This is a genomic window from Phyllobacterium sp. A18/5-2, assembly GCF_025452215.1.
Classification (GTDB): domain Bacteria; phylum Pseudomonadota; class Alphaproteobacteria; order Rhizobiales; family Rhizobiaceae; genus Phyllobacterium; species Phyllobacterium sophorae.
This window is the reverse complement of sequence record NZ_CP104966.1, coordinates 1,217,454-1,273,478: the sequence shown is the minus strand read 5'-3', so window position 1 is coordinate 1,273,478 and position 56,025 is coordinate 1,217,454. Positions and strand designations below refer to the sequence as shown.

The 56,025-nt window shown below is 57.9% G+C and carries 53 protein-coding genes and 6 pseudogenes (2 of these 59 running past the window's edge); 36 read left to right on the top strand and 23 right to left on the bottom strand.

Features of this window, described 5'->3' with window-relative positions; genetic code table 11:
• From N8E89_RS06365 to N8E89_RS06340, 5 genes and pseudogenes are all read right to left on the bottom strand, one after another.
• Positions 1–22, bottom strand: the 5' end (the start) of a protein-coding gene (locus tag N8E89_RS06365) for a septation protein A (protein ID WP_106662134.1). The gene continues 647 nt to the left of window position 1, outside the view; 22 of the gene's 669 nt are visible here — the first part of the coding sequence; its start codon is at positions 20–22; the stop codon falls past the left edge of the window.
• Positions 22–1,585 (bottom strand): annotated as a pseudogene (ftsY, locus tag N8E89_RS06360) (signal recognition particle-docking protein FtsY). The gene N8E89_RS06365 and the pseudogene ftsY overlap by 1 nt, the downstream one beginning before the upstream one ends.
• Before the next feature lie 23 nt (positions 1,586–1,608).
• Positions 1,609–2,904 (bottom strand): tRNA (N(6)-L-threonylcarbamoyladenosine(37)-C(2))-methylthiotransferase MtaB, encoded by a 1,296-nt coding sequence (gene mtaB, locus N8E89_RS06350; protein ID WP_262261467.1) that lies wholly within the window; start codon positions 2,902–2,904, stop codon positions 1,609–1,611.
• Entirely contained in the window at positions 2,904–3,797 is an 894-nt protein-coding gene (dapF, locus tag N8E89_RS06345; protein ID WP_262261847.1) for a diaminopimelate epimerase, read from the bottom strand. Before dapF ends, mtaB begins: the two co-directional genes overlap by 1 nt.
• Before the next feature lie 236 nt (positions 3,798–4,033).
• Entirely contained in the window at positions 4,034–4,747 is a 714-nt protein-coding gene (locus N8E89_RS06340) for a siderophore-interacting protein (RefSeq protein ID WP_262261845.1), read from the bottom strand.
• Between the two features lie 430 nt (positions 4,748–5,177).
• On the opposite strand from N8E89_RS06340, the gene N8E89_RS06335 reads away from it, so the two are divergent.
• The 11 genes from N8E89_RS06335 (at position 5,178) to lpdA (ending at position 18,130) form a co-directional block, all read left to right on the top strand.
• Positions 5,178–5,723 (top strand): protease inhibitor Inh/omp19 family protein, encoded by a 546-nt coding sequence (locus tag N8E89_RS06335; protein WP_106662130.1) that lies wholly within the window; start codon positions 5,178–5,180, stop codon positions 5,721–5,723.
• Between the two features lie 47 nt (positions 5,724–5,770).
• Complete coding sequence (zapE, locus tag N8E89_RS06330; RefSeq protein WP_262261466.1) at positions 5,771–6,964, top strand: cell division protein ZapE; 1,194 nt, start codon at positions 5,771–5,773, stop codon at positions 6,962–6,964.
• A 302-nt stretch (positions 6,965–7,266) separates the two neighbouring features.
• Positions 7,267–8,229 (top strand): malate dehydrogenase, encoded by a 963-nt coding sequence (mdh, locus tag N8E89_RS06325; protein ID WP_106662128.1) that lies wholly within the window; start codon positions 7,267–7,269, stop codon positions 8,227–8,229.
• A gap of 71 nt (positions 8,230–8,300) precedes the next feature.
• On the top strand, positions 8,301–9,497 hold the full coding sequence (sucC, locus tag N8E89_RS06320) for an ADP-forming succinate--CoA ligase subunit beta (RefSeq protein ID WP_262261465.1): 1,197 nt from the start codon (positions 8,301–8,303) through the stop codon (positions 9,495–9,497).
• A gap of 3 nt (positions 9,498–9,500) precedes the next feature.
• Positions 9,501–10,415 carry a succinate--CoA ligase subunit alpha gene (sucD, locus tag N8E89_RS06315; protein WP_106662126.1) on the top strand — a complete coding sequence of 305 codons (915 nt, stop codon included), beginning with the start codon at positions 9,501–9,503 and terminating at the stop codon, positions 10,413–10,415.
• Between the two features lie 146 nt (positions 10,416–10,561).
• Positions 10,562–13,579 (top strand): 2-oxoglutarate dehydrogenase E1 component, encoded by a 3,018-nt coding sequence (locus N8E89_RS06310; protein ID WP_106662125.1) that lies wholly within the window; start codon positions 10,562–10,564, stop codon positions 13,577–13,579.
• Between the two features lie 33 nt (positions 13,580–13,612).
• Positions 13,613–14,902 (top strand): 2-oxoglutarate dehydrogenase complex dihydrolipoyllysine-residue succinyltransferase, encoded by a 1,290-nt coding sequence (odhB, locus tag N8E89_RS06305; protein WP_106662124.1) that lies wholly within the window; start codon positions 13,613–13,615, stop codon positions 14,900–14,902.
• A 182-nt stretch (positions 14,903–15,084) separates the two neighbouring features.
• The gene (locus tag N8E89_RS06300; protein ID WP_106662123.1) at positions 15,085–15,510 is read left to right on the top strand and encodes a VOC family protein; all 426 of its coding nucleotides are present in this window, start codon (positions 15,085–15,087) and stop codon (positions 15,508–15,510) included.
• A gap of 2 nt (positions 15,511–15,512) precedes the next feature.
• Complete coding sequence (locus tag N8E89_RS06295; RefSeq protein WP_262261463.1) at positions 15,513–16,151, top strand: LysE family translocator; 639 nt, start codon at positions 15,513–15,515, stop codon at positions 16,149–16,151.
• Between the two features lie 8 nt (positions 16,152–16,159).
• Positions 16,160–16,690: a hypothetical protein gene (locus tag N8E89_RS06290; protein WP_262261462.1), complete on the top strand. Its 531-nt coding sequence runs from the start codon at positions 16,160–16,162 to the stop codon at positions 16,688–16,690.
• Positions 16,691–16,723: 33 nt separating this feature from the next.
• Positions 16,724–18,130 carry a dihydrolipoyl dehydrogenase gene (gene lpdA, locus N8E89_RS06285; RefSeq protein WP_262261460.1) on the top strand — a complete coding sequence of 469 codons (1,407 nt, stop codon included), beginning with the start codon at positions 16,724–16,726 and terminating at the stop codon, positions 18,128–18,130.
• Between the two features lie 68 nt (positions 18,131–18,198).
• Here the strand turns inward: lpdA and N8E89_RS06280 are convergent, their stop codons facing one another.
• From N8E89_RS06280 to N8E89_RS06270, 3 genes are all read right to left on the bottom strand, one after another.
• On the bottom strand, positions 18,199–18,528 hold the full coding sequence (locus tag N8E89_RS06280; RefSeq protein ID WP_210203694.1) for a hypothetical protein: 330 nt from the start codon (positions 18,526–18,528) through the stop codon (positions 18,199–18,201).
• Between the two features lie 153 nt (positions 18,529–18,681).
• Entirely contained in the window at positions 18,682–19,746 is a 1,065-nt protein-coding gene (locus N8E89_RS06275) for a TraB/GumN family protein (protein ID WP_113171515.1), read from the bottom strand.
• 64 nt (positions 19,747–19,810) lie between these two features.
• Positions 19,811–20,767, bottom strand: a complete 957-nt coding sequence (locus N8E89_RS06270; RefSeq protein ID WP_262261457.1) for a tyrosine recombinase XerC — start codon at positions 20,765–20,767, stop codon at positions 19,811–19,813.
• A gap of 121 nt (positions 20,768–20,888) precedes the next feature.
• Here N8E89_RS06270 and rimM point away from each other — a divergent pair, with 121 nt between their 5' ends.
• From rimM to leuC, 6 genes and pseudogenes are all read left to right on the top strand, one after another.
• Positions 20,889–21,470, top strand: a complete 582-nt coding sequence (gene rimM / locus N8E89_RS06265) for a ribosome maturation factor RimM (protein WP_262261456.1) — start codon at positions 20,889–20,891, stop codon at positions 21,468–21,470.
• Positions 21,467–22,177, top strand: a complete 711-nt coding sequence (gene trmD / locus N8E89_RS06260; protein WP_113171513.1) for a tRNA (guanosine(37)-N1)-methyltransferase TrmD — start codon at positions 21,467–21,469, stop codon at positions 22,175–22,177. Before rimM ends, trmD begins: the two co-directional genes overlap by 4 nt.
• A gap of 204 nt (positions 22,178–22,381) precedes the next feature.
• Positions 22,382–22,834, top strand: coding sequence for a 50S ribosomal protein L19 (rplS, locus tag N8E89_RS06255; RefSeq protein WP_106662597.1), 453 nt, complete (start codon positions 22,382–22,384; stop codon positions 22,832–22,834).
• Positions 22,835–23,006: 172 nt separating this feature from the next.
• The gene (locus N8E89_RS06250; RefSeq protein ID WP_113171549.1) at positions 23,007–23,801 is read left to right on the top strand and encodes a basic amino acid ABC transporter substrate-binding protein; all 795 of its coding nucleotides are present in this window, start codon (positions 23,007–23,009) and stop codon (positions 23,799–23,801) included.
• A gap of 8 nt (positions 23,802–23,809) precedes the next feature.
• The gene (locus tag N8E89_RS06245) at positions 23,810–24,625 is read left to right on the top strand and encodes an amino acid ABC transporter permease (RefSeq protein ID WP_113171512.1); all 816 of its coding nucleotides are present in this window, start codon (positions 23,810–23,812) and stop codon (positions 24,623–24,625) included.
• A gap of 394 nt (positions 24,626–25,019) precedes the next feature.
• A pseudogene (leuC, locus tag N8E89_RS06240) lies at positions 25,020–26,430 on the top strand (3-isopropylmalate dehydratase large subunit).
• Positions 26,431–26,641: 211 nt separating this feature from the next.
• On the opposite strand, the gene queF reads toward leuC, so the two are convergent.
• From queF to N8E89_RS06215, 5 genes are all read right to left on the bottom strand, one after another.
• Positions 26,642–27,073, bottom strand: a complete 432-nt coding sequence (queF, locus tag N8E89_RS06235) for a preQ(1) synthase (RefSeq protein WP_410010358.1) — start codon at positions 27,071–27,073, stop codon at positions 26,642–26,644.
• A gap of 23 nt (positions 27,074–27,096) precedes the next feature.
• Positions 27,097–27,483 (bottom strand): 6-pyruvoyl trahydropterin synthase family protein, encoded by a 387-nt coding sequence (locus tag N8E89_RS06230; RefSeq protein WP_262261453.1) that lies wholly within the window; start codon positions 27,481–27,483, stop codon positions 27,097–27,099.
• Between the two features lie 105 nt (positions 27,484–27,588).
• Positions 27,589–28,248, bottom strand: a complete 660-nt coding sequence (gene queE / locus N8E89_RS06225; RefSeq protein WP_262261452.1) for a 7-carboxy-7-deazaguanine synthase — start codon at positions 28,246–28,248, stop codon at positions 27,589–27,591.
• The gene (queC, locus tag N8E89_RS06220; RefSeq protein ID WP_113171508.1) at positions 28,245–28,955 is read right to left on the bottom strand and encodes a 7-cyano-7-deazaguanine synthase QueC; all 711 of its coding nucleotides are present in this window, start codon (positions 28,953–28,955) and stop codon (positions 28,245–28,247) included. Before queC ends, queE begins: the two co-directional genes overlap by 4 nt.
• Before the next feature lie 80 nt (positions 28,956–29,035).
• The gene (locus tag N8E89_RS06215; protein WP_262261450.1) at positions 29,036–29,443 is read right to left on the bottom strand and encodes a hypothetical protein; all 408 of its coding nucleotides are present in this window, start codon (positions 29,441–29,443) and stop codon (positions 29,036–29,038) included.
• Between the two features lie 179 nt (positions 29,444–29,622).
• On the opposite strand from N8E89_RS06215, the gene N8E89_RS06210 reads away from it, so the two are divergent.
• From N8E89_RS06210 to N8E89_RS06185, 6 genes and pseudogenes are all read left to right on the top strand, one after another.
• A complete protein-coding gene (locus N8E89_RS06210; protein ID WP_106662107.1) occupies positions 29,623–30,096 on the top strand; it encodes a GNAT family N-acetyltransferase in 474 nt (157 codons plus the stop codon).
• A gap of 644 nt (positions 30,097–30,740) precedes the next feature.
• Positions 30,741–31,139 carry a succinate dehydrogenase, cytochrome b556 subunit gene (gene sdhC, locus N8E89_RS06205; protein ID WP_106662106.1) on the top strand — a complete coding sequence of 133 codons (399 nt, stop codon included), beginning with the start codon at positions 30,741–30,743 and terminating at the stop codon, positions 31,137–31,139.
• 13 nt (positions 31,140–31,152) lie between these two features.
• The gene (gene sdhD / locus N8E89_RS06200) at positions 31,153–31,536 is read left to right on the top strand and encodes a succinate dehydrogenase, hydrophobic membrane anchor protein (protein WP_106662105.1); all 384 of its coding nucleotides are present in this window, start codon (positions 31,153–31,155) and stop codon (positions 31,534–31,536) included.
• A gap of 8 nt (positions 31,537–31,544) precedes the next feature.
• A pseudogene (sdhA, locus tag N8E89_RS06195) lies at positions 31,545–33,376 on the top strand (succinate dehydrogenase flavoprotein subunit).
• A gap of 18 nt (positions 33,377–33,394) precedes the next feature.
• On the top strand, positions 33,395–34,174 hold the full coding sequence (locus N8E89_RS06190) for a succinate dehydrogenase iron-sulfur subunit (RefSeq protein WP_106662103.1): 780 nt from the start codon (positions 33,395–33,397) through the stop codon (positions 34,172–34,174).
• Positions 34,175–34,282: 108 nt separating this feature from the next.
• The gene (locus N8E89_RS06185) at positions 34,283–34,684 is read left to right on the top strand and encodes a cell envelope integrity protein TolA (RefSeq protein ID WP_262261449.1); all 402 of its coding nucleotides are present in this window, start codon (positions 34,283–34,285) and stop codon (positions 34,682–34,684) included.
• Between the two features lie 44 nt (positions 34,685–34,728).
• Here the strand turns inward: N8E89_RS06185 and N8E89_RS06180 are convergent, their stop codons facing one another.
• Positions 34,729–35,166 carry an OsmC family protein gene (locus N8E89_RS06180; protein WP_106662101.1) on the bottom strand — a complete coding sequence of 146 codons (438 nt, stop codon included), beginning with the start codon at positions 35,164–35,166 and terminating at the stop codon, positions 34,729–34,731.
• 185 nt (positions 35,167–35,351) lie between these two features.
• Here N8E89_RS06180 and N8E89_RS06175 point away from each other — a divergent pair, with 185 nt between their 5' ends.
• Positions 35,352–35,876, top strand: a complete 525-nt coding sequence (locus tag N8E89_RS06175; RefSeq protein ID WP_262261448.1) for a hypothetical protein — start codon at positions 35,352–35,354, stop codon at positions 35,874–35,876.
• A gap of 88 nt (positions 35,877–35,964) precedes the next feature.
• Positions 35,965–36,944, top strand: a pseudogene (locus tag N8E89_RS06170) (aldo/keto reductase).
• Here the strand turns inward: N8E89_RS06170 and N8E89_RS06165 are convergent.
• Positions 36,941–38,182, bottom strand: coding sequence for a ubiquinone biosynthesis hydroxylase (locus tag N8E89_RS06165; RefSeq protein ID WP_262261446.1), 1,242 nt, complete (start codon positions 38,180–38,182; stop codon positions 36,941–36,943). The pseudogene N8E89_RS06170 and the gene N8E89_RS06165 overlap by 4 nt on opposite strands.
• A gap of 92 nt (positions 38,183–38,274) precedes the next feature.
• Between N8E89_RS06165 and tesB the strand changes: the two genes are divergently transcribed.
• The 5 genes from tesB (at position 38,275) to N8E89_RS06140 (ending at position 44,956) form a co-directional block, all read left to right on the top strand.
• Positions 38,275–39,144 carry an acyl-CoA thioesterase II gene (gene tesB, locus N8E89_RS06160; protein WP_262261445.1) on the top strand — a complete coding sequence of 290 codons (870 nt, stop codon included), beginning with the start codon at positions 38,275–38,277 and terminating at the stop codon, positions 39,142–39,144.
• Between the two features lie 254 nt (positions 39,145–39,398).
• Positions 39,399–39,737 (top strand): P-II family nitrogen regulator, encoded by a 339-nt coding sequence (locus tag N8E89_RS06155; protein ID WP_100000921.1) that lies wholly within the window; start codon positions 39,399–39,401, stop codon positions 39,735–39,737.
• Between the two features lie 26 nt (positions 39,738–39,763).
• Entirely contained in the window at positions 39,764–41,197 is a 1,434-nt protein-coding gene (locus N8E89_RS06150) for an ammonium transporter (protein WP_262261443.1), read from the top strand.
• Between the two features lie 212 nt (positions 41,198–41,409).
• On the top strand, positions 41,410–44,052 hold the full coding sequence (locus N8E89_RS06145) for a DNA translocase FtsK (protein WP_262261441.1): 2,643 nt from the start codon (positions 41,410–41,412) through the stop codon (positions 44,050–44,052).
• Between the two features lie 235 nt (positions 44,053–44,287).
• Positions 44,288–44,956: an outer membrane lipoprotein carrier protein LolA gene (locus N8E89_RS06140; protein ID WP_106662095.1), complete on the top strand. Its 669-nt coding sequence runs from the start codon at positions 44,288–44,290 to the stop codon at positions 44,954–44,956.
• Here the strand turns inward: N8E89_RS06140 and N8E89_RS06135 are convergent.
• The gene (locus N8E89_RS06135) at positions 44,929–45,159 is read right to left on the bottom strand and encodes a hypothetical protein (RefSeq protein ID WP_146147740.1); all 231 of its coding nucleotides are present in this window, start codon (positions 45,157–45,159) and stop codon (positions 44,929–44,931) included. The genes N8E89_RS06140 and N8E89_RS06135 overlap by 28 nt on opposite strands.
• Between N8E89_RS06135 and N8E89_RS06130 the strand changes: the two genes are divergently transcribed.
• Positions 45,158–45,964 carry an exodeoxyribonuclease III gene (locus tag N8E89_RS06130; RefSeq protein WP_106662094.1) on the top strand — a complete coding sequence of 269 codons (807 nt, stop codon included), beginning with the start codon at positions 45,158–45,160 and terminating at the stop codon, positions 45,962–45,964. The genes N8E89_RS06135 and N8E89_RS06130 overlap by 2 nt on opposite strands.
• Before the next feature lie 131 nt (positions 45,965–46,095).
• Here N8E89_RS06130 and N8E89_RS06125 read toward each other — a convergent pair whose 3' ends face one another.
• Together N8E89_RS06125 and N8E89_RS06120 are read right to left on the bottom strand one after the other, a co-directional pair.
• Complete coding sequence (locus N8E89_RS06125) at positions 46,096–46,554, bottom strand: cyclic nucleotide-binding domain-containing protein (RefSeq protein ID WP_106662093.1); 459 nt, start codon at positions 46,552–46,554, stop codon at positions 46,096–46,098.
• A 38-nt stretch (positions 46,555–46,592) separates the two neighbouring features.
• Positions 46,593–47,276: a response regulator transcription factor gene (locus N8E89_RS06120; protein ID WP_106662092.1), complete on the bottom strand. Its 684-nt coding sequence runs from the start codon at positions 47,274–47,276 to the stop codon at positions 46,593–46,595.
• Between the two features lie 129 nt (positions 47,277–47,405).
• Here N8E89_RS06120 and N8E89_RS06115 point away from each other — a divergent pair, with 129 nt between their 5' ends.
• A complete protein-coding gene (locus N8E89_RS06115; RefSeq protein ID WP_106662091.1) occupies positions 47,406–47,939 on the top strand; it encodes a L,D-transpeptidase family protein in 534 nt (177 codons plus the stop codon).
• Here N8E89_RS06115 and N8E89_RS06110 read toward each other — a convergent pair.
• From N8E89_RS06110 to tsaD, 5 genes and pseudogenes are all read right to left on the bottom strand, one after another.
• On the bottom strand, positions 47,936–48,607 hold the full coding sequence (locus N8E89_RS06110; RefSeq protein ID WP_245448530.1) for a class I SAM-dependent methyltransferase: 672 nt from the start codon (positions 48,605–48,607) through the stop codon (positions 47,936–47,938). The genes N8E89_RS06115 and N8E89_RS06110 overlap by 4 nt on opposite strands.
• 8 nt (positions 48,608–48,615) lie before the next feature.
• Entirely contained in the window at positions 48,616–49,044 is a 429-nt protein-coding gene (locus tag N8E89_RS06105) for an EVE domain-containing protein (RefSeq protein ID WP_106662089.1), read from the bottom strand.
• A 10-nt stretch (positions 49,045–49,054) separates the two neighbouring features.
• Positions 49,055–49,345, bottom strand: coding sequence for a YciI-like protein (locus N8E89_RS06100; protein ID WP_106662088.1), 291 nt, complete (start codon positions 49,343–49,345; stop codon positions 49,055–49,057).
• Between the two features lie 15 nt (positions 49,346–49,360).
• Positions 49,361–50,346, bottom strand: a pseudogene (locus N8E89_RS06095) (NAD(P)H-dependent glycerol-3-phosphate dehydrogenase).
• Positions 50,343–51,422, bottom strand: coding sequence for a tRNA (adenosine(37)-N6)-threonylcarbamoyltransferase complex transferase subunit TsaD (gene tsaD / locus N8E89_RS06090; RefSeq protein WP_262261437.1), 1,080 nt, complete (start codon positions 51,420–51,422; stop codon positions 50,343–50,345). Before tsaD ends, N8E89_RS06095 begins: the two are co-directional and overlap by 4 nt.
• A 94-nt stretch (positions 51,423–51,516) precedes the next feature.
• On the opposite strand from tsaD, the pseudogene hemC reads away from it, so the two are divergent.
• The 4 genes and pseudogenes from hemC to N8E89_RS06070 all read left to right on the top strand — a co-directional run.
• A pseudogene (hemC, locus tag N8E89_RS06085) lies at positions 51,517–52,446 on the top strand (hydroxymethylbilane synthase).
• Positions 52,447–52,448: 2 nt separating this feature from the next.
• Positions 52,449–53,159, top strand: a complete 711-nt coding sequence (locus tag N8E89_RS06080) for a uroporphyrinogen-III synthase (RefSeq protein WP_262261435.1) — start codon at positions 52,449–52,451, stop codon at positions 53,157–53,159.
• 98 nt (positions 53,160–53,257) lie between these two features.
• A complete protein-coding gene (locus N8E89_RS06075; RefSeq protein ID WP_106662083.1) occupies positions 53,258–54,541 on the top strand; it encodes a COG4223 family protein in 1,284 nt (427 codons plus the stop codon).
• Positions 54,542–54,554: 13 nt separating this feature from the next.
• On the top strand, positions 54,555–56,025 hold the 5' portion of the coding sequence (locus N8E89_RS06070) for a heme biosynthesis protein HemY (protein ID WP_262261434.1). It continues 212 nt past the right edge of the window; only the first 1,471 of its 1,683 coding nucleotides appear in the window; the start codon lies at positions 54,555–54,557; its stop codon lies beyond the right edge, outside the window.

Genomic DNA, 56,025 nt, shown 5'->3' with positions numbered 1-56,025 from the left:
GTTCGAATACGGATTCTTCCATCATGCAACTCCCGCAATGGCTTTGGCAAAATCTCTGGCGGCAAAGGGTTCAAGGTCGTCGACCTGTTCGCCCACGCCAATGAAATAAACAGGCAGTTTATGCTTGGCCGAGATGGCGACAAGAATGCCACCCCGTGCGGTGCCGTCAAGCTTCGTCATGACCAGACCATTGACGCCGGCAATGTTCCTGAAGATTTCCACCTGATTCAGCGCATTCTGGCCAGTGGTTGCGTCGAGCGTCTGCAGTACCGTGTGCGGTGCCTCAGGGTCGTTCTTGCCGAGCACGCGAACAATCTTCGCCAGTTCATCCATCAGTTCTGCCCGGTTCTGCAGGCGGCCGGCAGTGTCGATGATCAGAACATCGCTACCCGCTTCCTTGGCCTGTTTCCAGGCATCAAAGGCGAGCCCCGCGGCATCGGCTCCAATTTTTGACGAGACAACAGGAGCGCCTGTGCGCTGGCCCCAGATATGCAACTGCTCGATGGCTGCGGCACGGAACGTGTCGCCTGCCGCAAGCATGACGTTCAGGCCGCCCGCTGTAAGCTTGGCCGCAAGCTTGCCAATTGTCGTGGTCTTACCGGTGCCATTAACCCCGACAACCAGGATTACGTGCGGCTTGTGTGAAAGGTCGAGTTCCAGCGGCTTTGCCACCGGGCCAAGCACCTTTTCGATTTCCGACGCCATGATCGTACGGACTTCTTCCGTACTGATATCCTTGCCGTAGCGTGTTGCGCTCAAGGCGTCGGTGATGCGGATAGCGGTCTCCATGCCAAGATCGGCCTGAATCAGGACATCTTCGAGATCCTGCAGCGTATCTTCATCGAGCTTGCGCTTGGTGAATATGCTGCCGATGGAATCGCCGAGCTGTTGCGAGGAACGGAACAGGCCCTTGCGCAGCCGCTCGAACCATGTGAGCCGCTTCTCTGGAGCGACGGGCAATGGTTCATCGGCTGGCTTCTCTTCGACCGTTCTTGTGACCGTTACCTTCGATGACGCGGGTTTTACCGGCACGAGAACAGGTTCAACCTGGCCGGCAGCGTCAGCGGCTGGAGCCTTCGGGGTCGGTGCTGCTACCGGTTCGGCTACCCGTTCGCCCATCGGCGATTCAAGAGCCTCCGGCGCCGCCTCGGATCGTTCTTGCGCTGCTGCCTCTATTTCTGGAACAGTTTCAGGAACTGCTACGTCCGCTTCAGCCGGCTCTGCGATTGGTTCCGGCAAGGGTGCCGTTGCGATCTCTTCCGCGCGAGGAGATCTCGACAGGAACAATCTCGATTTCGACCGGCTCAACGATGACCGGCTCGATTTCCGGCAGAATTTCTGGTTCCTGTGCCAGGTCAACGAGGACAGATTCAGGCTCTGAGTAAGTCGCTTGGCTTTCGACGGGTTCAGCTGCAGCAGGTACAGTTTCAACCGTATCCGGTAGTGCTTCCTGCGCCGTAGTATCCTCGTAGCCCTGTTCGACTGTCGGAGATGTATCCGGTACCGTCGAAGTTTCTTCGACCGGAACCTCTTCGACCTCCTTTTTGCCGAAGGAGAAAATCTTCTTGATGAAACCCAGAGCCATGAAAACTGCTTTGCTGATTAAGTTTACGCTGCGCGCCGATTGCTATCATTGCCATGGTCAGGGGCCAATAGCTTGTCACTGTCATGGCCGTTGATCATGCGCTCGATGATTTGGCCCGGCGTCCCACCGTCAATACCGACGAGGGTGAAACCTTCCGTACGGCCAAGCCCCTCGCGTTCGATGAGAATTTTTTGGCGAGTGCCGACGAGCCCGTGCAAATGGCCGGTATAGGCGGCATCGCCCGCGGCCCGCAACCTTGCAGCGCGTGCCTTGACGATCCGGCGGTTAACCAACGGCATGCGTGCGGCAGGCGTTCCTTCGCGCGGGCTGAACGGGAAAACGTGGAGATGCGTCAGTCCGCATTCCTCGACGATCCGGATTGAGTTCTCGAACATCTCGTCAGTTTCGGTGGGAAAACCCGCGATAATATCCGCGCCAAAAACGATATCGGGACGAATCCGGCGGACGTTCTCGCAAAATTCGATGGAGTTCTCGCGCAAATGGCGGCGTTTCATTCGCTTCAGGATCATGTTGTCGCCCGACTGCAGTGACAGATGCAGATGCGACATCAGCCGTTTTTCATTCGCCAGAGCGTCCATCAGATCTTCATCGGCTTCGATCGAGTCGATGGAGGAGAGGCGCAGCCGTGGTAAATCCGGCACTTCCTTGAGGATGGTCTTGACCAGCTTGCCCAAGCGAAGGTTTCCCGGCAGGTCAGGACCATAACTGGTCATGTCGACGCCGGTCAGCACCACTTCATTGTAGCCGTTGCCAACGAGCCGCTTGACCTGCTCAATCACGCCGCCCATTGGAACCGAGCGCGAGTTGCCGCGGCCATGGGGAATGATGCAGAAGGTGCAGCGATGATCGCAGCCATTCTGCACCTGAACAAAGGCGCGGGCGCGGCCCTCGATGGCGTCGACCATGTGTGACGCGGTCTCGCGCACCTCCATGATATCGTTCACGCGCACCTTCTCGAACTGGTTGACCCCGAAATCCGGCAGCATGCGGTAGGAATTGGATTTCAGTTTTTCCTCGTTGCCAAGCACAAGGTCGACTTCGTCCATCGCGGCAAATTCACCGGCGCCTGTCTGCGCGGCGCAACCGGTGACAATAATGCGCGCTTGCGGGTTGTCGCGGCGCGCCTTGCGGATCGCCTGCCTGGCCTGGCGCACAGCTTCGCTGGTGACGGCGCAGGTGTTGAAGATGATCGCGCCGTTTTCCAGCGTGCCGAGTCCGGCCGAATCGGCTTCACGCTTCATCACCTCGGACTCGTAGGTGTTGAGCCGGCAGCCAAAGGTGACGACGTCAACGGCCATCAGGCAGCTCCCTGTGAAGGTGCCGTTTCGTCTCGCTGCCATGCACCGGTCTGCGGGTCGAATGTGCCTGAAAACTCCCACTCGGCCGGTCCGGTCATCACAACGTGATCATTTTCGAGCCATTCGATCAGCAGCGGACCGCCTGGAACGGTGACCGTAACAGTGCGTTCCGCACGGCCCGTGCGAACGGCAGAAACTGCGGCGGCACAGGCGGCCGAGCCGCAGGCACGGGTCAGTCCGGCACCGCGTTCCCAGGTGCGCAGGGTGATGGCGTGGCGGCTGGTAACATGGGCGATGGAGATGTTGGCGCGTTCCGGGAAAATCGGGTGGTTTTCCAGCAAGGGGCCAAAGCGCTCCAGCTCGTAGGTCCACACGTCCTGATCGACCCAGAAGATGGCGTGCGGATTGCCCATGCTGGCAACTGAGGGCGAATGCAATACCGGCGCGTCGATGGGACCGATCTGCAGTTCGATCCTGCGTGTGTCGTAAAACGCTTCGGCGAGCGGGATGTCCTGCCAGTCGAAGCGTGGCATGCCCATGTCGACGGATATCTGCCCGTCGGGATGCTCATGCGCGGTCAGAATTCCGGCGATCGTCTCGAAAGTGAAGGCGCGTTTGCCGGATTCCGCGCTCATCGCCTGAACGACACAGCGCATGCCATTGCCGCAAGCCTGGGCCTGCGTGCCGTCAGAATTGATGATTTCGATATAAGCTTCCGTCCCGCTGGTCTTTGGCGCGTGAATGGCCATGATCTGGTCGAACTTGGTCGCGGGATCGCGATCAAGCGCAATGGCCGCCTCCGGCGTAATCCGGTCCGCACGTCCGCGCATGTCGGCAACGATGATTTCGTTGCCGAGCCCATTCATCTTCGCAAACTGTGCGCGTGCCGTCATGCCTGTCGCTAGCCTGTGGTTGCCTTGATTGTCGATAGAGGGCTTATATGGCGGAAAAGGGGAGGAAATGCCAGTGCCGGACCACATCAAAGCTGCAGCTCCAACCCCCGACTTGCGAATGGTCATGCGACACGCACGATCGGCTTGCCGAAACAGAGGCCTTTGCACAGGCCGATGAAGATTCCCGGCACACTCGTCAGGCCGCCAGCAATAGACTCGTGATACCTGCTTGGGGATCAGTGCGGCTCATGTGCGTCGGCGACGCCACGCAGCCAATAACCGGCGGCCTTGACCCATTCGGCATTAAGGCCGCGCTGATCGACGAGGTGATTGCGCAAGGATTTGGAGGTATTGCTCTCACCGGCGATGAATGCATAACAGTCGCCGTTGGGCAGGCTGAGCTGCTCGACCTTGCGGAGGAGCAGGTCGTTGTTGCCGGCTTCCGCACCATTGCGGTGTACCCAGATGATCTCTGCTTCGGCCGCTGTTTTGAGTACCTGCTCTTCTTCCTTGCGGGCGACCTCGATTATGGCGACGGCACGCGCAGCCGGCGGAAGTTCTTCCAGGCGGCGGCCAATTGCGGGCAAGCCGGTCTCGTCGCCAACGAGCAGATACCAGTGGAATGCATCGGGGATGATCACCGAGCCGCGGGGCCCGCCAATCACGATCTTTTGTCCGACCTCCGCTTGGGCAGCCCAGCTTGAGGCCGGGCCGTCACCGTGCAGGACAAAGTCCACATCAAGCGTATTGGTCGCCGGATGAAAGGCGCGGGGGGTGTAGTCGCGCATTTCCGGACGCGGCCTGTCCTCCGGGAACGCCAGTCCATCAGGACCGGGCACCGGCAGAATTTGATCACTGCCGGCTGGCGCGAAGAAGATCTTGATATGATCCGCATAGCCGGGGCTAGCGAAGCCTTCAAGCTGGTCACCGGCGAGGGTCACGCGCAGCATCAGTGGAGTTAGATGTTTGACAGCCTGAACCTTAAGGACACGCAGCCTGGTTTCATGGCGGATTCTTTGGGGCGATTTATTTATGAGATTCATACTCAGGAAATAACTTGCCGCTCTCGCAAGTTCAATGGCCTTGCTCGCACATTTCCGTTATGGGCTTTTGTCGAGTCCATAAGACTTTATTCACCTTGAAATGATTGAATTGGTTAATGCCAATCGATTCTTTGATCGAGGGCAAAGTCTGGAGAGTGTGGCGATATTGTCAGTTCGATTGTTTTTTAATGGTGCTGGTGCAGGAAAGGGGCGGAAACGCGCCGGTTTTTCCGGGGTGCGGGTTGAAATTTCGCCACTATCGCCTTTGTATCGTGCAGATAACGCCAAATGGAATCGCATTTCATAAGTTGGGATGCGCAGATGGAGAACCGAGGTTATGGGGACTTTGAAAGTCAATTTGCTGGCCGTTGCCGCAGTCGGCATGGTGCTGGCGGGATGCCAGAGTTCGCGTCTTGACAATATGGATCGCGTAACACCTTCACCGGCGCCGCTCCAGGCCGCCCCTTCGGGTGCCGTGAGCCAGAGCCAGTTGCCACCGCCGGGCGGTACGAACCAGTTCCCGACCGCCCCTACCACTGCCACCACGGCGCCAGGCACACAGGGCAATACGCAGGTTGCGGCACTCCCGCCAGAAAATGCACCGGATCTGACCGCCGGCAGTGTCGCTGGCGTCTGGAATGCTTCGATGGGCGGGCAGAGCTGTAAGATCGCTACGCCGCAGACGAAATTCGGCCAGGGTTATCGTGCAGGCCCGCTGCGTTGCCCCGGTGAACTTGCCAACCTCTCGTCCTGGGCGGTCAGTGGCAAGCAGCTGGTTCTGTATGATGCGGCAGGTGGTACGGTGGCGCGGCTGTATTCTTCGGGCCAGTCCAAATTCGATGGCCAGACATCGGGCGGGCAGAATCTCAGCCTGTCACGCTAAAGGTGGAGCGCGCCATCGGCATTGTCTAAGCGCGCCCGGAGACCGCATTGTCGCATGATAATTTGAAAGTGTTTCCCTCTGTGCGCGAGCGCTACGATGCGCTCGCGCAGGCGGGCGATATCGAAATTGACCCGGCACAACAGCGTCTGGCCGACCGCTTTGACCGGCTTATCCACGAGCTTGGCACAACACGGCTTGCGACCAAATCCAGTGCGCTAGGCTGGTTGTTCAGCCGCCGTGCACCGCGGCGCGAGATTATCAAGGGCCTCTACATTCACGGCGAAGTCGGGCGCGGCAAGACAATGCTGATGGATATGTTCCACCAGCTCGTGCCAGCCAAGCGCAAGCGCCGCGCACATTTTCTCGACTTTATGGCCGATGTCCATGAGCGTATCAACGCGCACCGCCAGGCACTGAAAAACGGTGAGACCAAGCAGGACGACCCCATTCCGCCGGTCGCCGACGCTTTGGCCGAACAAGCCTGGGTGCTCTGTTTCGACGAATTCACGGTAACGGATATTGCCGACGCAATGATCCTGTCACGACTATTCCGGGCTCTTTTTCAACGTGGCGTGGTGCTCGTCGCTACTTCCAATGTCGAGCCGGACAATCTCTATCGCGACGGTCTCAATCGCCAGTTGTTCCTACCGTTTGTTGATTTGCTGAAAAGCCATGTGGATGTTGTCAATCTCGATGCCCGGACGGATTATCGCCTGGAAAAGCTGAACCGCTTGCCTGTTTATCTATCGCCTCTCAATGAAGAGACGGACCGGTTGATGAACGAGGCCTGGCTTGCGGCGACGGCGGGTGCGACTGTCGCGCCCGACAGTCTCAAGGTGAAGGGGCATACCGTCATCATTCCTCAAGCGGCGCCCCACACGGCGGCAGCCCGTTTTACCTTTGCTGATCTCTGTTCCAAGCCCCTCGGTGCGGCTGACTATGCAGCGGTCATCCAGCACTACCGGACCATTTTCATCGACGCCGTGCCGGTCCTGGATCATCCGAGGCGCAATGAAGCCAAGCGATTCATCATCCTGATTGACATGCTTTATGATCAGCACGTCCATCTGGTAATTTCGGCGGCCGCGTCGCCTGACGAGCTTTATGTGGCCAAATCCGGCACCGAGGCTTTCGAGTTTGATCGAACGGCGTCGCGCCTGTTCGAGATGCAGAGCGAGGAATATCTGGCAACCGCCAGCCGGCTTGAACCAGCAGCAGCAGCACAGGCAGCCGAGCTCTGAATCCGTTACTTACCGTGGCGCTGGCGGCATTTCTTTCATCAATTTGATATGTTGCATATGCTAGAAATACTAGACTTAGCTCTGCTCAGACTTCAAATAGTTGACGTTTACGTAAATCCCGTTAATTCTAAACGATTGAATTTATTGAGGTGAAAATTTTTGGTTGAGTTATTTTTGAAAGAGGAATATTCGAACGTCCCAACGCAAAGGCATGTGGTGACAGGTTTGCCGTCCGGCGGCCCGACTATGGAAATATGTTCTTTGGCGTCCCGTCAAGACTTCAGATCAGGGAAGTAACCAGCATGGCACGTAACAAAATCGCCCTCATCGGTTCAGGCATGATCGGTGGAACGCTTGCACATTTGATCGGGCTCAAGGAGCTCGGCGACATCGTGCTTTTCGACATCGCAGAAGGCACACCGCAGGGCAAGGGACTGGATATTGCCCAGTCGTCGCCTGTTGACGATTTCGACGCGAAGCTCGTCGGCGCCAATGACTACTCGGCCATCGAGGGTGCGGACGTTGTCATCGTCACCGCCGGTGTTCCGCGCAAGCCTGGCATGAGCCGCGACGACCTTCTTGGCATCAACCTCAAGGTAATGGAACAGGTCGGCGCGGGCATCAAGAAATATGCTCCGGGCGCGTTCGTGATCTGCATTACCAATCCGCTCGATGCGATGGTGTGGGCGCTACAGAAATTCTCCGGCCTGCCAAAGAACATGGTGGTCGGTATGGCCGGCATTCTCGACAGTGCCCGCTTCCGTTACTTCCTGGCAGAAGAGTTCAAGGTCTCGGTTGAGGACGTGACAGCCTTCGTTCTCGGCGGTCATGGCGACTCCATGGTGCCGCTCACCCGCTACTCGACCGTTGCCGGTATCCCCCTGCCGGATCTGGTGAAGATGGGCTGGACCAGCCAGGAAAAGCTCGACCAGATCGTTCAGCGCACCCGCGATGGCGGCGCAGAAATAGTTGGCTTGCTGAAAACCGGTTCTGCCTTCTACGCACCTGCGTCTTCGGCCGTTCAGATGGCCGAAGCCTTCCTGAAAGACAAGAAGCGGGTTCTGCCAGTGGCCGCACATCTGTCGGGCCAATATGGTGTCAAGGACATGTATGTTGGCGTCCCGGTTGTTATCGGCGCAGGTGGTGTCGAACGCATCATTGAAATCGATCTCAATAAAACTGAAGAGAAAGCCTTCGAAAATTCCGTCGCTTCGGTTGCCGGTCTTTGTGAGGCCTGCATCGCCATCGCGCCGAACCTTAAATAATTTGGCCTCGAAACCGTTCTGAAACGATCCGCCGCTTAAGCGTCCGGATTATTCGTAGAGGAAAATAACGTATGAATATTCACGAATATCAGGCAAAACGCCTGCTGCACACGTTTGGTGCGCCAATCGCCAATGGTGTCGCCGTCTACTCCGTTGAACAGGCAGAGGAGTGGGCAAAGACGCTGCCCGGTCCGCTCTACGTGGTAAAGAGCCAGATACATGCTGGCGGCCGCGGCAAGGGCAAGTTCAAGGAGCTCGGACCGGATGCAAAGGGCGGGGTTCGCCTTTCGCGGTCGGTGGAGGAAGTTGTCGCCAACGCCAGGGAAATGCTTGGAAACACGCTTGTTACGAAGCAGACCGGTCCCGCTGGCAAGCAGGTCAATCGTCTCTACATCGAAGATGGTGCCGACATTGAGCGCGAGCTTTATCTCTCGATCCTCGTCGACCGTTCGGTTGGCCGCCCGGCTTTCGTGGTTTCCACGGAAGGCGGTATGGATATTGAAGCTGTTGCTCACGATAGGCCCGAAAAGATCATCACAGTGGCCATCGACCCCGAAAAGGGTGTGACCGCGGAAGACGCGGCGAAAATCAACGACGCCTATGGCCTGACCGGCGAAGCGCGGACCGATGGGGAAGCGCTGTTTCCCATCCTTTACAAGGCCTTCACCGAGAAGGACATGAGTCTGCTGGAAGTCAACCCGCTGATCGTCATGAAAGATGGCCGTCTGCGCGTCCTCGATGCCAAGGTGTCGTTCGACGGCAATGCGCTGTTCCGCCATCCGGACGTGGTCGAACTGCGTGACACAACGGAAGAAGACGACAAGGAAATCGAGGCATCGAAATACGACCTCGCCTATGTCGCTCTCGACGGCAATATTGGTTGCATGGTCAATGGCGCCGGTCTTGCCATGGCAACGATGGATATCATCAAGCTCTATGGCGCCGAACCGGCAAACTTCCTCGATGTCGGCGGTGGCGCCAGCAAGGAAAAGGTAACGGCTGCCTTCAAGATCATCACGGCTGATCCGGCCGTCGAAGGCATTCTGATCAATATTTTTGGTGGCATCATGAAGTGCGATGTCATTGCCGAAGGTGTGATTGCTGCAGTCAAGGAAGTCGGTCTCAAGGTTCCGCTGGTCGTTCGTCTCGAAGGTACCAATGCCGAGCTGGGCAAGAAGATCATCAACGAGAGCGGCCTAAACGTCGTTTCCGCGGATGATCTCGATGATGCCGCGCAGAAGATCGTCAAGGCCGTGAAGGGAAACTAAGGCATGTCTATTCTCGTCAACAAAGACACCAAGGTTCTCGTCCAGGGCCTGACCGGCAAGACCGGTACTTTTCATACCGAACAGGCGCTGGCCTACTACGGCACCAAGATGGTCGGCGGCATCCATCCGAAAAAGGGTGGCGAAACCTGGGAGGGCAATTTGCCGACCGGCTCGAGCGCTCAACTGCCGATTTTCGCCTCCGTAGCCGAAGGCAAGGATCGTACCGGTGCAAATGCCTCGGTGATCTATGTGCCGCCAGCGGGCGCTGCGGAAGCCATCATCGAAGCCATAGACGCGGAGATCCCGCTGATCATCTGCATTACCGAAGGCATACCGGTCATGGATATGGTGCGGGTCAAGGCCCGTCTCGACCGTTCCGCATCGCGTCTGATCGGACCGAACTGTCCGGGTGTGTTAACGCCGGAAGAATGCAAGATCGGCATTATGCCAGGTAACATCTTCAAGAAGGGCTCCGTGGGTGTTGTATCCCGCTCCGGGACACTTACCTATGAAGCAGTGTTTCAGACGACGAACGAAGGCCTTGGCCAGACGACCGCTGTCGGTATTGGCGGCGATCCTGTGAAGGGTACGGAATTCATCGATGTCCTGGAAATGTTCCTTGCCGACGAAGCGACGAAATCGATCATCATGATTGGCGAAATCGGTGGCTCGGCCGAAGAAGATGCAGCGCAGTTCATTGCCGACGAAGCAAAACGCGGGCGCAAGAAGCCGATGGCCGGTTTCATCGCCGGACGCACGGCTCCGCCCGGCCGCACGATGGGGCATGCCGGTGCGGTCATCTCCGGCGGCAAGGGTGGCGCGGAAGACAAGATCGCAGCCATGGAAGCCGCGGGCATCCGCGTGTCACCATCGCCAGCGCAGCTCGGCAAGACCCTGGTCGAAGTCCTCAAGGGCTGAGATCAGGATAGCAAGAATGAATCGGGGCGATTGTCGCCCCGATCGGTCCACGGGGCCATTCGGGCCCCAACCCAGAGTGACACTGGTTTAAGATGAGCGGGTGCACTCTTACAAAGGGAGACGGAGTAGAAGCTCCGGTCACGAACATGGCACGTCAAGAACAGGCCAACGACATTTTTGCGCTTACCTCGTTTCTCTATGGTGGCAATGCCCACTATATCGAGGAACTGCATGCGCAGTATGAAAAGGATCCGGCATCGGTTGGTGCCGAATGGCAGGAATTTTTCGCCAATCTCAACGACACCAAGGACGATGTTCTCAAGAATGCGAAGGGCGCATCCTGGGAGAAACCGAACTGGCCCATCGCGGGCAATGGCGAGCTGGTCTCGGCGCTTGACGGCAACTGGGGTGAAGTCGAAAAGCATATCACGGACAAGCTGAAGGCCAAGGGTGCAAACGGCTCCGCTGCAACGAACGGCGTGGCCGCGCCATTGACGTCTGCATCGGACTCGGAAATCATTCACGCGGCGCGCGATTCCGTGCGTGCGATCATGATGATCCGCGCCTATCGCATGCGCGGTCATTTGCACGCGAAACTCGATCCACTTGGTCTTGCCGAAGTCAAGGAAGACTATAACGAGCTGTCGCCCGAGAGCTACGGCTTCTCTCCGGCCGATTACGATCGCAAGATATTCATCGATAACGTGCTGGGTCTCGAATATGCGACGATCCCGCAAATGCTCGACATCCTCAAGCGCACCTATTGCTCGACGATCGGTGTCGAGTTCATGCACATATCCGATCCGGTCGAAAAATCCTGGATCCAGGAGCGCATCGAGGGACCGGACAAGGGTGTCGCGTTCACCGCAGAAGGCAAGAAGGCGATCCTGTCGAAGCTGATCGAGGCAGAAGGCTTCGAGCAGTTTATCGACGTCAAATACAAGGGCACGAAGCGCTTCGGCCTTGATGGCGGGGAGTCGCTCATTCCGGCGCTGGAACAGATCGTCAAGCGCGGCGGTTCCATGGGCCTGAAGGAAATCGTCCTTGGTATGGCCCATCGCGGCCGGCTCAACGTACTCAGCCAGTTCATGCGCAAGCCGCACCGCGCAATTTTTCATGAATTCAAGGGCGGTTCCTATACTCCGGACGATGTCGAAGGTTCCGGCGACGTGAAATACCACCTCGGTGCGTCGTCCGACCGCGAGTTCGACGGCAACAAGGTGCACCTGTCTTTGACAGCCAACCCCTCGCACCTCGAAATCGTCAATCCGGTTGTCATGGGCAAGGCGCGCGCAAAGCAGGACCTGCTTTGCGGGCGCGACCGCGACGAAATCGTGCCATTGTCCGAGCGTTCAAAGGTCATGCCGCTGCTTCTGCATGGCGACGCGGCCTTTGCCGGCCAGGGCGTGGTTGCCGAGTGCCTTGGGCTTTCTGGCCTGCGCGGCCACCGCGTTGCCGGTACCGTGCATTTCATCATCAACAACCAGATCGGCTTTACTACCAATCCACGTTTTTCGCGATCCTCGCCCTATCCCTCCGATGTCGCGAAGATGATCGAAGCGCCGATCTTCCACGTTAATGGTGACGATCCCGAAGCTGTTGTTTATGTGGCTAAAATTGCCACAGAATACCGCATGACGTTCCACAAGCCGGTCGTTATTGACATGTTCTGCTATCGCCGTTTCGGCCACAATGAGGGCGACGAGCCGGCGTTCACACAGCCGATCATGTACAAGACTATCCGCGGCCAGAAGACTACGGTTCAGCTGTATTCGGCCAAGCTGATCGAGGAAGGTCTCATCACCGAGGCCGATCTCGATAAGATGCGCGCATCATGGCGCGAAGCGCTCGAGCAGGAGTTCGAGGCAGGCCAGGCCTACAAGCCGAACAAGGCCGACTGGCTGGACGGCGCCTGGAGCGGTCTGCGTACGGCCGATAATGCCGATGAACAGCGCAGGGGCAAAACCGGACTGCCAGTGAAGACGCTCAAGGAGATCGGCAAGAAGCTTGCCGAGGTTCCGGCGGGCCTCAACGTGCACAGGACCATCCAGCGTTTCCAGGACAACCGCGCGAAGATGATAGAGACTGGCGAAGGCTTCGACTGGGCAACGGCGGAAGCCTTGGCGTTCGGGTCCCTCGTAACGGAGGGGCATCCGGTGCGCCTGTCGGGTCAGGATGTCGAACGCGGCACATTCAGCCAGCGCCATTCGGTGCTCTACGATCAGGACACTGAACAGCGCTATATCCCGCTCAACAATCTGCAAAAGGGTCAGGCGCTCTACGAAGTCATCAATTCGATGCTCTCAGAGGAGGCGGTTCTCGGCTTCGAATATGGCTATTCGCTGTCTGATCCGCGTGCGCTCACCCTGTGGGAAGCGCAGTTCGGCGATTTCGCCAACGGTGCTCAGGTCATCTTCGACCAGTTCATTTCATCGGGCGAGCGCAAATGGCTGCGCATGTCGGGTCTCGTCTGCCTGTTGCCGCATGGCTATGAGGGGCAGGGACCAGAACACTCATCGGCCCGTCTCGAGCGCTATCTGCAGCTTTGTGCGGAAGATAATATGCAGGTTGCGAACTGCACGACGCCTGCCAATTACTTCCATATCCTGCGCCGCCAGATGAAGCGTGACTTCCGCAAGCCGCTGATCCTGATGACACCGAAGTCCCTGCTGCGTCACAAGCGGGCGGTCTCGTCGATCGGCGATTTCACGGGTGATTCATCATTCCACCGCTTGCTGTGGGATGATGCGCAGCTCCTGAAAGATCAGCCGATCAAGCTGCAGAAGGACTCGAAGATCCGTCGCGTCGTTCTGTGTTCTGGCAAGGTCTATTACGACCTTTACGAGGAGCGCGAAAAGCGCGGCATCGACGACGTTTATCTCTTGCGCGTCGAGCAGCTTTATCCGTTCCCGGCAAAGGCTTTGATCACCGAACTTTCCCGCTTCCGCAATGCGGAAATGGTCTGGTGCCAGGAAGAACCCAAGAACATGGGTGCCTGGGCCTTTATCGATCCCTATCTGGAATGGGTCCTGGCGCATATCGATGCGAAGCATCAGCGTGTCCGTTATACCGGACGTCCTGCCGCCGCATCGACCGCAACTGGTCTGATGTCCAAACACCTTGCACAGCTCGAAGCATTGCTTGAAGATGCTTTGGGTTCTTGATTAACAAAAGAAAATCAACGGAAGAGCGAGAACATGGCAACCGAAATCCGCGTCCCAACGCTGGGCGAATCCGTTTCCGAAGCGACCATTGGCAAGTGGTTCAAGAAGGTCGGCGAGGCCATTGCCGTTGATGAACCCCTGGTGGAACTTGAAACCGACAAGGTAACGATAGAGGTTCCGGCGGCGGCTGCCGGATCGCTGGCTGAAATCACCGCCAAGGAAGGCGACACGGTTGAAGTTGGCGCTTTGCTCGGAATGATTGGCTCTGGCGATGGTGCGGGAGCCGCCCCAACCAAGACGGCGGAGCCGGCACCGGCCGCCGTTGCCCAGGCATCCGGAGCGGCGGCTGCAGCCACCACCGGCGAGGCTGCGGCAAAGACCGCCGAAGTTGCCGGCGAACCGGCTATCGCCGAACGCAAACCAAGCGAAATGCCGGCTTCCCCGGCAGCTTCGAAGCTTCTGGCTGAAAAAGGCGTTTCCGCCTCGCAGGTGGAAGGTTCCGGCAAGCGCGGTCAGGTTTTGAAGGGCGATGTACTCGATGCTGTTGCCAAGGGCATCCCTGCTCAGCCCGCGGCCGAAGCGCCGAAAGCCGTCGCGCGTCCGGCATCGCCCGCCGATGACGCGTCGCGCGAAGAGCGCGTGAAGATGACCCGGCTGCGGCAGACTATAGCCAAGCGCCTCAAGGATGCACAGAGCACAGCCGCCATGCTGACCACCTACAATGAGGTGGATATGTCGGCGGTGATGGACCTGCGAAATCGCTACAAGGAAATTTTCGAAAAGAAGCATGGTGTCAAGCTTGGCTTCATGGGGTTCTTCACCAAGGCTGTAACGCATGCTTTGAAAGAAATTCCGGCGGTTAACGCCGAGATCGACGGCACGGACATCATCTACAAGAACTTTGCCCATGTTGGCGTTGCCGTCGGCACGGACAAGGGGCTCGTCGTTCCGGTCGTACGCAATGCGGACCAGATGTCGATCGCCGAGATCGAAAAGGAAATCGGCCGTCTCGGCAAGGCCGCACGGGACGGTGCACTTTCAATGGCTGACATGCAGGGCGGCACCTTCACCATTTCCAATGGTGGTGTTTATGGTTCGCTCATGTCCTCGCCTATTCTCAATGCACCGCAGTCCGGTATTCTTGGCATGCACAAGATCCAGGACCGTCCGGTTGTCGTTGGCGGGCAAATCGTTATCCGCCCGATGATGTACCTGGCGCTGAGCTACGACCATCGCATTGTTGACGGCAAGGAAGCAGTAACCTTCCTCGTCCGCGTCAAGGAAAGCCTCGAGGATCCGGAACGTCTCGTTCTCGATCTCTGATACGGGCCTTCGATCAAACGGGGCCGCAATTGCGTGGCCCCGATGGTGCATCGGACTGAAATCGCATGATCTCCATGGCCAGGCGCCAGAACCAAGGATGCGCGTTTGGTCGGTTGTGATGTCTCATATCAATGATCTGCCGGTCGATCCGTTCACCGGCATAGGATGAAAGGCAAAGCAAAATGGCTGATGTACCGAATTACCCGCCAGTAGAGCCCCACATCTGCGTCAAAGACGGCCTTGAAGCGATCGCTTTCTATGAAAAAGCCTTCGGTGCCAAAAACACCTTCAAACAGATGACCGAGGATGGAAAGCGCGTCATGCACGCCAATTTATCGCTGTTTGGCGGCACCATCATGATGCACGACGAGTTTCCGGAATATGGGGGCGATGTTCTGTCGCCTCAGAGTCGTGGCGGTGCGAGTGTCGCGATCAATATCAACCTGCCGAAAGCTGCGGAAGTCGACCAGGCGGTTGACCGTGCTGTCAAGGCTGGTGCAACGCTCGTCATGCCCGTTGAAGATACGTTCTGGAATGCGCGCTACGGCCGCGTGAAGGACCCGTTTGGCCATGTCTGGGCGTTCAACGCGCCACTTGGTGGAGCATGACCATGTCGCATTATTTCTACGAGCTTCTCGGTCTGATGGCGGTATTCTCGATCATGGTCGTGTCGCCGGGAGCCGACTTTGCGCTTGTCGTCCGGCAGAGCATTGTGCACGGGCGGCGCAGCGCCATTATCACCAGCTTCGGCATTGGCACATCGCTGCTGTTTCATATCAGCTACACGGTGCTTGGGCTCGGGCTTATCGTGTCGAAGTCGCTCTATCTTTTTGGAATGCTCAAATGGGCCGGTGCTGCCTATCTGTTCTATCTCGGCGTCAAGGCGTTACGCGCCCCGGCACCGGAAGCTCCGGCTGGAATGGATGAAAGCGAGTCAGTCAAGCAGCTCTCTGCATTGCGCTGCTTTCTCATGGGCTTCGTCACCAATGCTCTGAACCCGAAAGCCGTGCTGTTCTTCCTGTCGCTGTTCTCGGCACTGGTCAGCCACGAGACGCCCATCCTCATTCAGGCCGGCTACGGCATGGTCATGACAACAGCATTGATTTGCTGGTTCGTCGCCGTATCCGTCTTTTTCACGATGCAATCCGTTCGTGACCGCTTTGTCGCCTGGGGCCGCTGGTTCAACCGCGTCACCGGGCTCGTATTCATCGGGCTCGGCGTCAAGCTTGCCAGCAGCCAAGCGAGCTAGAATATTTGATGGCTTTACGCGCTCGCCACCATCCTGGAAGTAACGCCGCCATTCTCGCGGTGGTTGTTTCATTGCTTGCGACGCCGGCATTTGCCGCCTGCACGCAGGACCGCGCCGTCTACGCGGACAGGGATGACACCTATACCCTGACCTTCAGGCATGTTCCGGAAGATCAGCCGGTGATGACGTCGAATGAGTTCACAATCCAGCTGAACGACAGCGACGTGAAGCTGGATGGCGTGGTCATGTGGAACGAGGGTGTGGCCCGCCCCAACGGCATCGTCATGTACAAGTGCCCGGGCGGTGACGTCACGGGCGACGAGCTGCGGGCATGCACGGTTTGGCAAGGCGTCATTTATGCGCTGAAGGAAGGCGCCGACGCGGATCTTCTGCCAAAAGCCAAGGAACCAGCCGCGCAAGCGTTGCTTCTGCCAGATTTTTCCAGCTCCATGAGTGGCTTCAATTTCAAACTTGAAAAACCCATCGAGACTTTCCCCTGGGAAGTCTTTCGTTTCAAAGAATGCGTCCCCGAACAATAATTTCGCGTGAGCCCACAGAAGAAGGAATCAATCATGGCATATGATGTCGTCGTCATCGGAACAGGTCCGGGCGGCTATGTGTGCGCGATCAAGGCCGCGCAACTCGGCCTGAAGACCGCGGTGATCGAGAAGCGCCCTACCTTTGGCGGAACCTGCCTCAATATTGGCTGCATTCCTTCAAAAGCGATGCTGCACGCTTCGGAAGTATTCCATGAGGCGGGTCATTCTCACGCCACTCTCGGCGTCGAAGTAGGCACGCCCAAGCTCAATCTGAAGGCAATGCTCGCCCATAAGGACGCAACAGTGGAAGCCAACGTCAATGGCGTAGCGTTTCTGTTCAAGAAGAACAAGATCGATACGTTCATGGGTACGGGCAAGGTCGTTGCTGCCGGCAGGGTCTCGGTAACCGCTGAAGACGGTTCGGCTCAGGAAATCGAGACGAAGAACATCGTTATTGCCACCGGTTCGGATGTCGCGGGTATTCCGGGGGTGGATGTCGAGTTTGACGAAAAGGTCATCGTGTCCTCAACTGGGGCATTGGAATTCCAGAAAGTGCCGGAACATCTCGTCGTTGTCGGCGGTGGCGTGATTGGTCTAGAGCTTGGTTCGGTCTGGAGCCGCCTTGGATCAAAGGTGACCGTGGTTGAATTCCTGGACAAGATTCTCGGACCCATGGACGGTGATATCTCGCGGCAGTTCCAGCGTATGCTGGAAAAGCAGGGGATCGAGTTCAAAATGGGTGCGAAGGTTACCGGCGTTGAAAAATCGGGTAAGGGCGCCAAGGTTACGTTCGAGCCGGTCAAGGGCGGTGAAGTTCAGACGATCGACGCCGATGTCGTGCTCGTATCCACCGGCCGAAAGCCCTATACGGACGGCCTTGGACTGAAGGAGGCCGGCGTTGCCATGGATGATCGCGGCCGCGTCGCCATAAACGACCATTGGCAGACCAATGTTCCAGGCATTTACGCCATTGGCGATGTCGTTGAGGGAGCGATGCTGGCGCACAAGGCGGAAGATGAAGGCATTGCCGTTGCCGAGATCCTTGCAGGGCAGGTTGGTCACGTCAATTACGACGCCATCCCCAGTGTCGTCTATACCCAGCCCGAAGTTGCCTCTGTCGGCAAGACCGAGGAAGAGCTCAAGGCCGCAGGCATCGAATACAAAGCCGGTAAATTTCCGTTCACGGCCAATGGACGTGCGCGAGCCATGTTGCACACAGACGGTTTCGTCAAGATCCTTGCCGACAAGGCCAGCGATAGGGTGCTGGGCGTGCACATTGTCGGTTATGGGGCTGGCGAAATGATCCATGAAGCAACTGTACTGATGGAATTCGGCGGCTCATCGGAAGATCTGGCGCGTACGACGCATGCGCACCCAACCATGTCGGAGGCCGTGCGCGAAGCAGCCCTCGCCACGTTCTTCAAACCGATCCACATGTGATTTCCAGTATTGCAAGGAAAAAGGCCCGGAATTCCGGGCCTTTTTTGCTGTCTGGCTTACACTCTAGATTACTGAGCAGGAGCCGGTGCAGTGGGCGCTGGCGTTGTAGACGGCGCCGGAGCAGGCTCAGCGGGAGCCGGAGCTTTTGGTGCTGGGGCCATCGCATCAGGTGCTGCGGGGGCTGCCGGAGCGGGCGCCTCACTCGTCGGTGCTGGCGGAGCTGGGACGTCCATCTCGGTACCGCTGCGGTTCAGGTAATAGTAACCACCGACCACCAGCGCGGCGATTAGGATGCCAGCAATAAGAAAGCCACTGCCGCCGCCCGACTTGATCACAGTAGTTTTAGGATTCATCGGATCGGTTTCCATTGGCCGCTGCAAGTTTGGATCATAGGTCATTTTGCGTCCTCCGTGACATTCCTTTACACAAGGATGAACGAATAACGGCTATTTCGCTATTATGTTCCAGAATAACCAGGAATTGAGAGGATTTCTTCGGAATGCTATCGCGTTTATACGTGCGCTTCGGGGAAAAATACTTGCTCCGGCTGGTCATTGAGCTGTGATTGTATAGCCCTTGTGTTTCAGCAATGAAACGAGACCTTGCTCTCCCGGAAGATGCAAGGCACCGACCGCAATGAACGCATTGCCTTCGTCAACGATCGGCATAGCCCGTTCCGCCATGGTTCGATTGCGGGTATTGATCATCTTCTCTTCAAACTCTGCATAGTTGCTGCCACTTTCAATTCCGTCGGGAGAGACCGAGCGCATCAGCGGGAAGATCATACCAATATCGCCTTGCGTATAGAGTACGGTCATCGTTTCAAAGACATCGGGCAGTTCCGGGCCCAGCGCCAGCGTTTCGATCAAACCGTCAACGTGGAACTGTATGGGCAGCGAAGCCATCGCGCCCAGCTGATCCTTGATGGTTTCAAGACCAGCGATTCGCTTGCCGCTGTTTTTTGCCTCTTCAGCGAGCTTGATATCGAGAAAATCGGTGCCTTCCTTCTTGCGCGCAAGTTCGCAGGCGGGCATGGCAAGCATGCTGGTGAGTATCCACGGCTGCATGCGATTTACAGCGGCGAGCGAGATGCCGCGTTTCGAAAGCGCGGCCTTGACGGTCTCAAGCTTGTCTTTGGGAATGAGCTTGTCGAGGGTCTGTCCATTGGTGAACATCATCAAATCGGGCGTGTCCGCCATCACCTTCAACGGTGCCTTGGAGTCGAGCACCTCGTCCGTTTCGATGACGATCGTATCGGCTCCCTGATACGCGGCTTCAGCGGCGCCGGAAAGTTTGAGTACGCGCGGATCAGTAAGATGCATGGTGCCAAACAGGTAGGATGGCTTCACGCCCGGCTTTTCGATCTTCCAGAGCAGTCCCTTGCCGTTTTCAGTTTCCGCGGCCTCTTTGCGCAGGGCGTCGAGCTTGACCGGGTCGGACTTCGCCATCTCCGCAATCAGGTCGCGGCCACCGCAGCTAATTCCTTCCGCCCGCGCGCGGGCGCTGAAAGCGATAACCAGAAACGCGGCGAGCATAAGCCAGCTCATTATCAGGCACAGCCTGAGAATGCCATCGGCGATGCGGTCAAGTGCGGGGAAGATATCTTTGTCGTTCATACCTTACGTTCTATCCGTGGGCTCTTGGAAAAAGCGTTAATCTCTACGCGTAAATTGTCTGTTTTCAGGCGCGGGGATGCGCCTTGTCGTATATTTCCAGCAACCGTTGCGTATCGACGCCGGTATAGACCTGTGTCGTCGACAGGCTGGCGTGGCCGAGCAATTCCTGAATGGTGCGCAGGTCACCGCCACGGCCGAGCAGGTGCGTGGCGAAGGAATGCCGCAGCGCATGCGGCGTCGCCGTACCCGGCAGGCCAAGCGCGCCGCGCATCTTCTGCATGTCACGCTGGATGATGGCCGGGTGCAGCTCGCCGCCGCGTGCGCCGCGAAACAGCGGTTTGCCCTCTTCCAGCGCATAGGGGCAGAGTTTGCGATATTCCGCGACAACACGATGCACGATCGGCAGAAGGGGTACCATGCGGGTTTTTCCGCCCTTGCCGGTAATGGGAATGGAGCGTGCATCGGGATCGGTCAATGCCCCGCCATCGAGGCCGAGCGCTTCGGAAATGCGCAAACCGCAGCCGTAGAGCAACGTCAGCACGGCGGCATTGCGGGCGGCGATCCATGGCTCTTCGTTAAGCTGTTCGCCAGTTTCGACTACGCGGCGTGCATCGATCACGGTCAGTGGCTTCGGCAGGGATTTCGGCTGGCGCGGCGCGCGCATGGCGATCGACGCAGCGGCATTGGCCATGCCCTGCTTTTCCAGATGACGCAGGAAGGAGCGTATGCCCGCAAGTCCGCGCCCAAGCGTGCGAGCTCCGGCACCATCATTGCGGCGGCGGGCCAGGAACGAGCGAAGGTCGGCAATGCGCAGTGTCGCCACGTCCTTCAGCGCTGGCGGCTCGCCCAGATGGCCGGTGAGGAACTGAAAGAACTGACGCGTGTCGCGCTCATAGGCCTCCAGTGTGTTCGCCGCCAGCCGTCGCGTGTTCTTCAGGGATTTCAGCCAATTTTCACGTGCGTCAATCAGGTCGGCTCTGGCGGAAACCAGAAATTCTTCGGTTTGCGGCTGGGCGCCCATGGCGTCGCTCCTCGATTTTATGACGCAACCCTGACACAGGACTCCTTACGGAGTCGTTTCAGCCTTGGTTTTGCTCGAGGTTTGCTCTAATTCGGGCTGATGCGAATAAATGGAAGATGCCATGGCAAAGTTGAATGATCCGGTTCAGTTGGCGGTGATCGGTGCGGCACACGGAACACGCGGTGAATTGCGCGTGAAAACCTTCACCGGCGATCCGATGGCACTTGCCGACTATGGTCCGCTTTATGATGTGACCGGCAGGGCTTTCGAGGTTCTGGACATACGTCCGGCCAAAACTGTTGTCGTCGTGCGTTTCCGCGGCGTGAATGACCGCAATATGGCCGAGGCGCTGAATGGCACGACCCTGTTTATTGACCGTTCGCAATTGCCTCAGGACCTGGACGAGGACGAATATTACCATTCCGACCTGATCGGCCTGGAGGCAATCGATGCGGAAGGCAAAAAGCACGGCAAAGTATCGGCTATGTTCGACTTCGGCGGTGGTGACCTTCTCGAGCTGACCATTCCCGGCAAACGTCCCATGCTGATACCGTTCACGCTGGCTGCGGTGCCACAGGTCGACGTCAAGGCTGGTCACATCGTCATCGATCCTGTAGCAGCTGGTCTCATTCCCGATGAGAATGAGGACGAGGATCGCCGCCGCCAGCTCGGCGGTGAAGGCGACGGGAAAAAGCAGTCATGACGGCGGGAGAGGGGGGCTTTCGCGCCACTGTGCTGACGCTCTATCCGGAAATGTTTCCGGGGCCGCTTGGCGTGTCACTCGCAGGAAAGGCATTGCAGGACGGCGCGTGGTCGCTGCAAACAGTGCAGATTCGCGATTTTGCTACCGACAGGCACCGTATGGTTGACGATACACCGGCTGGCGGCGGCGCGGGCATGGTGATGAAGCCGGATGTTCTGGCACGCGCTGTGGATCATGTGGCGGATCTGCGGCCAAAACTGTTCATGAGCCCGCGCGGCAAGCCGCTCACGCAGGCACGGGTGCGCGAGCTGGCGGCCGGTCCTGGCGTTGTCCTGCTTTGCGGCCGTTTCGAAGGGGTGGACGAGCGGCTGATCGAGGCCCGGGATTTTGAAGAAGTGTCGATCGGCGATTATGTCCTTTCCGGCGGAGAGACCGCTGCAATTGTCGTTCTTGATGCGATTGTCAGACTGCTACCCGGTGTCATGGGCAATGCCATGTCCGGTGAAACCGAGAGCTTTGAAACTGGCCTGCTCGAACACCCGCACTATACCAAGCCGCAGGAGTGGGAAGGCCGCCGGATTCCGGACGTGCTTTTGTCCGGCAATCACGGGGCGATCGACAAGTGGCGTCGTGGGGAGGCCGAACGGCTGACGCGGGAACGGCGGCCCGATCTTTGGAACGCCCACAACGTGCCTTCAAAAAAATAGACAAGCAAAAAGAATCGCCGTCAGAGGTGACAAACCGGCTTTTATGGTGTATTTGCCCGCCAACTCGGGAAAACCCGAATCCATTAATCAATGAATGGTGAATTCGCTCCTGCCTCATCAGAGGCATAGAAATGCGGCCAAGCCGCTGTGTTTCTAGTGCTGAACGCTCTGACTGTTCGAGAAGACAAGAAAAGGATGAAGACGATGACCGTCGAGATTATTCGTCAGCTCGATCTCGAGCAGAGAGCAAAAATCGAAGCAAAGCGCACACTTCCGGATTTCCGCCCAGGCGACACGGTTCGTGTCAACGTCCGCGTGACGGAAGGTACCCGTACCCGCGTTCAGGCTTATGAAGGCGTTTGCATTGCCCGTAACGGCGCTGGCATCAACGAGAACTTCACGGTTCGCAAGATTTCCTACGGTGAAGGTGTCGAACGCGTATTCCCGATCATTTCACCACTGGTTGAAGGCGTAGAAATCGTGCGGCGCGGCAAAGTTCGCCGTGCGAAACTCTACTACCTGCGCGGCCTCACCGGCAAGGCAGCCCGCATTGTCGAGAAGAAAGACAACCGCAAGAACAAGACTGCTGTACCGGCCACCGGCGCTGCCGAGACGGTAACGGAAGCAACGGTTGCCAAGGCACCTGCCGCTGAATAAGCGCGGTTCCTGACAATTTTGAAAAGGCGGTCTTCGGACCGCCTTTTTTGTTTGTGACGCGAAAATCTTCTCCGCCTGCAGGCATCGAGGGTACAGACATGCTTGCGGGGATTGACGTGCGGGTGACAAGGTGAAATCTGTTTTCGACGCAAACATGCGACAGGGGGTTGAGATGAACTTGCGATCCTTTCTTTTGGCGGGACTTTTGCTCGCCATGGCGCCATTTTCCGCATCGGCTGCCGACCTGCCTGATCTTGGGGGGAAACAAGTTACCGTGGTGACGGAAAACGCCTATCCACCCCTGCAATTCGTCGATCCGAAGACTAGCAAGCCTGTCGGCTGGGAATATGATGCGATGAACGAGATCGCCAAGCGGCTGAACTTCAAGGTCGAGTACCTGAATACGAGCTGGGATGCGATGATTCAGGCCGTTTCCGATAATCAGTATCAGATCGGCATGACCGGTATCACCATCAATGATGAGCGCAAGCAGAAGGTCGATTTCTCGGAACCATACATGCGCTCGGAACAGTTCATGCTGGTGCGCAGTGACGAGAAACGGTTCACCGATCCGAAGAGCTTTGCCGACACGAAGGATGCACTTGTCGGCGCGCAGCCGGGCACGACCAATTTCTATGTCGCCGTCTACAATGTCCTCGACGGCAATGAACAGAATCCGCGTATCAAGCTGTTTGAAACCTTCGGTGCTACGATCCAGGCGCTGAAGACTGGCGATGTCGACCTTGTGCTGACCGACAGCACGGCTGGCAAGGGTTACGTCGATGCGTCGGGGGGTGCCTTGAAGCTGATCGGCGGACCTCTCGGCGCTGAGGATTTCGGCTTCATTTTCCCCAAGGGTTCGGAGCTCGTCGCTCCGGTCAATGCGGCGATTGCGGCTTTAAAGGCAGACGGAACGTTCGACGCGCTCAACAAGAAGTGGTTTCTCGACTACAAGCTCGGCCAGTAAGCGGAACAGTGTCGGATAACACTCAGAACCGGGGATCTTCCGAGAAGAAGGACTTCCCGTGGTGGCTGCTCGTCGCGGTGGCGATCGCCGTTGTGCTGGGCGCCGCCATCCTCGTCAGCCCCATCTATGGACAGGTCTTCTCCACGGTATCGCAGGGTATCTGGATCACGGTGTGGGTCTCGCTTCTTGCGTTCCTCCTGGCGTCGGCACTTGGACTGCTGCTGGCGGTGATGAGCCTCTCAGACCATATTGCCGTTAGACAGATCGCCCGCTTCTATGTCGAGATCGTGCGCGGCATCCCATTGCTTGTGCTGCTGTTCTACGTTGCCTTTGTCGGCGCCCCGGCGGTGATCGCGATGTGGAACTTCGTCACGCAGCCTCTGCAAAGCGCGGGCTTTGTCGAGCCGCTGCAGGTTCGTGATTTTTCCCTGCTCTGGCGCGCCATCATCGCATTGATGCTTGCCTATGCCGCCTTTCTCGCCGAAATTTTTCGCGCTGGCATCCAGTCCGTGGACCTGGGCCAGATCGAGGCCGCAAAGGCACTGGGATTGAAGCGCTTTCCGCGGTTCCGCCTTATTGTCATGCCCCAGGCGATCCGCATCATCCTGCCGCCCTACGGCAATGATTTCATCTCGATGGTGAAAGATTCCTCGCTCGTCTCGGTGCTTGGCGTGGTGGACGTGACGCAGATGGGCAAGGTCTATGCTTCCGGCTCCTTTCGCTTCTTTGAAACCTATTCCGTCGTCGCTTATGTATACCTCGTACTGACCATCAGCCTGTCGCTGGGGCTGCGCTGGCTGGAACGCCGTCTCAATCGCCGTTGATCCAGGAAACAGCGGCGCATTGTCGCCGGAATATTACTTTTTTCGCTTGTTTCTTGACGTAAGTGGACCTCGAGTGCATATGTCCACGAAATAATCGAAAAGCATTAGGTCGTACACTCGTGGAGAGGATCGAAATGGCGCCTGAAACGGCAAAAAGATGCGAGGAGAAGCGTGAAGGTCGGGGTCTTCTCCCCGGCCGAACGGTTCGACATTGCAGCTTGCAGCCGTTTCGGCGTCCGGAGGATATGGTCTTTTCGCCCGGCTACTTTGTCGCAAAGGCTCGAAAATGGATAAACATTTCCATCGCCTCTGCTCCTCGTATCCTAACGAAAAGCCTCATACCATTTCGACCCTATTCACGAGGGTACGACCTCACCGTGCCGAGGATATCGCCATGACTGCGCCACGTACACTCTATGACAAGATATGGGATGACCATCTGGTCGATCAGCAGGATGACGGCACGTGCCTCCTGTATATTGATCGTCATCTTGTGCATGAAGTGACCAGCCCGCAGGCGTTCGAAGGCTTGCGCGTAGCCGGCCGGAAGGTCCGCCATCCGGAAAAGACGCTCGCCGTCGTTGACCACAACGTCCCGACTTCACCGGACCGGGTCAATGGTATCAAAAATGAGGAGAGCCGCGTTCAGGTCGAGGCTCTCGCCAAGAATGCCGCGGATTTCGGCGTCGAGTATTACTCCGAGAGGGACATCCGCCAGGGGATCGTCCACATCATCGGACCGGAGCAGGGCTTTACCCTGCCGGGCATGACGATTGTCTGCGGCGACAGCCATACCTCCACGCACGGCGCTTTCGGCGCCTTGGCGCACGGTATCGGCACATCGGAAGTCGAGCACGTTCTCGCGACCCAGACGCTGATCCAGTCGAAGGCCAAGAACATGCTGGTGCGTGTCGATGGCGTATTGCCGGCCGGGGTGACCGCCAAGGACATCATCCTTGCCATTATCGGCGAGATCGGCACCGCAGGCGGCACCGGCTATGTCATCGAATATGCTGGCGAAGCCATTCGCGCGCTTTCGATGGAAGGCCGTATGACCATTTGCAACATGTCGATCGAAGGCGGCGCGCGCGCCGGTCTGATCGCTCCGGACGAGACGACATACGCCTATGTCAAGGACAAGCCCCGTGCGCCGAAAGGCGCAGCTTTTGAACAGGCGCTTGAATATTGGAAGACGCTGAAGAGCGACGAAGGCGCGCATTTCGACAAGATTGTCGTCTTGAACGCTGCCGACCTGCCGCCGATCGTTTCCTGGGGCTCTTCCCCGGAGGATGTGATCTCGGTTACCGGCGCAGTGCCAAATCCGGACGACATCGCCGATGAGACCAAACGCAGCTCCAAGTGGCGTGCGCTCGACTATATGGGACTAAAGCCGGGCACACCGATCACGGATATCAAGCTAGACCGCGTCTTTATCGGTTCGTGTACCAATGGCCGCATCGAGGATTTGCGCGAAGTCGCGAAGGTCGTTGAAGGCCGCAAAGTCAGTGAAACGGTCGATGCGATGATCGTTCCAGGGTCAGGCCTCGTCAAGGAACAGGCGGAAGCCGAAGGTCTCGACAAGATTTTCAAGGCAGCCGGATCTCGACTGGCGTGAGCCTGGCTGCTCCATGTGCCTTGCCATGAATGACGACCGCCTGAAGCCAGGTGAACGCTGTGCCTCGACCTCAAACCGCAATTTCGAAGGACGTCAGGGCTTCAAGGGCCGCACGCATCTCGTGTCGCCAGCCATGGCAGCCGCTGCGGCAATCGCCGGACATTTTGTTGATATTAGAGAGTGGAAGTAAGCTTCTCTATCTCCCCTCTTGTGAGGGAATGTGATTTCAGCATCTAGCCCTTGCTAAGTGCTAGAAATCACAAGAGAGGGGATAGTGTATTGTGGGTTCAAATCCCCTCACTTGGATTTTCTAAGAATTCAGCAAAGGGGCTAAATTCAACAAAATCCTTTCTCTCCCACAAGGGGAGAGATAACCGGCATCAGCCGCCAGCCCCAACCCTTCACCGTCCGCGATATGCCGGAACGCCCTGGTCCGGCAGCCACAAACCTTCGGGCACCGGGCCGGTCTGCCAGAAAACGTCAATCGGGATACCGCCGCGCGGATACCAGTAGCCGCCAATGCGCAGCCACAAGGGCTTGACCGCCTCGACGATGCGCTTGCCGATGCCGACCGTGCAATCCTCGTGAAAGGCGCCGTGATTGCGGAAGCTGCCGAGAAACAACTTCAGCGACTTGGATTCAACCAGGCTCTGGTCCGGAGCATAATCGATCACCAGATGGCCGAAATCCGGCTGGCCGGTGACCGGGCAAAGCGAGGTGAATTCCGGGCACGCAAAGCGCGCAAGGAACAATGTCCCCGCCTGCGGGTTCGGCACAGCATCGAGAGTGGCTTCGTCGGGATGCTGCGGGATTTTTACATCCTTGCCGAGCATCGTTGCCTGTTCTGCATAATGGCTCATGCTGCTGTCCTTTCCATCTCGAACTCGCCTCGATATTCGCAGCCTTCGCCGCAAGTATCACGGTAAACGCCGACTTCCGCCAAGCCGGGCAGAGCAGGTGCAAAATGCCGCCACAGCCACATGGCAATGTTCTCAAGTGTCGGCGTTTCCAGCCCTTGGATTTCGTTGAGATACCGGTGATCAAGCAGGTCGACCGCGCTGTCGAATGCGCTTTTCACGACGCCGAGATCGGAAATAAGGCCAGTCCTGCCATCGGGTTTTCCTTCCAGCGTCACCCGCACACGGAAGCTGTGTCCGTGCAGGCGGGTATTGACGTGTCCGTCGGGGAAAATGTGCGGCAGATGATGTGCCGCTTCAAACGTAAATTCGTTGAAGATTCTCATAATTGCTCCGTCAGCTCTGGCGCAATACAGGCGCCCGCTAAAGCAATTCCAGCAAAGTGTGTAACGGTTTTGCGTCCGGAATTGCGGTCAACAAACAGCCTGCGCTTACGGCAGGCCGATCAGTTTATGTGTCTGCGTGCTCAGCCGCCAAAGCGGATGGGCGAGGCAATAGGCCGCTGCAGATGCCACATGCGACGCGGTTTGCGCCGGATCACCGATGACGTCAAGAGGTTGCAAATAGAAATGCTCGAAGGAAAGCTGCTCGAAACGCGATGGATGCGTCTCGGCTTCCTTTTGCGGGAAGACCAGCTTGAGCTCGTTGCCGCCGGTTTGGACAAGAGGCGCGGCCGCCTTGGGCGAGACGCAGATCCAGTCAAGCCCGGCCGGCGCGGCAATGGTGCCATTGGTCTCGACGCCCACTTCGAAGCCGCGCGCATGAAACGCTTCAATCAGCGGCGCATCGAGCTGCAACAGGGGTTCACCGCCGGTGCAGATGACATAGGGCTTGCCGCCCGATCTATCTGTATCGGGCCATTGCGCAGCCACTGCATCGGCCAGAGCTTCAGCGGTCTTGAACTTGCCGCCGCCCGGACCATTCACGCCGATGAAATCCGTATCGCAGAACTTGCAGACCGCGTCCTCACGGTCGCGTTCGAGCCCTGACCACAGGTTACAGCCGGCAAAACGCGTGAACACGGCAGCGCGGCCCGTATGATTGCCCTCGCCCTGCAGGGTCAGGTAGATTTCCTTGACGGCGTAGGTCATACGGCCTCCGCCCTGAACTTCCGCCACCCGTTTGCCCGCAATTCGCAGGCCGGACAGCTGTTACAGCCATAGCCCCACTCATGCCGCTGCGAACGATCGCCGAGATAGCAGGTATGGGTGTGCTCGACGACCAGATCCAGCAGACCTTCGCCGCCGAGGTCACGCGCAAGGGTAAAGGTCTCGGCTTTGTCCAGCCACATCAACGGCGTTTCGATGGTTATGCGGCGGTCCAGCCCAAGCGACAGAGCAACCTGCTGGGCTTTCAACGTGTCATCGCGGCAATCGGGATACCCCGAATAGTCGGTTTCGCACATGCCGCCGACGATAACCCGCAGGCCACGGCGATAGGCCAGCGCACCAGCGAGCGTGAAGAACAGCAAATTGCGGCCAGGTACAAAGGTATTGGGCAGGCCGTTGTCAGCCATTTCGATGGCGATGTCGTCGGTCATGGCCGAAGCACCGAGCTGCCCCACAATGCCGGCATCCAGCAAGTGGTCGTCGCCAAGACGCGCTGCCCATTGCGGAAACTGTCTGGTGATGGCGCTGCGGAACTCGCCGCGCACTTCGAGCTCAATCCGGTGCCGCTGGCCATAGTCGAAACCCACCGTCTCGACGCGGTCGAAGCGCGACAGCGCCCAGGCGAGGCACGTGGCGGAATCCTGTCCGCCGGAAAACAGGACCAGTGCGCCGTCAGAGTTGCGAGCCATGAGTACTACCTCTTCGATGAAGCGGCCCCCTTTACAGGGCGCGGCTCACCGAGGCAAATCAAATCTCCGAAGGACCGGTGCTAGTCGCAGTCAGGATGACCAATAACCGGCGTTTCGTTGCGGTCGAGACCATACATGTAACCGCGCCCCTGGATGAGGAGGGGACTGTTGCATCCCGTATTCGGTGCCGGGACGGCGCCCAGAACGACCGGATCGCCAACCGGAGAAATTACCGATGGGCCTTTGGCGCGCTTGTAGACCGGAACCTGCCGCCGGATACTGCGGCCCAAGCTATCGGATTGTGCCGCCGAAGCACCAACGAAGACGATCTTCGGGCCACCAGCCTCGTGCGTGATGACGTTGCCGTATTCATCACCGTAGGTGTTGCTGCTATTGAAATCGTTTGCAGCTGCCACTTGGGAAGCCGCCAGGGCAAGCGCCAAACCCATCGATGCCAAAACCGAGCAGGCAATTCTCTTTTGAACCATGGCGGCACCTCTGATGGGACAACTTCATCAACGTTGAGATTAACCTTATATTAATGATTGTCATCTGCCCAAACCTAATCAAATCGATTTTCATACCGGGCGCAGGTTGACGGGCGCGGCACAATCAACCAATCCTCAAGACGACGATCAGGCAGGCATGAAGGGACGGAAAAGCGATCATGACCAAAAAGACAGCTGACGAACACGCCATCGACATTTCACTCCTGCATCTGAGCGATGCCCATGAATTCGCCCCGCTGCTGGCCAGCTATGCCCAGGCGTTGAAACGTGGCGCGCCGCGCCGTCCGGACGACTACTATGCGGAAAACCTTTTGCGTGACCGTGCAGCGGAAATCGCCGGTGCACGCCTCGACGGCCATCTCGTGGGCTTCGTTATTTTCTACGATCTTCCCGAGCCGGTTTCCGGGATGCGTGCCGGTCAGGTCGATCATATTTATGTGCATCATGACCACCGCGGTAAAGGCATTGCCAAGGCCTTGATCGATGTGCTGGCCGACAAGGCGGAGGAGCGCGGCTGGACCAAGCTTTCGCTGAACGCGCCGCGCGTTCCTGAGGACGGCCGCAAGCTTTACGAACAGGTCGCGGCGCCGGCCGACTGGACGAGCTTCATTATCAGGTTTGGTAACCAGTAGGTGGCAGCAATGCAGGGTTGCAGCCAGGTCGGCGGCATTCTGCCGACGCCCCCGTTTGTCGCAGACAAACATCGGCCAAATGACCCCAGACAGTGTCGTCCGGAGGCTATCCGGACAGACTCACTCAAATATTTTTTTGCAGCACACAGTCGCAGGAATTTGCCTTTTCAGGGCCGTTTCTCGACCTTTAAACGATTGAATTTAAAGCACAAACCTTATTGACTTGCTATTGACGCCAATTCGCCGCATGAGGGGGCGGAATGGGGCTTTGACGCAGTGCAAAAACCGGATTAAAACCCTTCTAAATTGCCTCTATCCAGCCTTTTCGGCCCTGCCCGTCTAACCAGATGTGGCGCTACTCTTGGGGACGCTATGAGCAAGACAAATCTTAGAGCGAGATTCGGTCATATAGAAGACGTTCTGTTTCTCGGATGGCGAGCCAATCCGCGAGGAAGGTGGCGAGGCCGATGTCTTTCCATCGGACAACGCCGCCTGACAATGCGGTTGGCCACCGGCCGGAAACCCGAAGGGCCGGGCGAATTCGAGCCAAATCCTTCGGGCCCTGGCTTCGTCCGATGGAAAGACATCGGCCTCGCCAAACCCCTCGACCTTGTCCCGAATTCTCACCGGCAGAACGCTTCAATATGACCCAATCTCGTTCTTCAGCAAACCGGCCACTGTCGCCGCATTTGCAAATCTACAAGCCCATCCCAACCATGGTCATGTCCATCGTCCACCGGATCACCGGCTCGGCGCTCTATGTTGGCACGTTGCTGGTTGCCTGGTGGCTGATTGCGGCGGCCACGAATGAAGAATACTTCAATTTCGTCAATGCTATCTACGGCTCCTGGATCGGCCGTCTGGTGCTGCTTGGCTACACCTGGGCACTCATTCACCACATGATCGGGGGCATACGCCATCTGATCTGGGATACTGGCCGTGGCCTCGACAAGGACACGACCACGAAGATGGCCTGGGCCTCGCTCATTCTTTCCGTCGCATTGACGATCCTCATCTGGATCGCTGCATTCACAATAGCTTAGGGAGATTTGAGCGATGGGTGACATGCGCACGCCGCTTGGCAAGGTTCGTGGATTGGGATCTGCGAAGGAAGGCACGGATCATTTCTGGCGTCAGCGGCTGACAGCTGTCGCCAACATACCGCTGCTGCTGTTTTTCATAGGGTTGATCCTGTCGCTGCATGGCGCTGGCTATGCCGAGACAAGGGCGGCACTCTCCCACCCGCTGACAGCCCTGGTTCTATTGATGGTGATCATCTCCGGTCTCTATCATATGCGCCTCGGCATGCAGGTGATCATTGAAGATTATGTACACGGCGAAGGCACCAAGATCGTGCTGCTGATGCTCAATACCTTCTTCGCTCTGGCGGTTGGCATTGTCAGCATCTTTGCGATCCTCAAGCTAAGCTTCGGAGGCTAACCTCTATCATGGCACCAACAGATAAAACGGGCGGCAAGGCCTACACATTCGTCGATCACAAATTCGATGTGGTCGTGGTCGGAGCCGGCGGCGCTGGCCTGCGGGCAACGCTTGGCATGGCCGAACAGGGCCTGAAGACAGCGTGCATTACCAAGGTCTTCCCCACACGCTCGCACACGGTTGCGGCGCAGGGCGGGATCGCCGCCTCGCTCAGCAATATGGGCCCGGATTCCTGGCAATGGCACATGTATGACACCGTCAAAGGCTCCGATTGGCTCGGCGACACCGACGCGATGGAATATCTTGCCCGCGAAGCGCCAGCGGCGGTCTATGAGCTCGAACATTACGGTGTGCCGTTCTCCCGCACCGAAGCCGGAAAAATCTACCAGCGCCCCTTTGGCGGGCACATGATGAATTACGGCGATGGTCCGCCCGTGCAGCGCACCTGCGCCGCGGCTGACCGCACGGGCCACGCCATCCTGCACACCTTGTACGGCCAGTCCTTGCGCAACAATGCGCAGTTCTTCATCGAATATTTCGCGCTCGACCTTATCCAGGATGAAGATGGCACGATCACTGGCGTCGTCGCCTGGAACCTCGACGATGGCACGATCCACCGCTTTGCGGCGAAGATGGTTGTCATGGCGACGGGCGGCTATGGACGCTCCTATTTTTCAGCAACCTCCGCACACACCTGCACGGGGGATGGCGGTGGCATGGTCGCCCGCGCGGGCTTGCCGCTGCAGGATATGGAGTTCGTGCAGTTCCACCCTACCGGCATCTACGGCGCCGGCTGCCTGATCACCGAAGGTGCGCGCGGGGAGGGCGGCTATCTCGTCAATTCCGAAGGGGAGCGCTTCATGGAGCGCTATGCACCCTCGGCCAAGGATCTTGCATCGCGCGACGTGGTTTCGCGCTGCATGACGCTGGAAATTCGCGAGGGCCGCGGCGTCGGAAAGAACAAGGACCACATCTTCCTGCATCTGGATCACCTCGATCCTGCTGTTCTGCACGAACGCCTCCCCGGCATTTCGGGATCGGCGAAGATTTTCGCCGGCGTCGACCTCACCAAGGAGCCGATCCGGTCCTCCCGACGGTTCACTATAATATGGGTGGCATCCCAACCAATTATTGGGGTGAGGCGCTCAACCCGACCGCCGACAATCCCGACCGCATCCAGCCTGGCCTGATGGCCGTTGGCGAAGCGGGCTGTGCCTCGGTGCATGGGGCAAACCGTCTCGGCTCCAACTCGCTGATCGATCTTGTCGTGTTCGGGCGCGCAGCCGCGATCCGCGCTGGCGAGGTGATCGACCGCAATGCCAAGATCCCGGACATAAACGAAGCTTCGGTGATGAAGATCATGGATCGCTTCGACCGTCTGCGTCATGCCAATGGCAGTACGCCGACTGCTGCTTTACGCGAAAAGATGCAGCGGACGATGCAGGAAGATGCGGCCGTGTTCCGAACCTCTGATTCGTTGAAATCCGGCGTACAGCGTATGGAAAAGATCTGGAGCGAACTACCGGACGTCAAGGTCACCGACCGCTCGATGATCTGGAATTCCGATCTGGTGGAAACGCTGGAACTGGAAAACCTGATGGCCAACGCGCTGACGACCGTCGTTGCCGCCGAAGCGCGCAAGGAAAGCCGGGGCGCCCATGCGCATGAGGATTTCCCGAGCCGCGATGACGTCAACTGGCGCAAGCACAGCCTCGCCTGGCTCACTCCGGACGGCAAGGTTACGCTCGGTTACCGTCCTGTCCACCTTGACCCGCTGGTCAAGGAAGAGGACGGCGGCATCAGCCTCGCCAAGATCGCGCCGAAAGCGCGTGTGTATTGATCAAGGAACCAGAATACCATGGTTGAACTTGCACTTCCCAAGAACTCGCAGATGCGTCCCGGCAAGACCTGGGATCGTCCGCAGGGCGCGAACAATCTGCGCGAATACCGGATTTACCGCTGGTCGCCGGACGATGGCGAAAACCCGCGCATCGATACCTATTATGTCGATCTGGACGATTGCGGCCCGATGGTTCTCGATGGCCTGTTGTGGATCAAGAACAAGATCGATCCAACACTGACGCTGCGCCGCTCCTGCCGTGAAGGCATTTGCGGTTCCTGCGCCATGAATATCGACGGGACCAATACACTCGCCTGCACCAAGGGCATGGACGAGATCAAGGGACCTGTGAAAATCTATCCGCTGCCGCATCTGCCGGTGGTAAAGGATCTGGTGCCGGACCTTTCCAACTTCTATGCCCAGCACCGGTCGATCGAACCCTGGCTGAAGACGGTCTCGCCCGAGCCCGCGAAGGAATGGCTGCAGAGCCATGAGGACCGTGCCAAGCTAGACGGCCTTTATGAGTGCATCCTCTGCGCCTGCTGCTCGACATCCTGCCCGAGTTACTGGTGGAATGGCGATCGCTACCTCGGCCCCGCCGTTTTGCTCCAGGCCTATCGCTGGCTGATCGACAGCCGCGACGAAGCGACGGGCGAGCGGCTCGACAACCTTGAAGATCCATTCCGCCTCTATCGTTGCCACACGATCATGAACTGCGCGCAAACCTGCCCCAAGGGTCTGAACCCGGCCAAGGCGATTGCCGAGATCAAGAAGATGATGGTCGAGCGGCGGGTGTGACCGCATATGACCGACAAGATAGAGCCCCTAGACTAAGGTAGCGGTTGTTGGCCACGTCATCCTTCGGTAAAGGACCAACCATACTTTATCTTTAATGGGAGCATTGAAATGAAGGGAACGGGACGTTGTACCCTCTGGAACGTGGATGCCCGTGCCTTTCTCGCTCTTATCGCATTCACTGTGATAGTTCCACTAAGCCACGCAGCAAGCCTATCGAAAGAGGGTCTAGCCCGCGTGCAGCGAGAAATCGAAAGCAATTGGCTGCATCCTTTTGATTTGGTGGGAAGTCAGCCAATTACTATTACTGCGAAGATTCATCTCAATCGTAAGGGCGCTATTGAGGGCACACCAGAAATTGCAGGTAGCGGAGCCCCAGCTTCCGAGCTCAAGTCGGCGATCCTCAGTATTCGCCGGGCATTGAACCGATCAGCTCCGTTCCAACTACAGGAAGAAGAGTATGACAATTGGAAAGTCATTACGTTGACCTTCCAATTGTCCACGGAACCCTAGACGGCTCTACTGTCGATCGAGACTCGATTTGTTCAAAGCCGGTCTCACGCCAGCTTGGCGTCCAGTGTGACTTCTATCGCGCCAAGGGCCTTTGACAGCGGGCAACTGGCTTTCGCCTGGCCTGCAAGCTTGGTGAACGTTGCCTCGTCGATACCAGGAACATTGCCAATCAGTGTCAGCGCGCTCCTGGTGATCTCGAAGCCGCCGCCGGCGGCCGGATTTACAGTCACTGTTGCCTTGGCGTCGAGCTGCTCCGCCGGCGTTCCGTTCTCCGCCAGGAAATGCGAAAGCTGCATCGCGAAGCAGCCGGCATGGGCGGCCGCCAGCAACTCTTCTGGATTGGTGCCGGAGGTGCCGCTTTCATCCTGAAATCGCGCCTTGAAATTGTAAGGAAGACCTTTGAGCGCTCCGCTCTGTGTATCGAGCGTACCGGAACCGTCGGCAAGCGCGCCTTTCCAGATCGCCGTTGCTTGTCTATCCATTTGTATCTCCCTCGTTGAAACTGGTTGCATGGGACGTGTGGTCGCACCGTTATCGGGCGTGGCGATAACGGCTCCGAGTTAGCATGGTTCCGTATCATATCGATGGCACCGCATTATTCCATCGCCTAATTTACCCCTTCCATTTCCCTTTCGTAGAATTCGCCTTTTTATTGAGGGATTTGATCATGCATATTGTCCTCGCAGTTTTGGGAATCCTCGGCGGCGGCTTGTTCTGGTGGTACAGGATGAAAGTGCTGGGTGAAGCGGCGAGTGAATTGATCGACAGTGCAGGGCGTGCGCGTGGATATTTTCGGCGTAGAAAGATAAGGAAAATGGCCGAGCATTCGCCGCTGACCGCCATCGAGGATCCTGTTCTCGCTGCGGCAACAGTGATTTTTGCGATCATTGCGGAAGATGGCCTGATTACGGAAAATCATTTTGACGCGGTCCGGAGCGCCATCATCGATATCAGCAATCCCTGGAAGGCAGACGAGGCGATGATTTATGCCAAATGGGCCTTCGCCCAGGTTGGCGATACGCCGACGGTCATCGAAAAAACGTCGCCGCTTCTGCGTGAGCGGCTCAATGATCTGGAAAAGTATGAATTGATTGATATGGTAGGCGCGGCTGCTGCTGCCGTTCCGGTCTCCCAACTTTACGGGCAGCGGGTCAGAAAGCTCAAGCAGAGGCTTGGCCTCCAAGTCGACTGATCAACCCAAATCGAAACAGGAAAATCCCGTGAAACTGAAAAAACTTGGCCGTACGAATATTGACGTTACGGAAATTTGCCTCGGCACGATGACCTGGGGTGTGCAGAACACGGAAGAGGATGCGCATCGGCAGATCGACTATGCACTTGATGCAGGCGTCAATTTCATGGATACGGCGGAAGTCTATGCCATTCCGTCAACTCCCGAGACCTATGGCAAGACCGAAACCTATATCGGCACATGGTTCAAGAAAACCGGCAAACGCGACAAATTCGTGCTTGCGACCAAAATTTCCGGCGGCGGCAACAGCTGGATCCGCAACGGCACACCTCCGGACAGGAAGTCGGTGCGTGCGGCGGTGGAAGGCAGCCTGAAGCGGCTGCAGACTGATTATATCGATCTCTACCAGGTACATTATCCTGCCCGCGGCCATTATCACTTTGGCTCTGCCTGGAAGTATGCGCCTCAGTCCCAGGACAGGGCATTGGCCATGACACAGATTGACGAGACGCTCGCTGGCCTTGACGACATGGTGAAGGAAGGCAAGGTCCGGCACATTGGGCTGTCCAATGAGACGGCTTGGGGCATTGGCCAATGGTTGAAGCTTGCGGAACGCAGCGGCCTGCCGCGGGTTGCTTCCGTGCAGAACGAATATAGCCTGATCCAACGTGTATTCGATCTCGATCTTGCCGAACTCAGCCATCACGAGGATGTCGGGCTCCTGGCTTATTCCTCGTTGGCTTCGGGTGTACTCACCGGAAAATATCTCGACGGGAAAACACCTGCGGGAACGCGCGGCGCGATTCAGCCGGGGGGCTGTGGCGCAGCAATGAACATTCCGCGCCCGCCGTCAGGGCCTATATCGATCTTGCTCGCAAGCATGGGCTCGACGTGGCGCAGATGGCTATCGCCTTTGCCCTCACGCGGCCGTTCATGACGTCGGTTATCATCGGCGCCACCTCGATGGAGCAGCTGAAGACCGATATCTGGGCGAGCTCGATTACGCTGTCGCCGGAAATCCTCAAGGAGATTGACGCGATCTACCGCACGTATCCGCGTCCGCTCTAGATCGGCTGGCCCTGCAGCAATTTGGGCGCAGTCGTCGACAATCCTGCGGCCTGGCGGATGAAAAATCCCTTGAGCCGCGGCATCCGTTCGACGAGGCCGAGGCCGAAGTCGCGCAAGGCGCGAACCGGCACATTGTCGTTCGAGAACAGCCGGTTCAAAACGTCGGTGGTGACACCCATCTGCACCGTGTCGAAGCGCCGCCAGGTCTGGTAGCGCTCGAGCACCGCGATCGAGCCGATGTCGAGACCGAGCCGGTCGGCGTCGACGATCGTCTCCGCGAGCGCCGCAGCGTCCTTGAAGCCAAGATTGAGGCCTTGCCCGGCAATGGGGTGGATTCCATGGGCTGCATCGCCGGCCAGCGCAAAACGCGGCTTGACGAAGTCGCGCGCCAAAGTCAGGCCGAGCGGGAACGATTTGCGGGGGCCTTCCACATGCAATTCTCCGAGCTTCAATCCGAAACGCAACTCCAGCTCGTGTTCAAAGACGAAATCATCATCGTTGATCAGCCGTTCGGCATCGTCTGTCCGCTCGGTCCAGACCAGTGAGGAGCGGTTACCCTTTAGCGGCAGGATGGCGAAGGGACCGGCGGGGAGGAAGTGCTCTTCGGCGCGGCCATAATGCGGCCGCTCATGGGAGACGGTGCAGACGATGCCCGACTGGCCATATTCCCAATTGACCGTCTTGATGCCAGCCATGTCGCGCAGCCGTGACTTCACGCCGTCCGCGGCGATCAAAAGTCGCGTGCGCAGGCTCTTGCCATCAGCATAGCGGACGGTCAGATGCGCCTCGCCCTGCTCAATACCATTGACCGGCGCACCTTCGATGAATTCGATGCCGAGTTCTTCCGCCTTGGCCCGCAGTGACGCATTGAGCACCCGGTTTTCCACCATATGCGCAAAAGGCTCGCCTGGCTCGATTTCGCCGTTGAAGGTCAGGAAGACTGGCCGCACGGGATCGGAGGTGCGCGAATCGGTGACCGTCATTTCATTGATCGGCTGGGCCTCAGGCAGAATCGCGTCCCAGCAGCCGAGCCGGTCGAGCATGCGGCTCGCAGCCGCTGCGATGGCCGAGGCGCGGGTATCATTGCGCCAGACGCCGGCAGGGGCCGCATCGATGACGGTGACGCCAAGGTGCGGCGCCGATGATTTCAGTGCCACGGCGGTCGCAAGGCCGACATAGCCTGCGCCGGCAATGACAATATCTGTGCCTGGCTGTTCTTTCCGGGTTCGTTCAACCATGATTGCCTCCGGGTTGCGCTTGATGCGGCGCTTGACTTGTTCTTCTGTTCCTGTTGCAAGCGTGGAAGTTACGCGCGCAGGAGATACCGATCATGTCAGACGCCATGAAAGAGCTTTTGTCCATACTCGACCTTGAGACGCTTGAACACAACCTGTTTCGAGGTCGCAGCCCGCAGGTCGGCTGGCAGCGCGTCTTCGGCGGTCAGGTGATCGGCCAGGCCCTCGTCGCGGCGCAGCGCACCGTCGATCCCGCGCGGCACGTGCATTCGCTGCACGGTTATTTCATGCGCGCTGGCGATCCAAAAGTCCCGATCATCTATGAGGTTGACCGCATCCGCGACGGTTCCAGTTTTACCACCCGGCGTGTCATCGGTATCCAGCACGGCCATGCGATCTTTTCGCTGGAGGCATCGTTCCAGATCGAGGAGGCAGGGCTCGAGCACCAGAAACCGCAGCCGCTCGATCTAACGCCGCCGGAACAATTGATCAGTGACAAGGATTTGAAGGAGCAGTATCTGCAGAATGCTCCCGCCAATATCCGCAGGTATTGGGAACAGGATCGGCCGATCGAACTGAAACCCTTGTCCCTTACCCATTACTTTTCCCGCGAAAAGCTGCCGCCAGAGCAGAACGTGTGGATAAGGACGACCGGTCCGGTACCCGAGGATCGTGCTGTGCAGGCTGCCGTCCTTGCCTATATCTCGGACATGACGTTGCTCGACACCTCGCTCTATGCGCATGGCCGCTCGATTTTTGACCGGGATCTGCAGGTCGCCAGTCTCGATCATGCCATGTGGTTTCACAGGCCCTGCCGCTTCGACGATTGGCTGCTTTATACGGCAGACAGCCCGAGCACATCCGGTGCGCGTGGTTTCAACAGGGGCGCAATCTACAGTCGCGACGGCAGTTTGATAGCCTCGACGGCGCAGGAGGGCCTAATTCGTGTGCATCTACCGGAATAAGCCTCGTTGATTTGTTTACGAATGCCCATTTTTTAGGCATGTTGCTGCAAAATGCACACGGCACCTGCTTTCATCTAAAAATATATATTTATAATCAATGCCTTAGCAGTGCGTGTCGAGTCTGGCACGGAACTTGAATACTCCTGACCAAGTCACCGATAGCCACACGGCTCTAGGCGATGGGTTCAACGCGGATTGCCGCAGTTCAGGTAATTCCACCTGGAAGGTACCGCGCAAGCGCAGGGGTATAGTCAATGAAAATTGTGATGGCCATTATCAAGCCGTTCAAGCTGGACGAAGTGCGCGAAGCACTCACCGCTGTCGGCATTCAGGGCCTGACCGTCACCGAGGTGAAGGGTTATGGCCGCCAGAAAGGACACACCGAAATTTATCGCGGCGCCGAATATGCGGTCAGCTTCCTTCCAAAACTGAAAGTGGAAGTCGCTGTCGCGTCTGAGCTCGTCGACACCGCAGTGGAAGCCATCACCACGGCCGCCAAGACGGGCCAGATCGGCGACGGGAAAATATTCGTGCTCAGCATCGAACAGGCCGTCCGTATCCGCACGGGCGAAACCGACACCGACGCGCTGTGAGTTATTTGGGGTTCAAGGAGAGAATAATGAAAATTCCAACCAGTCTTACATCTGCGGCTCGCAGCACCCTGCTAGGGTCGCTGGCGCTGACCGCATTCGGCTTATTGGCCGCGTTTGCCCAGGAAGCCGCGCCGGCCGCAGCGGATGCGGCTGCTGCAGCGGCGCCTGCTTTCACGGTGGACAAAGGTGACACCACCTGGATGATGGTGTCGACAGTGCTCGTGCTGTTGATGACCATACCCGGCCTTGCCTTGTTCTACGGTGGCCTTGTCCGCGCCAAGAACATGCTTTCGGTTCTCATGCAGGTCTTCACCATTACGGCCGTCGTGATGCTGATCTGGGTATTTTACGGCTACAGCCTGGCGTTCACTCCGGGCAACGCGTTCGTCGGTGGGTTTTCTAAGGCATTTCTGTCCGGTGTCGACGTGACAACGCTATCGGAAACCTTCTCGAAGGGCGTGGCCATTCCTGAATTGGTCTTCGTCATCTTCCAGATGACATTCGCCTGCATCACACCTGCACTGATCGTCGGCGCCTTTGCGGAGCGCGTCAAATTCTCGGCAGTCGTTCTGTTTGTCATCCTTTGGGTCACCTTCGTCTATTTCCCGATCGCCCACATGGTCTGGTTCTGGGGCGGTCCAAGCGCCTATTCCGATCCGTCGGGTCTGATTTTCGGCTTCGGTGCGATTGACTTTGCCGGTGGTACGGTCGTTCACATTAACGCTGGCATCGCCGGTCTTGTTGGTGCGCTCATGATTGGCAAGCGCGCGGGCTACAAGAAGGACATCATGGCTCCGCATTCCATGACCTTGACCATGGTCGGCGCCTCTTTGCTATGGGTCGGCTGGTTTGGCTTCAATGCAGGCTCCAACCTTGAAGCCAATGCCTATGCGGGTCTTGCAATGATCAATACATTTGTGGCGACAGCTGCTGCCACCGTGATGTGGATCATTCTTGAGTCCTTCCTGCGCGGAAAAGCCTCAATGCTCGGTGCGGTGTCGGGCGCCGTGGCCGGTCTGGTTGCAGTTACCCCGGCAGCCGGGTTCGTCGGCCCAATGGGTGCAATCGTCCTCGGTGCGGTCGTGACCCTTGTCTGCTATTTCTTCGTGGCGGTTGTGAAGAACAAGTTCGACTACGATGACAGCCTGGACGTCTTCGGCATTCACTGTGTCGGCGGCATCATCGGTGCTCTTGGCACGGGTATCCTGGTCAACCCGGCTTTGGGTGGCGCTGGCATCGTCGATTACTCGACGGCCGACTTCGCGGCCAGTTATGCAGGGACGGCAACACAACTTTGGGCGCAGTTCAAGGGTGTGGCGGTTACACTTCTGTGGTCCGGTATCGGCAGTGCAATCCTCTACAAGATTGTCGACCTTATCGTCGGTCTGCGGGCGGCTCCGGAAGCCGAGCGCGAAGGTCTTGACCTCACCTCCCACGGTGAAGCCGCCTATCACAGCTGATAGGCTGTCTCTGGCGACGATTATGATGGGCCCGGTTTGCGGGCCCATTTCATTTTGGCTGCTGCTTGTCGCCCATCGCCCACCTGCTAATTTTCCCCTCCGTCTCCCATGGTTAATGCCCCCTTAACCATCGCCCCGTAACGTGGGAATCAGCTCTCGAAATTGCGGCATGTCACCGCCGCAAAGTATGCGTTCACATGGGATCGGATTTCATGCGTCAAGGATACTCATCCTCCTATGCCATTGAAGACCAGCGAACCGGGTTGTCCACCCTGTTCCGCAGGCAGATCCATATCCTCTGGGGGCTGGTGCTTATTGGCTTCGTCGCCTTTGCAATCGGCAGTCTGGCTACCTGGAACGTGCTGGATCCAAGTTTCAGTCATGCCACGTCGAACCCCACACACAACGCGCTGGGTTATCCTGGCGCGGTATTCGCCGATCTTGGCATGCAGTTTTTCGGCCTTTCCATGGTTGTGGCGCTGATGCCGGCCCTGTTCTGGGGTGGCCTTTTCGTCCTCGGACGCGGCGTTGACCGCATGCCGCGCCGGGCCATCGCCTGGTTTTGCGCGTCATTGATGGCCGCTGCCATGGCCGGTTGCTTCGCAATTCCGTCGAGCTGGCCTATGCCGATTGGTCTCGGTGGCGTTTTTGGCGATATGGTCCTGAAGGTCCCGGCAATCTTCATCGGCACGTTCCCGCGCGGTGGCTTGGCCATGATCCTCGTTGCCATTCTCGCGCTGCCAACCCTCTGGATTTTCGGATTTGCCAGCGGCATCACCTATCGTGACAGCGAGCCGGCCGTGCTCAAGAAATCGACACGTCATGTTGCGGATGAGGACGACTATGGCGACGAGGACGACGAAGACGAACGCGAGGGCGGTCTGCTTGCCCTAGGGGCACTTACCCACTGGTTCCTGAGTACGAAGGCACTGTTCCGGCGCATTTCCGGGCATGGTGCGGGTCTCTACAATGGTGCGCGCACCATTGGTGCCAGCCGCAACGACGACGATTTTCTGAATAGTGTTCCGGCTGCGCGCCAAAAGAACGGACCAGGCGGCGTCCGGCGCGAACCCGGATTTTACGACGAGGCGCCGCGTGTCGAAGCGCCATCAATAGATATTGGCAACGACTTTGATGCCCGGTCTGATCGTTTCGATCCTGTCGCGTTCAGCGATGAGGACGAGGATGTCGACGATTGGGCACCGCAGCAGGCGCCAGCCCGGCCGAAGTCAATGCCTTCAGCCAGGCCGGTCGCCGCGCGCATCGACACGCCCGCGCCCGCGCCAAGGACAGGCGCACGTGTCCAGCGCGAGGCTCAAGCTTCGCTTATCAAGTCCGATGAATTCGAGATGCCTTCACTGCATTTTCTCAGCGAACCCAAGAGCGTGGTTCGCAATCCGAGTCTTTCAAAGGAGGCTCTCGAACAGAACGCCCGGTTGCTGGAGGGTGTGCTGGAGGATTTTGGTGTGCGCGGCGAAATCATCCATGTTCGCCCGGGGCCCGTTGTCACGCTGTACGAACTGGAGCCTGCACCCGGCATCAAATCTTCGCGGGTTATTACGCTCGCCGACGATATTGCCCGCTCGATGAGTGCCATAGCCGCCCGTGTCGCCGTTGTGCCGGGACGCAATGCGATCGGTATCGAATTGCCGAACCAGACGCGCGAGATGGTTTATCTGCGCGAACTCCTGGCGAGCCGCGACTTCGAGCAGACAAAAACCAAGCTCGCGCTTGCGCTTGGTAAGACCATCAACGGCGAAGCCGTTATCGCCGATCTGGCGAAAATGCCGCATTTGCTGGTCGCCGGTACCACCGGTTCGGGCAAATCCGTCGCGATCAACACGATGATCCTTTCGCTGTTGTACCGGATGACACCCGAGCAGTGCCGTCTGATCATGATCGATCCGAAAATGCTGGAACTTTCCATCTATGACGGTATTCCGCATTTGCTGACACCGGTTGTTACCGATCCCAAGAAGGCTGTCGTTGCGCTGAAGTGGACGGTCAAGGAGATGGAAGACCGTTACCGCAAGATGTCGAAGGTCGGCGTGCGCAACATTGACGGCTTCAATCAACGTGTCGAACAGGCGCAGAAGAAGGGCGAACGCATCGCCCGTACTGTGCAGACCGGTTTCGACCGGGCCACCGGAGAGGCCGTCTATGAGACCGAGGAACTCGATCTGAAGCCGATGCCCTACATAGTCGTCATCATCGACGAAATGGCCGACCTGATGATGGTTGCCGGCAAAGACATCGAAGGTGCGGTGCAGCGCCTGGCACAGATGGCCCGTGCCGCTGGTATCCATGTGATCATGGCAACGCAGCGTCCATCGGTCGATGTTATCACCGGTACGATCAAGGCCAACTTCCCGACCCGCATTTCGTTCCAGGTTACGTCGAAGATCGATCTGCGCACCATTCTCGGCGAACAGGGCGGTGAGCAGCTGCTCGGCATGGGTGACATGCTCTATATGGCCGGTGGGGGCCGCATCCAGCGCGTGCATGGGCCCTTCGTCGGCGACGACGAAGTGGAGAAGATCGTCAATCACCTGAAACTGCAGGGTGTTCCGGAATATCTCGACTCAATCACTGAAGAGGATGACGAGGACGAGGGTGGTGCCGGGCCTGCCGGAACCTCGAATCTCGAGGATCCTGATGATCCCTACGATCAGGCAGTTGCCGTCGTGCTGCGCGACCAGAAGGCATCGACCAGCTACATCCAGCGCCGTCTCGGCATTGGTTACAACCGTGCCGCCTCCATCATCGAGCGCATGGAGCAGGAGGGGCTCGTCGGTCCGGCCAACCATGCGGGCAAGCGCGAAATCCTCGTGCCGACACAAAACGATGAGTTTTGAGCGATCAGTCATTTCCTGTCTTCGCCCGACGGAGCGGGTCCCAAACAGAACGGGCGTGACGTAACGATTTAGCGGGCTGTTATGGTATGATCGGACGACCAGCATTACATAACCTGGAAATAGTGTTGTTACGTAACGCCGCCGAGGAACAAGAAACCAGGTCATGCCGTTACTTAGCCACAGTGAAGCCAAACTGGTTGTTTAAACGCAATTCATGACGACAGGAGATACGACCATGACTCAGACAAAAGCACCGGTGCGCACAGTTGGCTCGCTTGCCAGGGCTTCTGCGGTCGCGTCCATGATCGGCATGGCATTGCTCGGCGGTGCAGCCGCCCTCACAACACCCGCTTTTGCCCAGGCAGCGCCCGCCGGCATCGGTGCCGCGCAGGAAATTGCCAACAAGTTCTCCAGCGTGAAAACGCTCACAGGGAATTTTGTCCAGTTCGGTCCGCGTGGTGAGCAGACGGAAGGAACGTTCTATATCGAACGCCCGGGTAAGATCCGCTTCAACTACAACAAGCCGTCGCCTATCCGCGTCATCTCCGATGGAGACTCGGTCGTGATCAACAATCGCAAGCTTGACACCTGGGATCTGTATCCGCTGTCGAAAACGCCGCTAAAGCTGTTGCTGAGCGATCAGATCAATCTTTCCGGTGGTCGGGTCAAATCGGTCAAGCAAGAGCCGGACATGACCACGATCGTCCTTGGTGACAAATCGGTCTTTGGCAATTCGACGATCACCATGATGTTCGATCCGAAGTCCTATGATCTCCGGCAGTGGACGATTACCGATGCTCAGGGGCTTGATACGACGGTAATGATCACCAACGTCCGCACGGGTGTGCGATTTGCCGCTGACATGTTCAAGATCGACTACACGCGCATTGCGATGAAGAAATAGCGCCGGTCTTGCAGTTTTCGAAATCTTTTGGCATGACCGGGATCGCGCGGTTCGGCAAGTTCACCGGCAAGCAGCGGATGCTGAGCATCGTCAGGGCGCCGAGGCAGGCGGCTCGCGTTGCACATCCTGCCTCTCTCACGGTAAGGTGAGCTTGTCGAGCCACGCACCAGCTTAACGCCCCCGTTCACCTCGCGAGTCCCCATGCCTTTCTCCGTCGCCACCTGGAACATCAATTCGGTGCGCTTGCGCTTGCCGTTGGTCCTCCAATTTTTAGCCGGCTATCAGCCTGATGTCCTCTGCCTCCAGGAAACGAAATGCCCGGACGAACTTTTTCCGCGCGAAGCGTTCCATGCGATGGGATATGAGCATATCGAGGTCAGCGGCCAGAAGGGCTATCACGGCGTTGCGACCATCTCGCGGCGCCCTCTGGCCGAGCCAGTTCGGGTGGGATTCTGCGACATTGCCGATTGCCGGCATCTAAGCACCGTGGTTACGGCAGGATCGAAACGTTTACGTATCCATAATTTCTACGTGCCGGCCGGAGGGGATGAACCCGATCCCGAGATCAATCCGAAATTCAAGCACAAGCTCGGTTTCCTCGACGAGATGAAGGCGATGACCGCTGCTTACGGCCACGGCCATGCATCGCTGCTGGTCGGTGATCTTAACATCGCTCCATTGGAAACCGATGTATGGTCGCACAAACAGTTGCTGAAGGTTGTAAGCCATACGCCTATCGAGACCGAAGGGCTTGAAGCGCTGCGCCGGCAGGCCGGTTGGAGCGATTTGATGCGCCATCATATTCCGCGGAGTGAGAAAATTTATACGTGGTGGAGCTATCGTGCCGCAGACTGGGCGGCAGCGGATCGCGGCCGGCGGCTTGACCATATTTGGGGATCGCCGGACCTCGAGAACGACTTGGCGGACATCACCGTCCTGCGCGAAGCACGCGGGTGGGAGCGTCCATCGGATCACGTTCCCGTCATCGCGCGTTTCAATCTGGACTGAGCCAATTTAGAACAGGAACTGTGCAAGAAGGTGTGAACCTGGCTCGGATCGACCCGATTCTTGCGCAACAAAATGTCCATTCGGCCCAAGTATTTCAATTCTAGGGGGAATATGGGTTGTGGGAACGCGAGTTAGCGTTCGCCGAACAGGTGTTCGTACTTGGTAATGGCCTCAATCATTTCATTAAGGTCCATCGAGATCTGATCGTGCAGGGCAGCCGCGATTTCGGGGTATTCTTCGAGAATACGCCGGAAAAGCGAGCGGTTAAGCCGGATTACTTCTGTCTCCGTCTCTGCCATCGCGCTGGTAAGGCGCTTGGTTTGGGCAATGATCGCCATCTCGCCTAGAACGGCTCCAGGGCCCACCGTTTTGAGGACAGTCCGACCGGCCGGGCCTTCGCGAAACAGAGAAATCTCACCGCGATCAATGACATAGGCGCAATCGGCGGACTGGCCCTCGCGGTAGAGCTCGCGACCTTCCCTTAAGACCAGCCGCTCGGTGCCGAAGGCAAGCAGGCGCAACTGATCGCGCGTAAACGTCTCGAACAGCCCCACCGTCTCCAGAATGCGAATATCATCTTCAATTGCCATGCAATTACAGACATATACCTAGATTGGCCCCATCAGCATCAAGGAATGAGCTTGTATCCCCCGCTTTCGGTGACGAGTATGGTTGAATTCGATGGATCATGTTCGATTTTTTGCCGTAACCTGTAGACGTGAGTTTCCAGAGTGTGTGTTGTCACGCCTGAGTTATATCCCCAAACTTCTTCCAGAAGCACGTCACGGGTGATGACTTTGCCCCCAGCGCGGTAGAGATACTTGATGATCGCGACTTCCTTTTCAGTCAGCCGGATCTTGCCGCCCTTCGCATCGATCAGCATCTTCTGGCCGGGTTTGAACGTATAAGGCCCGACGACAAAGGTCGCATCCTCGCTTTGCTCGTGCTGGCGGAGCTGCGCGCGGATGCGCGCAAGCAGTACAGCGAAGCGGAACGGCTTGGTCACGTAGTCGTTCGCGCCAGATTCCAGCCCCAGAATCGTATCCGAATCAGTGTCATGTCCGGTCAGCATGATAACGGGCGCCTTGAAACCTCCCTTGCGAAGCAATTTTACCGCTTCGCGCCCATCCATGTCCGGCAGACCGACATCCATGATCAGCAGATCGACGACACCGTTTCTCGCCACCTGAACACCCTTGGTCGCGTTGTCTTCCTCAATGATCTGAAATTCTTCATAAAGGCTCAGCTGCTCAACCAGTATGGCCCGCAAGTCTGCGTCGTCGTCGACGATAAGAATGGTACGCGCTGTCATCAGATCTCCCGCGAGTGGAAAGAAGTCGTTGGAATTTAAGTCGAATTATTAAGGAAAGAAAGACCATCGACTTGATTATGCCTGTGCGGCGCATCAGTCTGACACAAAAATGCTTTTTATGAGGCAAGCATGGTGGGCAGGTCTTTGAAATTAATCGATGTTCGGGCCAGACCTGGCCATTCGAGCCAGGGGCAAATGATTGCAGGCACCATGATTCTGCGCTGCGCGCTTGGCAAGGGCGGCATTACTGCCTTCAAACGTGAGGGCGATGGTGCCACCCCTTTGGCAAAGATGCGGTTGCTCTATGGTTTCAAGCGTCCCGACAAGAAGGTGAAAAGTCCGGGTATGCTAATGTTTAGGCCTCTTCGCCGCGATGAAGGCTGGTGTGAGGTCAGCAGCGACCGCAACTACAACCGCAAGGTCCGCATACCCTATGGCGCCAGTCACGAGACGATGTGGCGCAACGATGATCTATACGACGTCTGCATCGTCATGGATTGGAACATAAAGCCGCGCCGCCGTGCTGGTGGCAGTGCCATCTTTTTTCATCTGGCGCGACCCGGCTACACTCCGACGGAAGGTTGTATTGCCTTGAACCGCGCCGATATGGAGCGGCTTCTGCCCCATATCTCGAATCGGACAGTCATTCGGGTACTGCGCTAGCGCCGGAAGCGCCAGACAGTTGTCAGTTTCACTTCGGCATCCTCAAGAACCCGCGTTACCGGAACCGAATAGGCTGCCAGCGATTCGAGAAGATCCTTGGGAAAATAGGAGCGGCCAGGATCGCCGACGATGACGTTGGCGCCGCGTTTCGCCAGAGCGGTGAACCAAGGTATGAGCCTGTCAGCCAAGGGTTTGTCGTAGAATACGTCGCCCGCAAGAACTACATTCCAGCCATCATCGCTGCCGATCAGATCATCAACGCGAATTTCAAGGACTGCCTGATTTGCATCGGCGTTGAGCGCTATTGCAGGTCGTGCAAACGGGTCGATATCGCATGAAATGACACGTGCGGCACCCGCTCTGGCTGCAGCGATACCCACCAGACCGGAGCCCGAGGCAAAATCGAGGACGACAGCACCCTCTACTGTGTGGGGGTGGTCGAGGATATAGCGCGCCAGACCCTGCCCGCCCGCCCAGGCAAAGGCCCAGAATGGAGGAGGAAGCCCGATGGTTGCCAGCGCATCTTCGGTTCTTTGCCACAGATCATGGGCTTCATCGGCCAGATAGAGCTCGATCTCCTGCACATGTGGCGGGGATTGCAGGGTGGTGTTCGCCAGAACGAATCGGCGATAACGATCGCTGTCTGGATCAAGGACCAGCTCACCCATGGATCGGGTCATTCGGGAGCTGGAACCAGCCCGCCCATGCGGCAGACTTCCTTCCATTCATCCGGCGCTACCGGCTGCACCGACAGTCGCATTGACGTGACAAGCGCCATCTTCTCCAGTTTCGGATTGGCCTTGACGTCTTTAAGAGTTACCGGCGCCGGCACGTCCCTGACGGCACGAATATCAACGCATTCCCAACGCGGATCATCGGTCGTCGAATCGTGATGAGCGAGGGCACAGACTTCGACGATGCCGACGACTTCAAGCCCTTCATTCGAATGGTAGAAGAAACCTTTGTCGCCAATCTGCATGGCGCGCATATTGTTTCGCGCCTGATAATTGCGCACGCCAGTCCACTCGGTGCCCTTGGCGCCGGCGGATTTTTGCTTGTCCCATGACCATGCGTCGGGTTCGGATTTGAATAACCAGAATGCCATTTTTGACGCCCTATTTGTTGTCCGGATTTTTGATGGCCCAGGTCCATGGGCGAATATCGACCGATGTGAAGAGACCAGCTTGAGCATAAGGATCATTGGCTGCGATGTCTTTAGCTGCGGCAAGATCCGCCGCATCGATGACCACGAGACTGCCATTCGGCTTTGCATCATCACCAAGAAATGGCCCGGCAAACTTGAGGCGATCGCCCAAGCCATTCAAATAGTCGAGGTGCGCAGTGCGCGTGTCGAGGCGCAGCTGCAGGTGATCAGGCTTATCGTTGCAGAGAAGAGCATAGAGCATTCGCGGTCTCCTGGTTCAATCTTCATTCTTCAGCGGCCGCGAAAGCAAGGCTTCCATGGCCTCATCGATGGTGATGTGCCGATCAAGTATCTGTGCGACCGCCCCGATGATCGGTGCCTCCACATTATTGCGGGCGGCAAGCTCGGCCGCAATGGCAGCGGTTGCGACACCTTCCGCAAGCGGGCGGCCGGTGAGATCCTCACCGCGGCCGAGAGCCAGTCCATAGGAATAGTTTCGAGATTGCGGCGTGGAGCAGGTAAGCATCAGATCGCCAAGACCGGAAAGGCCCATGATCGTCTCCGGTCTTGCTCCGAGTGCTTGGCCGATACGGCGCAGCTCGACAAAGCCGCGGGTGACCAGCGCCGCTTGGGCACTGGCGCCATAGCCTCGGCCGATCGCTGCACCGGCCGCAATGGCGAGCACGTTCTTGAGCGCACCACCGATTTCCACCCCGGTCAGATCATCGGTAGAATAGCAGCGGAACGTCGGACCGGACAGCGTCACGGCGATACGGTCTGCGAGCGCGTGCCGCTGTGCCGCCACGGTCACAGCGGTCGGCAATCCCCTTGCCACGTCGCTAGCGAAGCTCGGTCCCGATAGCGCTCCAAGGTCGTGACCCGGCATTATTGCGGCAACGAGGTGGGACATGAGTAAGCCACTCTTGCGCTCGATGCCCTTGGCGCAGATCACGAGCGGGGCAGCGGGCGGGATCGAGTTCTTCAATTCATGTATTGCACCGGCGAGTGCCTGCGCGGGGATGACGCAAAGGATGAGGTCACTTCCGGCAAGGACTTTCCGGGCACTGGTGCTCGCCGTGAGCCCCGGGTGCAGGTCAATGCCGGGCAGGTAGGCTTCGTTGCGATGGCTGCCATTGATCGAATCCACGGTCGCCGCGTCACGCGCATAGAGCCGGACCTCATTGTCGTTACGCGCCGCCATTGATCCCAGAGCAGTGCCCCAAGCCCCCCACCAAGCACCGCAATGATTGGTTTTCGACTCATGCCTTGGCTCCGCGACGGCCTGCGCCGATCAGTGGTGATGACTGCATGTCCAATGGCCAGCGCGAGCGTGGCGCGATGTCGAGCGAATCGGCGGGCAAGCAATTGGCCCGTTCGGCGCCTGCCCAGGCGATCATTGCAGCGTTGTCGGTACAAAGAGCCATGGGTGGTGCAATGAACCGGAAGCCGTTATCCGAGCAGAGCCGCTGCAGGCCATCGCGCAAGACCTTGTTTGCGGCAACGCCGCCGGCGACCACCAAGGCTGGTTTGGTGACGTTCGGGAAGTTTTGGCGAAACCGCATCAATGAGCGAGAAACGCGATCATCCAGTGTATCGGCGACGGCTGTCTGAAAGGCAGCGCAAATGTCATTGACATCAGTTTGTGACAAGGGCTCTAGCGTCGTCGCCAGTTGGCGCACGGCCGTTTTCAGGCCGGAGAAGGAAAAATCGAGCCGCTCTTCGCCCTTCAGCGGCCGCGGCAGGGTAAAGCGTGTGGGATCGCCAAGCAGAGCCGCTTTTTCCACTTCGGGCCCACCGGGGTAAGGCAGGCCGAGCAGCTTTGCGGTCTTGTCGAAAGCTTCGCCTAGCGCATCGTCAATGGTCGTGCCAAGGCGCTCATAATCACCCAGCGCCTTAACCAGAACCATCTGCGTGTGCCCGCCGGATACCAGCAATAGCAAATAGGGAAAATCGATATGATCGGTTAGACGCGGGGTGAGCGCATGGCCTTCGAGGTGGTTGATCGCGTAAAATGGCTTCTGACGCGCCATGGCGATCGCCTTCCCGGTCATCAGTCCGACAATCAAACCACCAATCAATCCTGGACCAGCTGTCGCAGCCACGGCATCGACATCGTCCAGAGTCATTTGCGCTTCCTGCAAGGCCCGATCGATCAACGTGTCGAGTACTTCCACATGGGCGCGCGCGGCGATCTCAGGCACCACGCCGCCATAGGGCGCGTGATCGTCAATCTGGCTTAGAACGACATTCGACAAGATGCGGCCATGGCCGCGATCATTGCGTTCGACAATCGCCGCCGCCGTTTCGTCACAGCTTGTCTCAATACCTAGCACCCGCATCGATAAACCTGATATCCTTCGCCGCATTGCCCGTCGAATAAAAGCCCTTTAGGTAAAGGCTCAATTCGAACTCGCGTAACACGGACAGCGGCCAATGCAAACAAAAACGCTCAAGATCGGTACACGTGGGAGTGCGCTTGCCCTGGCGCAAGCCCGTGAAACGCGTGACCGGCTGATAAAAGCCCATGGACTTCGCGAAGACGATATCGAAATAGTCGTTATTTCGACCAGCGGCGATCGTATCCAGGATCGGCCCTTGGCGGAAGTTGGCGGCAAGGGCCTGTTCACGCTTGAGATTGAACAACAGCTTGCCGACGGTCGCATCGATCTCGCCGTGCATTCATCGAAAGACATGCCGACGATCCTGCCGCAAGACCTGCATCTTTCGATCTTCCTTGAGCGCGAAGACCCGCGCGACGCATTTATCGGACGGGAGGTCAAGACATTACTCGATCTGCCGATCGGGGCAACCGTCGGCTCCGCATCGCTGCGCCGGCAGGCACTAATCCAGCGGGCTCGTCCTGACCTGAAGACGGTTAACTTTCGCGGTAATGTCGAAACCCGCCTGCGCAAGCTTGCTGATGGCGAAGTTGATGCAACATTCCTGGCCTATGCCGGTCTGAAACGTCTAGGGCTTGGCGATGTCGCTACCGAACTCATGGACGTATGGAATTTTCCCCCGCGCCCGGGCAAGGAGCGATCGCCGTGGAGAGCCGAATTGGCGACGACCGGATTGATTCAATGCTTGCGCCCCTCAATCACCTTCCAACGTCGACAGCGCTAGCGTGCGAACGCGCTTTTCTTGGTGCACTCGACGGATCCTGCCGCACGCCGATTGCCGGCCTTGCAACGGTCTCGGGGGGAGAAGGTCCAGTTCCACGGAATGATTCTCCTGCCGGATGGCAGCGAAGCGCACGAGGTCACGAGTGAGGGCGCATTCGCCGACGCTGTGGATATTGGCCGGGACGCGGCGCGGCGGGTTCGCAAGCTGGCTGGCGCGCATTTCTTTACGGATTGGCTCTGACCATGAAGACGGTCCTGGTCACACGTCCCCAGCCGGGCGCGACCAGAACGTCCGAGCGTTTGCTTTGCAGCGGCTTCCTTCCGTTGGTATTGCCGCTTACGGAAATTGTTTCTCTGCCCGCAAAAAAGGCTGCTGGCAAATTCAGTGCCGTTGCTGTGACAAGCGCCAGCGCATTGCGCCAAGCGTCAGACGAGGCACTCCGCCCGCTTCTCAATCTTCCTTGTTTCGTTGTAGGCGAAGCGACCGCGGCAATGGCTCGTGCTCGCGGGTTTGAAACCGTAACGACTGGAGACGGTGATGGTGCGTCGCTAGCGCAAACAGTCATCGGGGAATCGTGCGCTGGCGCCCGTATTCTTTATCTGACGGGACGCGTTCGTGCACCAGATTTTGAACATGCATTGCGCACAGGGGGTGTTCATTTTCGCACTCTGATGTCTTACGATACGGTTTCAGTCAGTTATACAACTGATTTTTTGTTGAATTTTTTCAATAGGGGAAAGATTGACTACTGCCTCTTATACTCCCGTTGGAGTGCGGAAGAGTTCGTACGCATGCTCGGCCAAGTTGAGATAGCTCATCACCTTGATAACACGTCGATTTTGTGTCTTTCCAACAGGATTGCCGATGTATTGAGCGGGTTGGGCCGCGTCTCCGTTCGTGTCGCGAACAAGCCAAACGAAGATGCCCTCTTCGAACTTATGCAAAGGGCGTAAATGGCTTGTGTTGATCTCAAGCGGGATTGTGCCGTTTCGCATCCGGAACTTCCTTGCTAGCTTCCACAGACCAGAGTCTACAATGAGAGAGTCCGTCCATGGCCAAAGCTTCCGTTCCGCGTCATTCGAAATCGAACCGCAAACCCGTGACGATTGAACTGGAGTCATCTGCGATCAACAAATCGGAACGGAACGCATCGAATGTGCCGGCAGCAGAGCCTGTAGGTTTTGATGCAGCCGTTGATGAAAAGAGCCCGCCACAAGCGGTATCACATGAGGACCAGCCTCAGCCTGCCGGGCCATCTGACGCGCAGGAATCATTCGGGCGAGGTCAATCCGCAGCTCAAACGAAGGGATCCGAATCTGCGCCCGTGCCGGCAGCGCAGAAATCGAATGACGCACTTGGCCGCCTGGCGTCCGGGATTGTTGGTGGTATCGTCGCGCTTGTTGGCGCTGCGGCTCTGCAATGGGCCGGAATGCTGCCGTCGCCGAAGACGGATATTTCAGCGCTTGAACGGCAAATCGCCGATCTGCGCAATGCACCGGCTCAAACGCTGGACGAAGGCGCGCAGGTAGCACTCAACGGTGCCGTAGAAAACGCCAAGCAGGCGCTGGGGCAAACCAGCGGCCTTGCCGGCGAAATCAGCGCGATCAAGCAAAGCATTGCCGAGGTTCAGAAGAATGCCTCCGCTGGGACGGGTGCTGTGGATACGAGCGCTATCGATGCGCGCATTGCTGCGCTGGAGACCCAGCTGAGCGCTAGCGCGCAAAAGGCTGAACACGCGGACGGAGCCGCCGCCGGAGCAGCGGAGAGACTCAATGCGCTGGAAGCAAGGGTCAGCGACACGTCTGGTCAAACCAACATGGCGCTTGCGCTGGCGGCGACGGGGCTCAAGGCTGCGTTGGATCGCGGAGGGCCTTTCGCCGCTGAGCTGGACACATATGCTGCCGTCGCGCCCGCATCCGGTGACGTCGAAAGCCTTCGTGTAGCTGCCGCTAAGGGTGTACCGACGGTGAGCGTCCTGGCCAGCCAATTCGGCGATATCGCGCCCAAGATAATCGCGACAACTCGCGACGTCGATACCAATGCAGGGATACTTGACCGGCTATGGGCGAGTGCGGAAGGATTGGTGGAGTCACGGCCCGTTGGCATGGTTGAGGGTGAGGGCGTTGAGGCGATTACTGCGCGTATAGAGGCGCAGCTGAAGGCTGGTGACTTGAGCGCGGCCATTGCCGAGTGGGAGAAGCTGCCGGAAAATGCCAAAGCAGTTTCCGCTGATTTTGCGAGCACCATGAAGGCGCGCCAAAAAGCCGACGACATCGTGTCAAAAGCCTTGTCGGATGCCCTGACCGGCGTCAAACCACCCGCAGCGGCCAATTAGGAGCAAGAAGACGATGATGCGCATTCTGTCCTTCTTTATCGTTGTTTTGCTACTTGGTACCGGTTTTGCATGGCTCGCCGATCGTCCCGGTGATCTTGTCGTTACGTTTTCCGGTATGCAGTACAAAGTCAGCCTGATGGTGGCGGCTTCCGCCATTGTCCTGATCGTCGCTGCTGTCATGCTCACATGGTGGGTCATCAAGAGCGTCGTTGGCTCGCCCTATGCGTTGCGCCGCCATTTCCGTGCGCGCAAACGTGACAGGGGCTATCAGTCGCTTTCGACAGGCTTGATCGCTGCCGGCGCTGGCGACGCCCTGACGGCGCGGCGGATGATTGGACAGGCGCAAAAGCTGTTGAATGTTGATCAGGAACCTTTGATCCGGCTTCTTGACGCGCAGGCCGCCATGCTGGAGGGACGCGCAGACGACGCGCGGGCCAAGTTCGAAGCAATGCTCGATGATCCTGAAACGAAGCTTCTTGGTCTGCGCGGCCTTTATTTGGAGGCGCAGCGTCTTGGCGCGCGGGATGCCTCGCGGCATTATGCCGAGGAAGCTGCGCTGCTGGCTCCAAGTGTCGAATGGGCTGCATCTGCGGCTCTCGGTCAGAAGACCACCCATGGAGACTGGGACGGTGCTCTGGCGCTACTCGAAAAGCAGAAGGCAACCAAGCAGATCGACAGGGAAAAAGCCAAGCGTGATCGCGCGGCACTGCTGACCGCCAAGGCTATCTCGACATTTGAAAGCGATCCAATGGGCGCCAAGGCGATTGCCATTGAGGCCAACAAGCTGGCGCCGGACCTGGTGCCAGCGGCAATTATTGCCGCAAAAGTACTGTTCCAGCAGGGTGATTTGCGCAAGGGATCGAAAATTCTGGAACATGTGTGGAAAAGGGAACCCCATCCGGAAGTGGCCGAAACCTATGTTCATGCGCGACTCGGCGATTCGGTTTACGACAGGCTGAAGCGCGCCCGTCATCTCGCCGGGCTCTATCCGCACCACCCGGAATCGAGCCTTGCCATCGCCAACGCGGCGCTGGCGGCAGGCGAGCTGAAGGAAGCGAGGGAAGCTGCAGAAGCCGTGCTGCGCAGCGCCCCCCGCGAGAGTGCATATCTCTTACTCGCGGATATCGAGGAAACACAGACCGGCGATCAAGGGCGGGTGCGCCAATGGCTATCGCGGGCAGTCAAGGCGCCACGCGATCCGGCCTGGACGGCGGACGGTTACGTGTCCGAACGTTGGGCGCCAGCTTCGCCAGTCACCGGCAAACTCAATGCCTTTGAATGGAAGGTGCCCGTCGAGCAACTTGGCCCCGTCATCGATTCCGGTGATGATTTTGAAAGCGCTCTCGCGGCGGCGCCCCTGCAATCTGCATCGCCTCGCGAAAATGTGAAGCCGCTAATCCCTGCGAAGGCGCCGGTGGTCGAAGCCAAGAAGCCAGTTTCGAGCCCGGCTTCCGACGAAGGGGATATCATCGATGCGGAAGTTG

Coding starts and splice junctions, on each gene's coding strand:
- mtaB (WP_262261467.1), bottom strand. CDS start 2,904: ATGGCCGTTGACGTCGTCACCTTTGGCTGCCGGCTCAACACCTACGAG.
- dapF (WP_262261847.1), bottom strand. CDS start 3,797: ATGACGGCACGCGCACAGTTTGCGAAGATGAATGGGCTCGGCAACGAA.
- N8E89_RS06340 (WP_262261845.1), bottom strand. CDS start 4,747: ATGCTGCGCGTGACCCTCGCCGGTGACCAGCTTGAAGGCTTCGCTAGC.
- N8E89_RS06335 (WP_106662130.1), top strand. CDS start 5,178: ATGGGGACTTTGAAAGTCAATTTGCTGGCCGTTGCCGCAGTCGGCATG.
- mdh (WP_106662128.1), top strand. CDS start 7,267: ATGGCACGTAACAAAATCGCCCTCATCGGTTCAGGCATGATCGGTGGA.
- sucC (WP_262261465.1), top strand. CDS start 8,301: ATGAATATTCACGAATATCAGGCAAAACGCCTGCTGCACACGTTTGGT.
- sucD (WP_106662126.1), top strand. CDS start 9,501: ATGTCTATTCTCGTCAACAAAGACACCAAGGTTCTCGTCCAGGGCCTG.
- N8E89_RS06310 (WP_106662125.1), top strand. CDS start 10,562: ATGGCACGTCAAGAACAGGCCAACGACATTTTTGCGCTTACCTCGTTT.
- odhB (WP_106662124.1), top strand. CDS start 13,613: ATGGCAACCGAAATCCGCGTCCCAACGCTGGGCGAATCCGTTTCCGAA.
- N8E89_RS06300 (WP_106662123.1), top strand. CDS start 15,085: ATGGCTGATGTACCGAATTACCCGCCAGTAGAGCCCCACATCTGCGTC.
- N8E89_RS06295 (WP_262261463.1), top strand. CDS start 15,513: ATGTCGCATTATTTCTACGAGCTTCTCGGTCTGATGGCGGTATTCTCG.
- N8E89_RS06290 (WP_262261462.1), top strand. CDS start 16,160: ATGGCTTTACGCGCTCGCCACCATCCTGGAAGTAACGCCGCCATTCTC.
- lpdA (WP_262261460.1), top strand. CDS start 16,724: ATGGCATATGATGTCGTCGTCATCGGAACAGGTCCGGGCGGCTATGTG.
- N8E89_RS06280 (WP_210203694.1), bottom strand. CDS start 18,528: ATGACCTATGATCCAAACTTGCAGCGGCCAATGGAAACCGATCCGATG.
- N8E89_RS06275 (WP_113171515.1), bottom strand. CDS start 19,746: ATGAACGACAAAGATATCTTCCCCGCACTTGACCGCATCGCCGATGGC.
- N8E89_RS06270 (WP_262261457.1), bottom strand. CDS start 20,767: ATGGGCGCCCAGCCGCAAACCGAAGAATTTCTGGTTTCCGCCAGAGCC.
- rimM (WP_262261456.1), top strand. CDS start 20,889: ATGGCAAAGTTGAATGATCCGGTTCAGTTGGCGGTGATCGGTGCGGCA.
- trmD (WP_113171513.1), top strand. CDS start 21,467: ATGACGGCGGGAGAGGGGGGCTTTCGCGCCACTGTGCTGACGCTCTAT.
- rplS (WP_106662597.1), top strand. CDS start 22,382: ATGACCGTCGAGATTATTCGTCAGCTCGATCTCGAGCAGAGAGCAAAA.
- N8E89_RS06250 (WP_113171549.1), top strand. CDS start 23,007: ATGAACTTGCGATCCTTTCTTTTGGCGGGACTTTTGCTCGCCATGGCG.
- queF (WP_410010358.1), bottom strand. CDS start 27,073: ATGCTCGGCAAGGATGTAAAAATCCCGCAGCATCCCGACGAAGCCACT.
- N8E89_RS06230 (WP_262261453.1), bottom strand. CDS start 27,483: ATGAGAATCTTCAACGAATTTACGTTTGAAGCGGCACATCATCTGCCG.
- queE (WP_262261452.1), bottom strand. CDS start 28,248: ATGACCTACGCCGTCAAGGAAATCTACCTGACCCTGCAGGGCGAGGGC.
- queC (WP_113171508.1), bottom strand. CDS start 28,955: ATGGCTCGCAACTCTGACGGCGCACTGGTCCTGTTTTCCGGCGGACAG.
- N8E89_RS06215 (WP_262261450.1), bottom strand. CDS start 29,443: ATGGTTCAAAAGAGAATTGCCTGCTCGGTTTTGGCATCGATGGGTTTG.
- N8E89_RS06210 (WP_106662107.1), top strand. CDS start 29,623: ATGACCAAAAAGACAGCTGACGAACACGCCATCGACATTTCACTCCTG.
- sdhC (WP_106662106.1), top strand. CDS start 30,741: ATGACCCAATCTCGTTCTTCAGCAAACCGGCCACTGTCGCCGCATTTG.
- sdhD (WP_106662105.1), top strand. CDS start 31,153: ATGGGTGACATGCGCACGCCGCTTGGCAAGGTTCGTGGATTGGGATCT.
- N8E89_RS06190 (WP_106662103.1), top strand. CDS start 33,395: ATGGTTGAACTTGCACTTCCCAAGAACTCGCAGATGCGTCCCGGCAAG.
- N8E89_RS06185 (WP_262261449.1), top strand. CDS start 34,283: ATGAAGGGAACGGGACGTTGTACCCTCTGGAACGTGGATGCCCGTGCC.
- N8E89_RS06180 (WP_106662101.1), bottom strand. CDS start 35,166: ATGGATAGACAAGCAACGGCGATCTGGAAAGGCGCGCTTGCCGACGGT.
- N8E89_RS06175 (WP_262261448.1), top strand. CDS start 35,352: ATGCATATTGTCCTCGCAGTTTTGGGAATCCTCGGCGGCGGCTTGTTC.
- N8E89_RS06165 (WP_262261446.1), bottom strand. CDS start 38,182: ATGGTTGAACGAACCCGGAAAGAACAGCCAGGCACAGATATTGTCATT.
- tesB (WP_262261445.1), top strand. CDS start 38,275: ATGTCAGACGCCATGAAAGAGCTTTTGTCCATACTCGACCTTGAGACG.
- N8E89_RS06155 (WP_100000921.1), top strand. CDS start 39,399: ATGAAAATTGTGATGGCCATTATCAAGCCGTTCAAGCTGGACGAAGTG.
- N8E89_RS06150 (WP_262261443.1), top strand. CDS start 39,764: ATGAAAATTCCAACCAGTCTTACATCTGCGGCTCGCAGCACCCTGCTA.
- N8E89_RS06145 (WP_262261441.1), top strand. CDS start 41,410: ATGCGTCAAGGATACTCATCCTCCTATGCCATTGAAGACCAGCGAACC.
- N8E89_RS06140 (WP_106662095.1), top strand. CDS start 44,288: ATGACTCAGACAAAAGCACCGGTGCGCACAGTTGGCTCGCTTGCCAGG.
- N8E89_RS06130 (WP_106662094.1), top strand. CDS start 45,158: ATGCCTTTCTCCGTCGCCACCTGGAACATCAATTCGGTGCGCTTGCGC.
- N8E89_RS06135 (WP_146147740.1), bottom strand. CDS start 45,159: ATGGGGACTCGCGAGGTGAACGGGGGCGTTAAGCTGGTGCGTGGCTCG.
- N8E89_RS06125 (WP_106662093.1), bottom strand. CDS start 46,554: ATGGCAATTGAAGATGATATTCGCATTCTGGAGACGGTGGGGCTGTTC.
- N8E89_RS06120 (WP_106662092.1), bottom strand. CDS start 47,276: ATGACAGCGCGTACCATTCTTATCGTCGACGACGACGCAGACTTGCGG.
- N8E89_RS06115 (WP_106662091.1), top strand. CDS start 47,406: ATGGTGGGCAGGTCTTTGAAATTAATCGATGTTCGGGCCAGACCTGGC.
- N8E89_RS06110 (WP_245448530.1), bottom strand. CDS start 48,607: ATGGGTGAGCTGGTCCTTGATCCAGACAGCGATCGTTATCGCCGATTC.
- N8E89_RS06105 (WP_106662089.1), bottom strand. CDS start 49,044: ATGGCATTCTGGTTATTCAAATCCGAACCCGACGCATGGTCATGGGAC.
- N8E89_RS06100 (WP_106662088.1), bottom strand. CDS start 49,345: ATGCTCTATGCTCTTCTCTGCAACGATAAGCCTGATCACCTGCAGCTG.
- tsaD (WP_262261437.1), bottom strand. CDS start 51,422: ATGCGGGTGCTAGGTATTGAGACAAGCTGTGACGAAACGGCGGCGGCG.
- N8E89_RS06080 (WP_262261435.1), top strand. CDS start 52,449: ATGAAGACGGTCCTGGTCACACGTCCCCAGCCGGGCGCGACCAGAACG.
- N8E89_RS06075 (WP_106662083.1), top strand. CDS start 53,258: ATGGCCAAAGCTTCCGTTCCGCGTCATTCGAAATCGAACCGCAAACCC.